At 63.1% G+C, this 57,671-nt stretch carries 40 protein-coding genes (2 of these 40 cut by a window edge); 22 read left to right on the top strand and 18 right to left on the bottom strand.

The genetic code is table 11. From position 1 onward, the window contains the following. The 4 genes from CWC48_RS28825 to CWC48_RS28810 all read left to right on the top strand — a co-directional run. Nucleotides 1-1,375 carry the 3' end of a non-ribosomal peptide synthetase gene (locus tag CWC48_RS28825; protein ID WP_100490998.1) on the top strand. 11,453 nt of this gene lie to the left of the window's left edge, so the window shows 1,375 of its 12,828 coding nt (coding positions 11,454-12,828); its start codon lies off the left edge, out of view; the stop codon is at nucleotides 1,373-1,375. Continuing rightward, nucleotides 1,372-12,666, top strand: a complete 11,295-nt coding sequence (locus CWC48_RS28820) for a non-ribosomal peptide synthetase (RefSeq protein ID WP_100490997.1) — start codon at nucleotides 1,372-1,374, stop codon at nucleotides 12,664-12,666. The genes CWC48_RS28825 and CWC48_RS28820 overlap by 4 nt, the downstream gene beginning before the upstream one ends. Nucleotides 12,667-13,174: 508 nt before the next feature. Continuing rightward, complete coding sequence (gene macA / locus CWC48_RS28815; RefSeq protein WP_078047979.1) at nucleotides 13,175-14,326, top strand: macrolide transporter subunit MacA; 1,152 nt, start codon at nucleotides 13,175-13,177, stop codon at nucleotides 14,324-14,326. A gap of 3 nt (nucleotides 14,327-14,329) precedes the next feature. Continuing rightward, a complete protein-coding gene (locus CWC48_RS28810; RefSeq protein ID WP_078047980.1) occupies nucleotides 14,330-16,288 on the top strand; it encodes a MacB family efflux pump subunit in 1,959 nt (652 codons plus the stop codon). 132 nt (nucleotides 16,289-16,420) lie between these two features. Here the strand turns inward: CWC48_RS28810 and CWC48_RS28805 are convergent, their stop codons facing one another. Both CWC48_RS28805 and CWC48_RS28800 read right to left on the bottom strand, forming a co-directional pair. Further along, nucleotides 16,421-17,092 carry a response regulator transcription factor gene (locus tag CWC48_RS28805; RefSeq protein ID WP_099492504.1) on the bottom strand — a complete coding sequence of 224 codons (672 nt, stop codon included), beginning with the start codon at nucleotides 17,090-17,092 and terminating at the stop codon, nucleotides 16,421-16,423. Between the two features lie 156 nt (nucleotides 17,093-17,248). After that, nucleotides 17,249-18,484 carry a methionine gamma-lyase gene (locus CWC48_RS28800; protein WP_100490996.1) on the bottom strand — a complete coding sequence of 412 codons (1,236 nt, stop codon included), beginning with the start codon at nucleotides 18,482-18,484 and terminating at the stop codon, nucleotides 17,249-17,251. 123 nt (nucleotides 18,485-18,607) lie between these two features. On the opposite strand from CWC48_RS28800, the gene CWC48_RS28795 reads away from it, so the two are divergent. The 5 genes from CWC48_RS28795 (at nucleotide 18,608) to CWC48_RS28770 (ending at nucleotide 24,096) form a co-directional block, all read left to right on the top strand. Then, entirely contained in the window at nucleotides 18,608-19,078 is a 471-nt protein-coding gene (locus CWC48_RS28795) for an Lrp/AsnC family transcriptional regulator (RefSeq protein ID WP_078047982.1), read from the top strand. Between the two features lie 888 nt (nucleotides 19,079-19,966). After that, the gene (locus CWC48_RS28785) at nucleotides 19,967-20,557 is read left to right on the top strand and encodes an antibiotic biosynthesis monooxygenase (protein ID WP_078047984.1); all 591 of its coding nucleotides are present in this window, start codon (nucleotides 19,967-19,969) and stop codon (nucleotides 20,555-20,557) included. Continuing rightward, nucleotides 20,554-22,392 (top strand): amidohydrolase, encoded by a 1,839-nt coding sequence (locus CWC48_RS28780; protein ID WP_078047985.1) that lies wholly within the window; start codon nucleotides 20,554-20,556, stop codon nucleotides 22,390-22,392. The genes CWC48_RS28785 and CWC48_RS28780 overlap by 4 nt, the downstream gene beginning before the upstream one ends. A 23-nt stretch (nucleotides 22,393-22,415) precedes the next feature. Then, a complete protein-coding gene (ycaC, locus tag CWC48_RS28775; protein ID WP_078047986.1) occupies nucleotides 22,416-23,033 on the top strand; it encodes an isochorismate family cysteine hydrolase YcaC in 618 nt (205 codons plus the stop codon). A gap of 181 nt (nucleotides 23,034-23,214) precedes the next feature. Further along, nucleotides 23,215-24,096, top strand: a complete 882-nt coding sequence (locus CWC48_RS28770; protein ID WP_078047987.1) for a LysR family transcriptional regulator — start codon at nucleotides 23,215-23,217, stop codon at nucleotides 24,094-24,096. Here CWC48_RS28770 and CWC48_RS28765 read toward each other — a convergent pair. Then, nucleotides 24,083-25,120 (bottom strand): AraC family transcriptional regulator, encoded by a 1,038-nt coding sequence (locus CWC48_RS28765; RefSeq protein ID WP_100490994.1) that lies wholly within the window; start codon nucleotides 25,118-25,120, stop codon nucleotides 24,083-24,085. The genes CWC48_RS28770 and CWC48_RS28765 overlap by 14 nt on opposite strands. Nucleotide 25,121: 1 nt before the next feature. Further along, entirely contained in the window at nucleotides 25,122-26,036 is a 915-nt protein-coding gene (locus CWC48_RS28760) for a GGDEF domain-containing protein (RefSeq protein ID WP_078047989.1), read from the bottom strand. Nucleotides 26,037-26,425: 389 nt separating this feature from the next. On the opposite strand from CWC48_RS28760, the gene CWC48_RS28755 reads away from it, so the two are divergent. The 5 genes from CWC48_RS28755 to CWC48_RS28735 all read left to right on the top strand — a co-directional run bounded on the left by CWC48_RS28755 (nucleotide 26,426) and on the right by CWC48_RS28735 (nucleotide 32,906). After that, nucleotides 26,426-28,939, top strand: a complete 2,514-nt coding sequence (locus tag CWC48_RS28755; protein ID WP_100490993.1) for a TonB-dependent receptor — start codon at nucleotides 26,426-26,428, stop codon at nucleotides 28,937-28,939. 142 nt (nucleotides 28,940-29,081) lie between these two features. Next, on the top strand, nucleotides 29,082-30,947 hold the full coding sequence (locus CWC48_RS28750; RefSeq protein ID WP_100490992.1) for a phytase: 1,866 nt from the start codon (nucleotides 29,082-29,084) through the stop codon (nucleotides 30,945-30,947). A 46-nt stretch (nucleotides 30,948-30,993) separates the two neighbouring features. After that, nucleotides 30,994-31,686, top strand: a complete 693-nt coding sequence (gene tolQ, locus CWC48_RS28745) for a protein TolQ (RefSeq protein ID WP_100490991.1) — start codon at nucleotides 30,994-30,996, stop codon at nucleotides 31,684-31,686. 15 nt (nucleotides 31,687-31,701) lie between these two features. Further along, nucleotides 31,702-32,148, top strand: a complete 447-nt coding sequence (gene tolR, locus CWC48_RS28740; RefSeq protein WP_100490990.1) for a protein TolR — start codon at nucleotides 31,702-31,704, stop codon at nucleotides 32,146-32,148. After that, nucleotides 32,145-32,906: a TonB family protein gene (locus CWC48_RS28735; protein WP_100490989.1), complete on the top strand. Its 762-nt coding sequence runs from the start codon at nucleotides 32,145-32,147 to the stop codon at nucleotides 32,904-32,906. Before tolR ends, CWC48_RS28735 begins: the two co-directional genes overlap by 4 nt. 141 nt (nucleotides 32,907-33,047) lie before the next feature. Here the strand turns inward: CWC48_RS28735 and CWC48_RS28730 are convergent, their stop codons facing one another. The 7 genes from CWC48_RS28730 to CWC48_RS28700 form a co-directional block, all read right to left on the bottom strand. After that, entirely contained in the window at nucleotides 33,048-33,992 is a 945-nt protein-coding gene (locus CWC48_RS28730) for a D-isomer specific 2-hydroxyacid dehydrogenase family protein (RefSeq protein ID WP_078047995.1), read from the bottom strand. Beyond that, nucleotides 33,989-35,167 carry an acyl-CoA dehydrogenase family protein gene (locus CWC48_RS28725; protein WP_099493811.1) on the bottom strand — a complete coding sequence of 393 codons (1,179 nt, stop codon included), beginning with the start codon at nucleotides 35,165-35,167 and terminating at the stop codon, nucleotides 33,989-33,991. Before CWC48_RS28725 ends, CWC48_RS28730 begins: the two co-directional genes overlap by 4 nt. A gap of 78 nt (nucleotides 35,168-35,245) precedes the next feature. Beyond that, a complete protein-coding gene (locus CWC48_RS28720; protein ID WP_100490988.1) occupies nucleotides 35,246-35,929 on the bottom strand; it encodes a peroxiredoxin-like family protein in 684 nt (227 codons plus the stop codon). Continuing rightward, complete coding sequence (locus tag CWC48_RS28715) at nucleotides 35,926-37,290, bottom strand: LLM class flavin-dependent oxidoreductase (protein WP_100490987.1); 1,365 nt, start codon at nucleotides 37,288-37,290, stop codon at nucleotides 35,926-35,928. The genes CWC48_RS28720 and CWC48_RS28715 overlap by 4 nt, the downstream gene beginning before the upstream one ends. Nucleotides 37,291-37,303: 13 nt before the next feature. Further along, a complete protein-coding gene (locus CWC48_RS28710) occupies nucleotides 37,304-38,281 on the bottom strand; it encodes an ABC transporter substrate-binding protein (protein WP_099493809.1) in 978 nt (325 codons plus the stop codon). Between the two features lie 309 nt (nucleotides 38,282-38,590). Next, nucleotides 38,591-40,174, bottom strand: a complete 1,584-nt coding sequence (locus CWC48_RS28705) for a rhodanese-related sulfurtransferase (RefSeq protein WP_078048000.1) — start codon at nucleotides 40,172-40,174, stop codon at nucleotides 38,591-38,593. Next, on the bottom strand, nucleotides 40,171-40,782 hold the full coding sequence (locus CWC48_RS28700; protein ID WP_100490986.1) for a cysteine dioxygenase: 612 nt from the start codon (nucleotides 40,780-40,782) through the stop codon (nucleotides 40,171-40,173). The genes CWC48_RS28705 and CWC48_RS28700 overlap by 4 nt, the downstream gene beginning before the upstream one ends. 217 nt (nucleotides 40,783-40,999) lie before the next feature. Between CWC48_RS28700 and CWC48_RS28695 the strand changes: the two genes are divergently transcribed. Together CWC48_RS28695 and CWC48_RS28690 are read left to right on the top strand one after the other, a co-directional pair. Continuing rightward, on the top strand, nucleotides 41,000-41,905 hold the full coding sequence (locus CWC48_RS28695; protein ID WP_078048001.1) for a LysR family transcriptional regulator: 906 nt from the start codon (nucleotides 41,000-41,002) through the stop codon (nucleotides 41,903-41,905). A 233-nt stretch (nucleotides 41,906-42,138) separates the two neighbouring features. Further along, nucleotides 42,139-42,933, top strand: coding sequence for a class II aldolase/adducin family protein (locus CWC48_RS28690; RefSeq protein ID WP_078048002.1), 795 nt, complete (start codon nucleotides 42,139-42,141; stop codon nucleotides 42,931-42,933). Between the two features lie 1,178 nt (nucleotides 42,934-44,111). Here the strand turns inward: CWC48_RS28690 and CWC48_RS28685 are convergent. Then, a complete protein-coding gene (locus CWC48_RS28685; RefSeq protein ID WP_078048003.1) occupies nucleotides 44,112-45,194 on the bottom strand; it encodes an LLM class flavin-dependent oxidoreductase in 1,083 nt (360 codons plus the stop codon). Nucleotides 45,195-45,449: 255 nt separating this feature from the next. On the opposite strand from CWC48_RS28685, the gene CWC48_RS28680 reads away from it, so the two are divergent. Further along, nucleotides 45,450-46,106: a hypothetical protein gene (locus CWC48_RS28680; protein WP_256581767.1), complete on the top strand. Its 657-nt coding sequence runs from the start codon at nucleotides 45,450-45,452 to the stop codon at nucleotides 46,104-46,106. A 23-nt stretch (nucleotides 46,107-46,129) separates the two neighbouring features. On the opposite strand, the gene CWC48_RS28675 is transcribed toward CWC48_RS28680, so the two are convergent. Then, nucleotides 46,130-46,672, bottom strand: coding sequence for a thioesterase family protein (locus tag CWC48_RS28675; protein ID WP_100490985.1), 543 nt, complete (start codon nucleotides 46,670-46,672; stop codon nucleotides 46,130-46,132). 108 nt (nucleotides 46,673-46,780) lie between these two features. Here CWC48_RS28675 and CWC48_RS28670 point away from each other — a divergent pair, with 108 nt between their 5' ends. After that, nucleotides 46,781-47,740 carry a GlxA family transcriptional regulator gene (locus CWC48_RS28670; protein ID WP_100490984.1) on the top strand — a complete coding sequence of 320 codons (960 nt, stop codon included), beginning with the start codon at nucleotides 46,781-46,783 and terminating at the stop codon, nucleotides 47,738-47,740. A gap of 170 nt (nucleotides 47,741-47,910) precedes the next feature. Here CWC48_RS28670 and CWC48_RS28665 read toward each other — a convergent pair whose 3' ends face one another. After that, on the bottom strand, nucleotides 47,911-48,375 hold the full coding sequence (locus CWC48_RS28665; protein WP_068934315.1) for a hypothetical protein: 465 nt from the start codon (nucleotides 48,373-48,375) through the stop codon (nucleotides 47,911-47,913). Between the two features lie 146 nt (nucleotides 48,376-48,521). Next, a complete protein-coding gene (locus CWC48_RS28660) occupies nucleotides 48,522-49,244 on the bottom strand; it encodes a pirin family protein (RefSeq protein WP_078048007.1) in 723 nt (240 codons plus the stop codon). 180 nt (nucleotides 49,245-49,424) lie between these two features. On the opposite strand from CWC48_RS28660, the gene CWC48_RS28655 reads away from it, so the two are divergent. Both CWC48_RS28655 and CWC48_RS28650 read left to right on the top strand, forming a co-directional pair. Continuing rightward, a complete protein-coding gene (locus tag CWC48_RS28655) occupies nucleotides 49,425-50,375 on the top strand; it encodes a GlxA family transcriptional regulator (protein WP_078048008.1) in 951 nt (316 codons plus the stop codon). A gap of 95 nt (nucleotides 50,376-50,470) precedes the next feature. After that, nucleotides 50,471-51,994 carry a winged helix-turn-helix domain-containing protein gene (locus CWC48_RS28650; RefSeq protein WP_100490983.1) on the top strand — a complete coding sequence of 508 codons (1,524 nt, stop codon included), beginning with the start codon at nucleotides 50,471-50,473 and terminating at the stop codon, nucleotides 51,992-51,994. Here the strand turns inward: CWC48_RS28650 and CWC48_RS28645 are convergent. Then, nucleotides 51,941-54,703 (bottom strand): winged helix-turn-helix domain-containing protein, encoded by a 2,763-nt coding sequence (locus CWC48_RS28645; protein ID WP_100490982.1) that lies wholly within the window; start codon nucleotides 54,701-54,703, stop codon nucleotides 51,941-51,943. The two genes, CWC48_RS28650 and CWC48_RS28645, sit on opposite strands and share 54 nt — an antisense overlap. 58 nt (nucleotides 54,704-54,761) lie before the next feature. Beyond that, nucleotides 54,762-55,160, bottom strand: a complete 399-nt coding sequence (locus tag CWC48_RS28640; protein WP_078048011.1) for a helix-turn-helix domain-containing protein — start codon at nucleotides 55,158-55,160, stop codon at nucleotides 54,762-54,764. A 204-nt stretch (nucleotides 55,161-55,364) separates the two neighbouring features. Here CWC48_RS28640 and CWC48_RS28635 point away from each other — a divergent pair, with 204 nt between their 5' ends. Together CWC48_RS28635 and CWC48_RS28630 are read left to right on the top strand one after the other, a co-directional pair. Beyond that, on the top strand, nucleotides 55,365-56,273 hold the full coding sequence (locus CWC48_RS28635; protein ID WP_100490981.1) for a LysR family transcriptional regulator: 909 nt from the start codon (nucleotides 55,365-55,367) through the stop codon (nucleotides 56,271-56,273). 385 nt (nucleotides 56,274-56,658) lie between these two features. Continuing rightward, nucleotides 56,659-57,096 (top strand): carboxymuconolactone decarboxylase family protein, encoded by a 438-nt coding sequence (locus CWC48_RS28630; protein ID WP_078048013.1) that lies wholly within the window; start codon nucleotides 56,659-56,661, stop codon nucleotides 57,094-57,096. A gap of 3 nt (nucleotides 57,097-57,099) precedes the next feature. Here the strand turns inward: CWC48_RS28630 and CWC48_RS28625 are convergent, their stop codons facing one another. After that, nucleotides 57,100-57,671, bottom strand: partial view of a TonB-dependent siderophore receptor gene (locus CWC48_RS28625; protein WP_100490980.1) — the final stretch only. It continues 1,582 nt past the right edge of the window; the window shows 572 of its 2,154 coding nt (coding positions 1,583-2,154); its start codon lies off the right edge, out of view; the stop codon is at nucleotides 57,100-57,102.

Here is a 57,671-nt window from a genome sequence, read left to right as displayed (position 1 = left end):
GCTGGGCGACGCGCCGGTGATCGATCTGGACCGCCCGACCTGGCAACACCACGCCATCGACAATCCCCGCGCACAGGCCCTCAGCGCCTATGTGATCTACACCTCCGGCTCCACCGGCCAACCCAAGGGCGTGATCAACGACCACCCCGGCGTGGTCAACCGCCTGCTATGGATGCAGGACGCCTACGGCCTGCAGGCCCACGACCGGGTATTGCAGAAAACCCCGTTCAGCTTCGACGTGTCGGTGTGGGAGTTCTTCTGGCCGCTGTTCACGGGTGCCTGCCTGGTCATGGCGCGTCCTGGCGGGCATAAAGACCCGGCCTATCTGTGCGAGGTGATCGCCGCTGAACAGATCACCACGTTGCATTTTGTACCGTCGATGCTCGACGTATTCCTGGCCCACGGCGATGTCAGCCAGGCGGCCGGCCTGCAACGGGTGATGTGCAGCGGCGAAGCGTTGCCGGGCAGTCTTGTGAGGCGTTTCAAGCAGCAACTGCCGGGCATCGGCCTGTACAACCTGTACGGCCCGACCGAAGCCGCCGTCGATGTGACCGCCTGGAACTGCGCGCGCCCGGACGTGCCGGACAACACGCCGATTGGCAAACCCATCGCCAACACCCGCATGTACGTGTTGGATGGGCAAATGCAGCCGGTGCCCCTGGGCGTGGTGGGCGAGTTGTTCATCGGCGGCGTGCAGGTGGCGCGGGGCTACCTCAATCGTCCCGAGTTGACCGCCGAACGTTTCCTCAAGGACCCGTTCACTGATGGGCGCCTGTATCGCACCGGCGACCTTGGGCGTTACCTGCCCGACGGCAATATCGAGTACCTGGGCCGCAACGACGACCAGGTGAAAATCCGTGGCCTGCGTATCGAGCTGGGCGAGATCCAGGCGCGCCTGCTTGAACATCCCCAGGTCAATGAAGCCGCCGTGGTGGCCCGCGATGATCGGCTCGTCGCCTACTACACCGGCGTCCGGGCCACCGAGCTGCGCGAGCACCTGTTGCAGCACCTGCCGGACTTTATGGTGCCCGCCCTGTTCGTGCACTTGGACGCGCTGCCCTTGAGCCCTAACGGCAAGCTCGACCGCAAGGCACTGCCGGCGCCGGGCAGCGAGGCGCTGACCGTGCGCGAGTACGAAGCCCCGGTGGGCGATACCGAAATCCTGCTGGCGCAGCTATGGGCCGAACTGCTCAATGTGGAACGGGTAGGGCGCCAGGACAATTTCTTTGAACTGGGCGGGCACTCGCTGCTCGCCGTGAGCTTGATCGGGCGCTTGCGCCAGGAAGGCATGGAAGCCGATGTGCGCGCGTTGTTTGAACAGCCGACCCTGGCCGGCTACGCCGCAATGACTGAACGAATGGAGATCGTCCTGTGAGCATTCTTGAACTGCTGGCGACGCTGAAAACCAAGGACGTGCAGCTCACGCTCAAGGGTGAGCAGTTGTCGGTACAAGGCAACAAACACGCGCTGAGCGACCCGTTGATCCTCGCCGCCCTGCGCGAGCACAAGCCGGCGCTGATCGAACTGATCAAGGCCGGTGAATATTCGGCCGCCAACGAAGTGCCGGCCAATGGCATCCCGGCCGGTGCGCAACACATCACCCCGGCCATGCTGACCCTGTCTGATCTGAGCCAGGAGGAAATCGACCGTATCGTCGCCACCGTCGACGGCGGTGTGGCAAATATCCAGGACATCTACCCGCTGGCGCCGCTGCAGGAAGGCATCCTGTTTCACCACGTCAGCACTGAGCAGGGCGACCCCTATGTGATGCAGTCGCAGTTCGCCTTCGACAGTGTCGAGCGTTTCGACGCGTTTGCCCTGGCGTTGCAAGGGGTGATGGACCGGCACGACATCCTGCGCACCGGCGTGGTCTGGGAAGGGCTGCGGCAACCGTCGCAAGTGGTATGGCGCACGGCGCGCCTGCCGGTGCAGGCCCTTGCGCTGGACCCGGCCGACGGCGATATCGCCGCCCAGTTGCACGCACGTTTCGACGCTCGCCATTACCGCCTGGACGTGACCCAGGCGCCGCTGCTGCGCCTGGCCTGGGCCAGGGACCCGGCGCAGGGGCGCATCGTCGCTATGCTGCTGTTCCATCACATGGCCCTGGACCACAGCGCGCTGGAAGTGGTGCGCCATGAAATGCAGGCGTTTATGCACGGGCACGCCAGGCAACTGGGCCAGGCAGTGCCGTTTCGCAACTACGTGGCGGCGGCGCGCCTGGGTGTCAGCGAGCAGCAGCATGAGGCGTTTTTCCAGCAGATGCTGGGTGATGTGGTCGAGCCGACCTTGCCCTTCGGCTTGCAGGATGTGCAAGGCGATGGCCGTGGCATCACTGAACGCGACTGGCCGTTGGCGGATGCGCTCAACCAGCGCCTGCGCGCCCAGGCCCGCGTGCTCGGGGTCAGCGTCGCCAGCCTGTTCCATCTGGGCTGGGCCCAGGTGCTGAGTGTGCTGGCCGGCAAGTCCCAGGTGGTGTTCGGCACCGTGCTGATGGGCCGCCTGCAAGGCGGGCATGCCACGGACCGCGCCTTGGGGATTTTCATCAACACCTTGCCGTTTCGCGTGGACGTGGGCGAAGGCGACCTGCGCAGCGCGGTCAAGGCTACCCATGCGCGCCTCACCGGGCTGTTGCGCCACGAACACGCGCCCCTGGCGTTGGCGCAACGCTGCAGCGGGGTGGTGGCGCCGACGCCGTTGTTCAGTGCGTTGCTCAACTATCGCCATAGCGGCACAGGCACTAGCAGCGAAGCCGTGGCGGCGTGGCAGGGCATCGAGACATTGCGTTCGGATGAGCGCACCAACTACCCGCTGACCCTGAGTGTCGATGACCTGGGCGAAGGGTTTATCCTGCGTCTGCTCGCCACCCACCAGGTCGATCCGCAGCGCGTCTGCACCTACCTGCAAACCGCCCTGGAAAACCTGCTGACCGGCTTGGAGCAAGCGCCCGACACCGCGCTTAACCAACTGTCGGTGGTGCCTGCGGACGAACAGCAGTTGCTGTTGGAGCACTTTAACGCGACCCACACGGATTTCCCCCAAGGCACCACCCTGCACGGGCGCATCGAGGCCCAGGCCGCGCTCACGCCCGACGCTGTTGCCGCCGTGTATCAGGGCCGCCAGCTCACCTATGCCGAACTCAACCAGCAAGCCAACCTGCTGGCCCATCACTTGCTGGCGCTGGGGGTCAAGCCCGACGACCGCGTCGCCATCGTCGCCCGCCGTGGCCTGGACACCCTGGCCGGCCTGTTGGCGGTGCTCAAGGCTGGTGCGTGCTATGTGCCGGTAGACCCGTCCCACCCGGCCGAGCGCCTCAACTACCTGCTCAGCGACAGCGGCCCGGTGGCGGTGTTGACCCAGCAGGCCTTGCTGGAGCGCCTGCCGGCCCTTGAGGTGCCAGTGATCAACCTCGACCGCTTCACCTGGCAGCACCATTCGGCGAGCAACCCCAAGGTGGCGGTCACGCCGTCCAACCTTGCGTATGTGATCTACACCTCCGGCTCCACCGGCCTGCCCAAAGGCGTGATGGTGGAACACCACACCGTCGCCAACCTGGTGGACTGGCATTGCAGCACCTTTGACCTGTGTGCCGGGCGCCACACCGCCAGCGTCGCCGGGTTCGGTTTTGACGCGATGGCCTGGGAAGTCTGGCCGGCGCTTTGCGTGGGCGCGACCCTGCACCTGCCGCCGGCCCGGGACGGCGCCGAGGATGTCGACGCACTGCTGGCCTGGTGGTGCGCGCAGCCGTTGGACGTGTGCTTCCTGCCCACCCCGGTGGCCGAGTACGCGTTCAGCCAGCAGATCGAACACCCGACGCTGCGTACCCTGTTGATCGGCGGTGATCGCCTGCGCCAGTTTGGCCGGGCGCAGCGCTTTGACCTGATCAACAACTACGGCCCCACTGAAGCCACTGTGGTCGCCACCTCAGGCAAGGTCGAGGCCGGCCAGCCGTTGCACATCGGCAAACCTGTCGCCAATGCCACCGTGTACCTGCTGGACGAACAGCAGCGGCCGGTGCCGCTGGGCGTGGCGGGGGAGTTGTACGTCGGCGGCAAAGGCGTGGCGCGCGGCTACCTCAATCGCCCCGAGTTGACCGCCGAACGCTTCCTGCGTGACCCGTTCAACGCCGGGCGTATGTACCGCACCGGTGACTTGGCGCGCTGGTTGCCGGACGGCAACCTCGAGTACCTGGGCCGCAATGACGACCAGGTGAAGATTCGCGGCATGCGCATCGAGCTGGGCGAAATCGAAACCCAACTCAACCAGTTGGCAGGCATCCAGGAAGCCGTGGTGCTGGTGCGTGAAGAGCGGCTGGTGGCGTATTTCACCGAAAACCGCCAGCTCGACCCGTTGGCCGTGGGCGATATCCGCGCCCACCTGGTGGCGCACCTGCCGGACTACATGGTGCCGGTCGCCTACGTCAAATTGGACGCGCTGCCCCTGACCGCCAACGGCAAGCTCGACCGCAAGGCCCTGCCGGCGCCGGACATGGCCGCAGTGTTCACCCGCGAGTACGTGGCCCCGGAAGGTGAAATCGAAAGCGTGCTGGCGCAGATCTGGGCCGATGTGCTGCACGTGGAGCGTGTGGGGCGTCGTGACCATTTCTTCGAACTGGGCGGGCACTCGTTGCTGGCCATGCGCATGGTCTCGCAGATTCGCCAGCGCCTGGGTGTCGAGTTGCTGCTCGGCGACTTGTTTGCGAATGCCGAACTGGCCGCCGTCGCCGAGGTGCTGGCCCGGTCCGGTCGCAGCACCTTGCCGGATATCCTCCCGGCCAATCGCGATGAACAGGTGCCGCTGTCTTTTGCCCAGCAGCGCCTGTGGTTCCTGGCGCTGATGGAAGGGGCCAACACCGCCTACAACATTCCCATTGGCCTGCGTCTGCGCGGGCAGTTGCATGTCGAGGCGCTGCAACGGGCCTTGGCCCGTATCGTCGCGCGCCACGAAACCCTGCGCAGCCGCTTTGCCCAGCACGGCGATGACGCCCGAGTCCTGATCGTGCCCGCCGAAGACGTGCTGCCCCTGCAAGTGCAGGACCTGCGCCGCCATCCGCAACCCCAGCAGGCGCTGGACGCATTGATCCACGGCGAAGCCTCGGCCCCCTTCGACCTGGAGCGCGGCCCGTTGCTGCGTGGGCGCTTGGTGGTCATGGCCGACGATCACCATGTGTTGCTGCTAACCCTGCACCACATCGTCTCCGATGGCTGGTCCATGGGCGTGCTCACCCGTGAACTGATGGCGCTGTACCAGGCGTTCAGCCACGGCCAGGCAGACCCGTTGCCGCCGCTGCCGATCCAGTACGGCGACTTCGCCGTGTGGCAGCGCCTGTGGCTCAGCGGTGAAGTGCTGCACCGCCAGAGCGCCTATTGGCAGCAAGCGCTGGCGGGGGCGCCGGCCTTGCTCACCTTGCCCACCGACCGGCCGCGACCGGCGCAGCAGGACTACGCCGGCAGCAGTGTCGAGATACGCCTGGACGAGCGCCTCACCGCCGGGCTCAAGGCGCTCAGCCAACGCCACGGCACCACGCTGTACATGACCTTGATGAGCGCCTGGGCCTCGTTGCTTGCGCGGTTGTCCGGGCAGCAGGAGGTGGTGATCGGTTCACCCGTGGCCAATCGCACGCGCAGCGAGGTGGAAGGCCTGATCGGCCTGTTCGTCAACACCCTGGCAGTGCGTGTCGACACCGCTGGCGAGCTGACCACCGAGGCATTGCTGGCGCGGGTCAAGGCCCAGGCCCTGCAAGCCCAGGCCCATCAGGACCTGCCGTTCGAGCAAGTGGTGGAAGTCACCCGCCCGCCGCGCAGCCTGGCCCACAGCCCGCTGTTCCAGACCCTGCTGACCTGGCAGGACAGCAGCCCGCCGACTTTGGCCCTGGGCGACCTGGCGTTGGAAGGCATTGTCGAGAACAGCCACTTTGCCAAGTTCGACCTGTCCCTGGACCTGGCAGAAGTGCAGGGCACCCTCATTGGCGCGTTGGAGTACGCGGTGGCGCTGTTTGATGAGTCGACGGTGCAGCGTTTTGTCGGCTACTTCACCCGCGTGTTGCAGGCCATGGTCGATAACGACCAGGCCGTGCTGGCGCATGTACCGCTGGTGGGTGAACGCGAACGCCAACACCTGCTGTTCGACTTCAATGCCACCGAGGTCGATTACAACCTCGACCAGACCTTGCACGGTCTGTTCGAAGGGCAGGTGGCGCGTTCGCCGCAGGCTACCGCCGTCAAGGCGGGTGATCGGATACTGACCTATGCCGAGCTGAATGCGCGGGCCAACCAGCTGGCGCATCACCTGATGGAAATGGGCGTTCAAGCGGATTCGCGGGTGGCGATCTGCGTCGAACGGAGCCTGGAAATGGTCATTGGCCTGTACGCGATCCTCAAGGCCGGCGCCGCCTATGTGCCGCTGGACCCGGCGTACCCGCTGGAGCGTATCGCCTACATGCTGGAAGACAGCGCGCCTGTGGCGGTGCTGGCCCAAGGTGCCACGCGTGGGTTGCTGGGCAACGTGCCGGTGATCGACCTGGACCAGCCGACCTGGCAGCACCAACCCGTCGACAACCCCCAAGTGGCCGGGGTCAGCGCCTATGTGATCTACACCTCCGGCTCCACCGGCCAGCCCAAGGGCGTGATCAATGACCACCCTGGCGTGGTCAATCGCCTGCTGTGGATGCAGGACACTTATGGCCTGCAGGCCCATGACCGGGTATTGCAGAAAACCCCGTTCAGCTTCGATGTGTCGGTGTGGGAATTCTTCTGGCCGCTGTTCACCGGCGCTTGCCTGGTAATGGCGCGCCCTGGCGGCCATAAAGACCCGGCGTACCTGTGCGACGTGATCGCGGCCGAGCAGATCACCACGCTGCACTTCGTGCCGTCGATGCTGGACGTGTTCCTGGCCCATGGTGACGTGAGCCAGGCGGCCGGTCTGGTGCATGTGATGTGCAGCGGTGAAGCCTTGCCGGGCAGCCTGGTGCGGCGCTTCAAGCAACAGCTGCCGGGTAGCCAATTGCACAACCTGTATGGCCCGACCGAAGCGGCCGTCGATGTGACGGCCTGGAACTGCGCTGGCCCGGTGACGCCGGACAACACACCGATTGGCAAACCCATCGCCAATACCCGCATGTACGTGCTCGATGCCCAGTTGCAGCCAGTGCCCTTGGGCGTGGTCGGCGAGCTGTTCATCGGCGGCGTGCAAGTGGCGCGTGGTTACCTGAACCGGCCGGAGCTGACCGCCGAGCGCTTCCTCAAGGACCCGTTCACCGACGGCCGTATGTACCGCACCGGAGATGTTGGCCGCTACCTGCCCGACGGCACGCTTGAGTACCTGGGGCGCAATGACGACCAGGTCAAGATCCGTGGCTTGCGTATCGAACTGGGGGAAATCCAGGCACGCCTCACCGACTGTCCGTCGGTCAATGAAGCCGCGGTGATCGCCCGCGACAATCGGTTGATCGCTTACTACACCGGCACGTTCAGCGAAATCGACGCGTTGCGTGCGCAGTTGCTGCAGCATCTGCCGGAATTCATGGTGCCAGCCATTTTCGTGCACCTCGACACCTTGCCCCTGAGCCCCAACGGCAAGCTCGACCGCAAGGCGCTGCCCGCGCCAGGCCTGGATGCGGTGGTGGTGCGTGAGTATGAAGCGCCCCAGGGCGATACCGAAATTGCCCTGGCCAGCCTGTGGGCCGAGTTGCTCAACGTGGAGCGCGTGGGCCGTCACGACAACTTCTTCGAACTGGGCGGCCACTCGTTGCTCGCGGTAAGCCTGATGGGGCGCATGCGTCGCCTGGGGTTGTCGGCGGATGTGAAGGTGTTGTTTGGTCAGCCCACCTTGTCGGCCTTGGCGACGGCGCTGGGTGGGGGCCGTGAAGTGGCGGTGCCGGTCAACGGCATTGCGGCCGATTGTGCCTATATCACCCCGGACATGTTGCCGTTGATCCAGCTGGATCAGCCGGCCATTGCACGTATCGTCGCCTGCATCCCGGGTGGCGCGGCGAATGTGCAGGATATCTACCCGCTGGCGCCGTTGCAGGCCGGCATGCTGTATCACCACCGCGCGGTGCAGACCGGTGACGACTATGTGCTGCGTGCGCAGTTTGCGTTCGACAGTCGCCAGCGCAGGGAGGCCTTTACCCTGGCCTTGCAGGCGGTGATCCAGCGTCACGACGTGCTGCGTTCGTCGTTCCATTGGGACGGCCTGGAAGAACCGGTGCAGGTGGTGTGGCGCGAAGCTTCGCTGCGTGTCGAACACGGGTCGGTGCCGGAACGTCTCGACCTGTCCCAGGCGCCGTTGATGCGCCTGGTGGTCACCGACGACAATGCCACGTTGCTGTTCCATCACCTGGTGATGGACCACGTTGCGTTGGAGATCCTGCAACACGACATGCAGGCGTACCTGTCGGGCACGCAACACACATTGGGTGCGGCGGTGCCGTATCGCAACTACGTGGCCCAGACCCGCCTGGGGGCGGACGATCACGAGGCATTCTTCCGCGAGATGCTCGGTGACATCGATGAGCCGACCCAGCTCGACAGCCTGGGCCGCGCGGAACAGGTGCAACGCGCTCTCGACCTGGCCTTGAGCCAGCGCCTGCGCAACAGGGCACGCCAGGCCGGTGTGAGCGCCGCAAGCCTGATGCACCTGGCCTGGGCCCAGGTACTGGGCAAGGTCTCGGGGCGCGATCAGGTCGTGTTCGGCAGCGTGATGCTTGGCCGCCTGCAAGGCGGTGAAGGTGCCGAGCGGGCCATGGGTGTGTTCATCAATACCTTGCCGCTGCGGGTCGACCTGGGTGAACACTCGGTGCGCGACGCCCTGCGGGCGACCCACACACGCCTCAGCCAATTGCTCAGCCATGAGCAGGCGCCACTGGCGTTGGCCCAGCGTTGCAGCGGTGTGCCGGTGACGACGCCGCTGTTCGATACCTTGTTCAATTATCGCCACAGTGCGCCTCAGGCGGCGGCCGAGGCGTGGCAGGGCATTCGGTTGCTCAAGGCCGAGGAACACAGCAACTACGGGCTGTCGGTGAGCGTGGATGATCTGGGGGAGGGGTTCTCCCTGAAAGTAGTGGGGCAGGGCGCGCGGCGGTTGTGTGGCTACCTGCAGATTGCCGTGGAACAGGTGGTGCAAGCGCTGGAACAGGGCAATGCGGTGGGCATCAGCCACTTGCCGATCCTGCCAGCCGCCGAATGCCAGCAGCTGCTGGATTTCAATGCCACCACGCGGCCTTTCCCGCGCGAGCACACCGTGCAGCGCCTGTTCGAGGCCCAGGCCCAGGCACGTCCCGCTGCGTTGGCGGCCCGGCATGGCGAGCAGTCCTTGAGTTATGGCGAACTCAACAGCCGCGCCAATCGCCTGGCCCATCACCTGCTTGGCCTCGGGGTGCGGCCTGGCGACAGCGTGGCGATCCTGCTGCCGCGCTCGCTGGACTTGTTGATCAGCCAATTGGCCGTGCTCAAGTGCGCCGCCGCGTATGTGCCGCTGGATATCAACGCCCCCGCCGAGCGCCAGGGGTTCATGCTGCACGACAGCGGTGCGGCCTGGCTGTTGACCCGCAGTGATACGCCCGTTGACTACCCCGCGCAGCGCCTGGACCTGGACACTGTGGTCCTCGACCCGCAACCCAGCCACAACCCGGACCTGTCGCAGTCCTCCGACAGCGTGGCGTACATCATGTACACCTCCGGCTCCACCGGCACACCCAAGGGCGTGTTGGTGCCCCATCGCGGCATCACGCGCCTGGTGCTCAACAACGGCTACGCCGACTTCAACGCCAGCGACCGTGTGGCCTTCGCCTCCAACCCGGCGTTCGACGCCAGTACCATGGACGTGTGGGGCGCGTTGCTCAACGGTGGCCAGGTGCAGGTGATCGACCACGCCACGTTGCTCGACCCGGCCGCCTTTGGTCTGGCCCTGGCGGATGCAACGGTGCTGTTCGTCACCACGGCGTTGTTCAACCAATACGTGCAACTGATTCCCCAGGCCCTGGCCGGCTTGCGCATTCTGCTGTGCGGCGGCGAGCGTGCCGACCCGGCGGCATTCCGCAGCCTGTTGGCGCGCGCGCCGGCGTTGCGCCTGGTGCATTGCTACGGGCCGACCGAAACCACCACTTACGCCACCACCTATGAAGTTCGCTCGCTCGCACAGGCGGCGCAAAGCGTGCCGATTGGTCGGCCGATCGGCAACACCCAGGTCCATGTGCTGGATGCCCAGTTGCAGCCGGTGCCCTTGGGCGTGACCGGTGAAATCTGCATCGGTGGGGACGGCGTGGCCCTGGGGTACCTGAACCGCCCTGACCTGACGGCTGAAAAGTTTGTGCAGGACCCGTTCAACGCCGGCGCCTTGACGTACCGCACCGGCGACCTCGGCCACTGGACGGCGGACGGCCTGTTGGAATGCATCGGGCGCAATGACGATCAGGTGAAGATCCGTGGCTTCCGTATCGAACTGGGCGAGATCGAAGCGCGACTGGCCACCTTTGCGGGTATCCAGGAGGTGGTGGTGCTGGCGCGCGAGGACGCTCCGGGAGACAAGCGCCTGGTGGCGTATTTCACCTGGGCCGATGAACCCGTCGATATCGATAGCGTGCGCGCCTACCTGCAAGGCCAGTTGCCGGAGTACATGCTGCCGTCGGCCTTTGTGCCACTGGCGCAGCTGCCGTTGACGGCCAACGGCAAGGTCGACCGCAAAGCCTTGCCGGTGCCGGTCCTGGAGGCCTTGAGCCGCCGCGATTTCGAAGCGCCGATCGATGCCCTGGAGCAGCGCCTGGCAGGGTTGTGGGCCGAGGTGCTGAAGCTGGAACAGGTAGGTCGGCATGACAGTTTCTTTGAATTGGGTGGGCATTCATTGCTGGCGATCCGGCTGGTCAGCCTGATGGAGGACGCCGGGTTGCAAGTGTCGCTGGCCGAGCTGTTCCAGCACGCCAGCGTCGCCTCGGTGGCCGCGATGCTGCGCCAGCGTACCGACGCGCCAGTGCGCGACACCTCGGTGATCACGGTGCGCGGCAGGGGTGCGCAGGCGCCGCTGTTCCTGGTGCACGAGTTCAGTGGCATGGATGTTTACTTCCCGGCGCTGGGCCAGCACCTGCCCGGTGACTACCCAATCTACGGCCTGCCGGGCGTGGCCCTGGGGGAACCGCACCTGAACACAATGGAAGGCCTGGCAGCGCGGCTGGTCGGGTTGATTCGCGGCCTTCAACCCCATGGACCTTATCGCCTTGCCGGCTGGTCGTTTGGCGGCGTGCTGGCCTATGAAGTGGCGATGCAACTGCTGGGACAGGATGAAGCGGTGGAGTTCCTCGGCCTGATCGACAGCTATGTGCCGCGCATGACCGACCAGGGCAAGGCGCGCTGGAACGGGCCGGATGCACTCAAGCGGCACCTGCTGTTGCAGTGCACGGCGTATTGGACAGCACAGGGAGGTGTGGATGAACTGGCGAGGCTTGGGCAATTGGAGGCGCAGCTTGGACAGCTGGACTTTGCGCGCCTGCTGCAACGTTGTCGCGATGAAGGTGTGCTGCACGCGCAAATGGCGGCGGCTACGGACGCGGACCTCTTGAACTACATCGAGCGCGAAGTCGGCCACGGCCATGCATTGGCGCACTACAGCCTGTTTCCGTTGCCGGTGGCGGTGCATCTGTTCAGTGCGAGCGAGCGCCCGACCGAGTTGTCACGGCGCAGTGAATCCCTGGGCTGGAGCGATGCCCTGGCGCCGGGGCAGCTGCGCCGGGTGCAGGTGCCGGGGGATCACCAGAGCATGATGCAGGCGCCGCATATCCAGGCATTGGGCCAGGCACTGAGCGAGGCGTTGGCAACGAGTGCGGCGCAGGTTCAGGAGCCGCATCAACCCTTGCTGCGCATTCAGAGTGGTCGGGCGGGGTACGCGCCGGTGTTCTGCGTGCCAGGGGCGGGGGACAGCGTCACCGGGTTTGTAGGCCTGGGTGAAGCGCTGGGCCGCGAGTGGCCGCTGTTTGGCTTGCAGCCGCGTGGGCTGGACGGTGAAGCGGTGCCCCATAGCCAGGTGGAAGCGGCAGCGCGGTGTTACTTGGCGGCGCTGGAGCAAGAGTGCCCGCAGGGGCCGGTGCACCTGGTCGGGCACTCGTTTGGTGGCTGGGTTGCGCTGGAGATGGCGTTGCGGTTGCAGGCGGCCGGGCGCGAGGTGGCGTCGTTGACGGTGATCGACAGTGAGGCGCCTGGCGGGGCTGGGAAGGTGTACACCACGACAGCGGCGTTGATGCGCTTGATTGAGGCGATGCAGTTGTCGGCTGGGAAATCGCTGGGGATTGATCCGGGGGATTTTGCCGCGTGTGATGAGGTGGCGCAGCGGCGCCAGTTGCACGCGGGCATGGTCGGTGTCGGGTTGTTGCCGGGACGTTCTGCGGTGGATGCGATGGAGGGGCCGGCGCGCACTTATGCGGCGGCGTTGCGTACAGAGTATCGGCCTGGTGCGCGGTTCAAGGGCGTGGTGCGGTTGGTGTTGGCTGAGGATCCGGCGCTGGACGCGGCGGGGAATCAGCGGGAGCAAGGGTTGATGATTGAGGGGTGGCGACGGCAGGGGAGCGGGTTGCAGGTTGGGTATGGCGGGGGGAATCACTTTACGTTGCTCAAGGCGCCCAATGTGGTTGGGTTGGCGCGTTGGTGGGTGGATGGGGTTGTTGTCGGGGAGGTGGTGTCTTGAGCGGGTTGTTTGGGTACATAGCCGTTTCTTCGGTAACGGCTAACCCGGCGTCCTACCGGGTTACCCACGCTCCAAAGCCTGCGTTCGGCCAGCGTGGTTTTACGGGGCGCCGAAGATCAAAAGCCAAAGCGCGGCGGCCTGGTAGCCGACCGGCTTCTGGAAGCTGGTCTCGGTCCAAATGTGGGAGCGGGCTTGCTCGCGAAGGCGGTGCGTCAGCAATTACATCTCTAACTGATCCACCGCTTTCGCGAGCAAGCCCGCTCCCACAATTTAGATCTCCTAAATCAGGCAGATATCAAACGGCTCTGGCTCTGTTTTTGATTTTGATCTTAGGCGCCCCCCAAATCACTGTCGGATTACGGGCACACCGAGCCTAAGCGAGGTGCCGGGTGTTGGGGCAAGAGCCTTTTGCTTACTTTTGGGCTTTTCAAAAGTGAGCCGCCGTAAGGGCGGAACCATAAGCGGCCGTTACCCAAATAACGGATATGTACACGATCAAAGGTCACCCATGGAAACGTCAAAGTTACGCAAACTAGGAATGCTCACGGCAATCACAGTCGCCATAGGCCTGATCATCTACACGGTCCAAGCTCCCGCCGACGCCCCCCAATACCTGACCGCCACCGCCGAACGCGGTGACATCGAAAACGCCGTCCTCGCCACAGGCCTGCTCGAAGGCATCAAACAGGTCGACGTGGGCGCCCAAGTCTCCGGCCAATTGAAATCCCTCAAGGTCAAGGTCGGTGACAAGGTCAAGAAGGGCCAATGGCTCGCCGAAATCGACCCGCTGATCCTGCAAAACACCCTGCGCAAAGCCCAGGTCGATGAAGAAAACCTCCAGGCCCAACGCCGCGCCACAGCGGCCCAACTCAAGCAAGCCAAGTCAGTGTACGAACGCTACAAGGGCCTGCAGGATGACGAATCAGTGTCGCGCCAGGATTTCGAAGACGCCGAGTCCACCTTCCAAGTGCAACAAGCCAACCTCTTGTCCCTGGACGCCCAGATCAAAAGCGCCCATATCCAGATCGACACCGCCAAGGTCAACCTGGCCTACACCCGCATCGTCGCGCCCATCGACGGCGATGTGGTAGGCATCGTCACCCAGGAAGGCCAGACCGTGATCGCCAATCAACTGGCGCCCGTGCTGCTCAAGCTGGCGGACCTGGACACCATGACCGTCAAGGCCCAGGTCTCCGAGGCCGATGTGATTCATATCAGTCCCGGCCAGCAGGTCTACTTCACCATCCTCGGCGAGGCCGACAAACGCTACTACGCCAAGCTGCGCGGCACCGAACCGGCACCGCAAAACTTTCTCGAAACCCAGACCGCCGGCACGCCCAAGCAGAACACGGCGGTGTTCTACAACGCGCTGTTCGATGTGCCCAACCCCGATCACCGCCTGCGCATCGCCATGACCGCCCAGGTGCGTATCGTGCTCGACACGGCCCAGGCTGCGTTGATGGTGCCGGTGGCGGCACTGGGTGCACGCAACAACGACGGCAGCTACTCGCTGCGGGTGCTGGACGCCAAGGGCAAGGCGGTGTCGCGGGCGGTGAAGACCGGGATCAACAACAACGTCAAGGTGCAGATCCTCGACGGCCTGGCCGAAGGCGACAAGGTGGTGATCGGCGACGCCACGCCAGCCGTGGCGGGGAACTGACGCATGACCCAGCCACTGTTGGAACTCAAGGGCATCACCCGTAGCTTCATGGCCGGCGAGCGTGAATTCATCGCGCTCAAGGGCATCGACCTGACAATTCATGCCGGGGAAATGGTCGCGATCATTGGCGCCTCGGGGTCCGGTAAATCGACCCTGATGAACATCCTCGGCGGCCTGGATTACGCCAGCGCCGGCAGCTATAAAATCAACGGCATCGAAACCCGTTCATTGGGTGATGAGCAGTTGGCGGAACTGCGCCGCGATTACTTCGGGTTCATCTTCCAGCGCTACCATTTGCTGGCGCACTTGAGTGCCTTGCACAACGTGGAAATGCCGGCGATTTATGCCGGCACACCGGAAACCGCGCGTCACAGCCGGGCGCGGGAGTTGCTTGCGCGCCTGGGTCTGGCGGGGCACACCACCCACCGTCCCAGCCAGCTCTCGGGGGGGCAGCAGCAACGGGTGAGTATCGCCCGCGCGTTGATGAACGGCGGCGAAGTGATCCTCGCCGACGAACCTACCGGCGCCCTCGACACCCACAGCGGCAAGGAGGTAATGCGCATCCTCGCCGAGCTGCACGCGGCCGGGCACACGGTGATTATTGTCACCCACGACCCCAAGGTCGCGGCGAATGCCCAGCGCATTGTCGAGGTCAGTGATGGCGAGATTGTCAGCGACAAGGCCAACGACAGTGTCGGCCTGGAACTGCCCAGCGAAACCCCGATAGAGCCCAAGCGCAGTGGCGCCCGGCGCCTGGTGGCAAGCCTGGGGTTGTTCAAGGAGGCCTTCAACATGGCCTGGGTTGCGCTGGTGTCCCATCGCATGCGCACATTGCTGACCATGCTCGGTATCGTCATCGGTATCACCTCGGTGGTGTCGATCTCGGCCATCGGTGAAGGCGCCAAGCGCTATGTGCTCAAGGACATCCAGGCGATCGGCAGCAACACCATCGATATCTTTTCCGGCACCAGTTTTGGCGACAGCCGTGCTTCGGCTATCGAGACGTTGATGCCGTCGGATGTGGATGCGTTGAACCAGTTGTATTACGTCGACAGCGCCACGCCGGTGGTGGGCCGCAACCTGTTGCTGCGTTTTGGCAATATCGACCTGGACGCCCAGGTCAATGGCGTGAGCGAGCGCTATTTCAAGGTCAAGGGGCTCAAGCTCGAAGCCGGTATCGCCTTCAGCGAAAGCGACGCACGACGCCAGGCCCAGGTGGTGGTGATCGACCACAACACCCGGCACCGCTTGTTCGGCCCAAACGTCGACCCGCTGGGCCAGGTGATCCTGGTGGGCAACCTGCCGTGCACGGTGATCGGGGTGACCGCCGACAACAAGAATATGTTCGCCGCCAGCAAAGCGTTGAACGTATGGGTGCCCTATGAGACGGCGGCGGGGCGTTTGCTTGGGCAGCGCCACCTGGACAGCATCACTGTGCGCATCAAGGACGGCCAGCCGAGCAAGGTGGTGGAAGACAACGTCAACAAGCTGATGCTGCAACGCCACGGTACCAAGGACTTCTTCACCAACAACCTCGACAGCATCATGCAGACCGTGCAGAAAACCAGCCGCTCCCTGGCGCTGTTGCTGTCGTTGATCGCCGTGATTTCGCTGCTGGTGGGCGGTATCGGGGTGATGAATATCATGTTGGTGTCTGTCACCGAGCGTACCCGCGAGATCGGCATTCGCATGGCGGTCGGCGCGCGCCAGTCAGACATTCGCCAGCAGTTCCTGGTGGAAGCAGTGATGGTGTGCCTGATCGGCGGGCTGATCGGGATCTCGCTGTCCTATGCCCTGGGCTTTCTGTTTTCGTTGTTCGTGAAGGAATGGGAAATGGTGTTTTCCCTGGGCTCGATCATCACGGCGTTTGCCTGCTCGACGTTGATCGGCATTGTGTTTGGCTTTGTGCCGGCCAGGAATGCGGCGCGGCTGGACCCGATCGAGGCGCTTGCCAGGGATTGAGGTTTGTCAGCCAATAGAGATTAAATGTGGGAGCGGGCTTGCTCGCGAATGCAGTGTGTCAGTCAACAGATTCATTGGCTGAACTACCGCATTCGCGAGCAAGCCCGCTCCCACATTTTGAACAGGTATGTCTTAAAAGCCTGTGTTGTCCTCAGTGGCATACATCCATCGCAACAACGAATGCCGCCCGCTGATCCCCAGTTTGATCGACGCGCGCTTCAGGTAGCTCTCGATGGTGTTGACCTTCAACGCCAACTGCTCCGCCAACTCCGGCGCGGTCCGCCCGGCGAGCAGGCCCACGCACACCTCAAGCTCACGGTTGGAGAGGGTCAACCCCGACTGTACCAACCGTTCTTCGATGCGCCTGCGCAGGGTTTCGAGGCCCTGGTTTTCCGGCACCACCGCGTCGCTGTCCTGACGGCAGGGCTGGATCGCGGCGATGTGCTTTTCGACCATGGGCAACAGCAAGGTGGAGAAGTCCTGCAGCATGCTGCGTTCCTGCGGCGAAAAACTCTCGGACTGGTGTGTGCGGTACACCGACAGCACATAGCGCACGTCATCCCGGCGCCGGGTGAGGTGCAGTTCTGCTGCGGGTTGTTCTTCGTCGAGGGTCGCGACCGAGTCGGTATAGATCGGGCTGATCTTGCGACGAGTGTGCCCGTCGGCGCTGATCTGCAATTGCGTGATATGGGTGGCATCCACGGCCAGTTGAGTGAGGATGAGGTCATGCAGCATGCGTGGAAAATGGCGGCTGCCGGTGCTGGCGATGACCTTGCCAATATGAGGGAACAACTGTGCGTTCATCAATTCGTCCATGAGGCGTGCAGGTATTCGGCTTCATAGCGGCGGGGATTTAAAGTGCAAGCCAATGCGAATAACCTAGCGTAATAGTCCTTCCCGCCGGAACCTATGCTAGTACAGCCTGGCGGCGGGAAGGGGATCCAATCCGAAAAAATCAGATTAAAAGCTCACAAGCTTAGAAGGACGCGTCAGGGTATGGCTGCACTTGGCCAGCGCCTGCTGCACATCCGCCAGCAGGTCGGCGATATCTTCCAGGCCCACCGACAAGCGCACCAACCCTTCGCTGATGCCGTGTGCCGCCCGTTGCTCCGGGGTGTAGGTGGAATGGGTCATGCTCGCCGGGTGCTGGGCGAGTGACTCGGCATCGCCCAGGCTGACGGCGCGGGTGAACAGCTTGAGGGCATTCATGAAGCGCCGGCCGGTGTCGATTCCGCCTTTGAGTTCAAACGCGATCATGCCCCCAGGCAATTTCATTTGCCGCGTCGCCAATTCGTATTGAGGGAACGAGCGTAGCCCGGGGTACGTCACCCACTCCACGGCCGGGTGCGCCTGCAAGGCTTCGGCCACCGCCTGGGCATTGCTGCAATGGCGGTCCATGCGCAGGGCCAGGGTCTTGAGACCACGCATCAACAGCGAGGCGTCCTGGGGCGACATCACCGCGCCGGTCAAGTCCTTGAGGCCTTGCAGGCGAATCCGCTGGGCCAGGGCCTGGCTGCTCACGGCGATGCCCGCGGTGATATCGCCGTGGCCGCTGAGGTATTTGGTGGCCGAATGCACCACCACGTCGGCACCCAGGTCCAGTGGGCGTTGCAGGTAGGGTGTGCAGTAGGTGTTGTCGACCACCACGGTGACATTCGGCTGTTGGTGGGCGAGGGCGGCCACGGCGGCGATGTCCACCAGCTGCAGGGTGGGGTTGGCCGGGGTCTCGCAATAAATCATGCGGGTGGCGGGGCTGAGCGCGGCTTGCAGGGCCGCCAGGTCCGTGAGGTCGACATGCCGCACCTTGATGCCGAATTCGCCGATGCCATGGTGCAGCAGGGCGAAGGTGCACCCGTACAGCGTCTGGCTGACGATCATTTCATCGCCGGGGCGCAGCAGGGTCCAGAACGTCGCGGCGATCGCGCCCATGCCGGAACTGAACGCCACCGCGGCCTCACCGTTTTCCAGGGTCGCCATGCGCGATTCCAGCAGCGCCAGCGTCGGGTTGGAGATCCGTGTGTAGAAGTGCCCGTCGGCTTCGCCGGCAAAGCATGCGGCGCCGTATTCGGCGGTGGGGAACGCGAAGGTGGCAGACAGGTAGATCGGCGGCACGAGCGCGCCGTGGTGGTCCTTGGGGTCGTAGCCGTGGTGGATGGCGCGGGTGGAAAAGCCGAATGTGTTGTGTTTATTGTTCATGTCGGACGCTCCTTATTTCCTACAATGCTATGCTCATAACCAGAGATGAACTTTGCAATGTTTGCTGCTAATTCCTGCGTCCTGGGATGAAAAACCTCGAAAAATAACAATCAGAGGCACGTTATGCCCGTCAGTCTCGACCGTACCGATAAAGCACTTTTAAACGCGTTGCAGGGCAATGCCCGGCTCACCGTGGCCGAGTTGGCCGACCGCGTTTCCCTGACCACCTCGCCGTGTTGGCGGCGGGTGCGCAACCTGGAAGAGAGTGGGGTGATCAGTGGGTATCAGGCGATCCTCTCGCCCAAGGCGTTGGGGTATGGGGTGACGGCTTTTGTCAGCATCATGATGGAGAGTCATACCCAAGAAATTGCCCGGGCGTTTGAGCGGCGGTTGTTGGAGATTCCGGAGATTGTGGCGTGTCATAACGTGTCGGGGCGGTATGATTTTTTGTTGGAAGTGGTGGCTAGGGATTTGGAGTCGTTTGGGGAGTTTGCGCGGGAGGTGTTGCAGACGTTGCCTTGCGTTAAGGAGATTTATTCGAGTTTTTCGTATAAGTCGGTGAGGGCTTTGAGGGTGATTCCTTTGCCGGGGTGATGGGGGGGTGTTGTGTTGTGTACATATCCGTTGCTTCGGTAACGGCTACCTATGGTTCCGCTCTTACAGCGGGTCACTTTTGGAAGGACCCAAAAGTAACCAAAAGGTCCTCGCCCCAACACTCGGCACCTCGCTTAGGCTCGGTGTGCCCTCACTCCGGCTTGAATCCGTGGGCCGCCGCCACGCGCCATCCATGGCGCGGGGCGGCTAACCCGGCGTCCTGCCGGGTTACCCACGGATTCAAGCCTGCGTTCGGCCAGCGTGTTTGACGGGGCGCCTCAGATCAAGATCAAGAGCGACTCGCTTCGCATCGTGGATACGCGGTCCATTGTAGGAGCCGGCTTGCCGGCGAAAAGCGTGAGAACGCCGCGTTTTGCCTGGTTCCCCCGCGTCATCGTTAACGACCATCGCCGGCAAGCCGGCTCCTACAGTCGATCGCGTTGGCTTTTGCCTTTGCTTCACACCACTCAAGCCGGCTGTCAGGCCGCTGTGCTTTTGCTTTTGATTTTGATCTTGATCTTAGGCGCCCCGTTAAACACGCTGGCCGGAATTCGACAGGGATTTGGGGGGTAAACCGGCAGGGATGCCGGTTTAGCCGCCCCGCGCCATGGATGGCGCGTGGCGGCGGCCCCCCAAATCACTGTCGGATTACGGGCACACCGAGCCTAGGCGAGGTGCCGAGTGTTGGGGCAAGAGCCCTTTGGTTACTTTGGGGCTTTTCCAAAGTGACCCGCTGTAAGAGCGGAACCATAAGCCGCCGTTACCCAAATAACGGATATGTACTCAACAAAACACGCCCCCCCGATACAGCACGTACATCCAATTTTCCCCACCCCATCCCCCCGCAAACTCCCTCATCGCTGAATCTTCAAGGCAGAGGGACACCCCATGGACCCAGCAACAAAACCCGGCCCCGACGAAGTCGTCACCCTGGTGGTCAAGCACCTCATCAAACCCGGCCTGGAGGCCGACTACGAAGCCTGGCTGCGCCGCATCGTACGCATCGCCGGCGCGCGCCCTGGCCACCTCGGTGTCGACGTAGTGCGCGGCAAACAAGGCAACCTGGCGCTGTTCACCTGTGTGTTGCGCTACCGCTCCACCGATGACCTGGAAACCTGGCTCGACTCCCCCGAGCGCAAAACCCTGATTGCCGAAGCCACCCCGATGCTCGCCGAGGGCGACAACACCGAAATCGGCGCGGTCAACGAATTCTGGTTCAACCCCGAAACCCCAAACGCCGCCAAGCCACCGCGCTGGAAGCAGGCGGTCGTCACCCTGTGCGTGATCCTGCCGCTGACCCTGCTGGTGCCCATCGTGTGGGGCCCGGTGCTGCGCCTGCACCCGTTTCTCTCCAACTACGTGGTCGCCACGTTCCTGGTGACCCTGACCATCGTCCTACTGGTGGTCTACTTGCTGATGCCGGCGGCCACCCGCCTGTTCGCTCCCTGGCTTGAAGCCTCTGTAAAGGAAACCCTATGAACGCCGATCTGATTTTGTTCAATGGCCAGTTCCACACCGTGGACCGTGAAAACCCGCGTGCCACCGCTGTCGCGATCCGCGAGGGGCGCTTTGTCGCCGTGGGCACCGACGGTGAAGCCATGGCCCTGCGTGGCAGTGGCACCCAGGTCATCGACCTCAAGGGCCGCACCGTCATCCCCGGCCTCAATGACTCCCACCTGCACCTGATCCGTGGCGGGTTGAACTACAACCTCGAACTGCGTTGGGAAGGTGTGCCGTCCCTGGCCGATGCCCTGCGCATGCTCAAGGACCAGGCCGACCGCACGCCCACCCCGCAATGGGTACGCGTGGTGGGTGGCTGGAACGAATTCCAGTTCGCCGAAAAACGCATGCCGACCCTGGAAGAGTTGAACCAGGCCGCGCCCGATACGCCAGTGTTCGTATTGCACCTGTACGACCGCGCCTTGCTCAACCGTGCCGCCCTGCGCGTGGCCGGCTACACCAAGGACACGCCGAACCCGCCGGGCGGCGAGATCGTGCGCGACAGCAACGGCAACCCCACTGGCATGCTGGTGGCGCGCCCGAATGCGATGATCCTGTATTCGACCCTGGCCAAGGGCCCGAAACTGCCGCTGGAATACCAGGTCAACTCGACCCGCCAGTTCATGCGCGAACTCAATCGCCTGGGGCTCACCAGCGCCATCGACGCCGGCGGCGGTTTCCAGAACTACCCCGATGACTACGCGGTGATCGAGCAACTGGCCAAGGACGAACAGTTGACGGTGCGCATCGCCTACAACCTGTTCACCCAGAAGCCCAAGGAAGAACTCAGCGATTTCAAGAACTGGACTGGCAGCGTCACCCTGCACCAGGGCGATGACTACCTGCGCCACAACGGCGCCGGCGAGATGCTGGTGTTCTCGGCGGCGGACTTCGAGGACTTCCTCGAGCCACGCCCGGACCTGCCGCTGACCATGGAGCAGGAACTGGAGCCGGTGGTGCGCCACCTGGTGGAGCAGCGTTGGCCGTTCCGCCTGCACGCCACGTATGACGAGTCGATCTCGCGCATGCTCGACGTGTTCGAGAAGGTCAACCGCGACATTCCGTTCAATGGCCTGCCATGGTTCTTCGACCACGCCGAAACCATCACCCCAAAAAACATCGAGCGTGTACGCGCCCTCGGCGGTGGTATCGCGATCCAGGACCGCATGGCGTTCCAGGGCGAATACTTCGTCGAGCGTTACGGCGCCAAGGCCGCCGAGGCCACGCCGCCGATCAAGCGCATGCTTGCCGAAGGCGTGCCGGTCGGGGCGGGCACCGATGCGACCCGCGTGTCCAGCTACAACCCATGGACTTCGCTGTACTGGATGGTCAGTGGCCGTACCGTCGGCGGCCTGGAGCTGCATGCCGAAGGCTTGCCGCGCCTTACCGCGCTGGAATTGTTTACCCATGGCAGCGCCTGGTTCTCATCCGAACAGGGCAAGAAAGGCCAGATCAAGGTCGGGCAGTTGGCGGACGTGGCGGCCCTGTCGGCGGACTTCTTCAGCGTCGATGAAGAAGCGATCAAGTGGATTGAATCGGTACTGACTGTGGTCGGCGGCAAGGTGGTCTACGGTGCCGGCGATTTCGAAGATTACGCGCCTCCCCGCGTTCCGGTGCTGCCGGATTGGTCGCCGGTGGTCAAGGTGCCAGGGCACTGGCGCCCAAGCTCGCCGTTGCAGGCTCAGGTTCACCAATGCAGCGGCCCCTGCGGCGTGCATTCCCACAGCCATGAAAAGGCGCGTCTTTCCAGCGTGCCAGTCAGCGACTTCCAGGGTTTCTGGGGTGCGTTTGGCTGCTCGTGCTTTGCCTTCTAATCAAACCCCAAAGGAGTTACCCCATGCCTTACTCGCGCTTGAACAAAGATGACGCCGTTGTCCTGTTGGTCGATCACCAGACCGGCCTGATTTCGCTGGTCCAGGACTTCTCCCCGAACGAATTCAAGAACAACGTGTTGGCCCTGGCTGACGTCGCCAAGTTCTTCAACCTGCCGACCATCCTCACCACCAGTTTTGAAAGCGGCCCTAACGGCCCACTGGTGCCCGAGCTGAAAGAACTGTTCCCGGACGCGCCATACATCCCGCGTCCTGGCCAGATCAACGCTTGGGACAACGAGGATTTCGTCAAGGCGGTCAAGGCCACCGGCCGCAAGCAGATCATCATTGCCGGCGTGGTGACGGATGTGTGCGTTGCGTTCCCGACCCTGTGCGCCCTTGATGAAGGCTTCGAAGTGTTCGTGGTCACCGACGCCTCCGGCACCTTCAACGAAACCGTGCAACAGGCCGCCTGGGCGCGCATGACAGCGGCCGGTGCCCAACTGGTGAACTGGTTCTCCGTGGCCTGCGAGCTGCAAGTAGACTGGCGCAACGACATGGAAGGCCTGGCCAACCTGCTGTCGCCACGCATCCCCAACTACCGCAACCTGATGAACAGCTACTCGGCCTTCACCGCCAAGTAAGCTGCGCCACAGAACACCGCTGAACCCTGTGGGAGCCGGGCTTGCCCGCGATGGCGGTGTGTCAGTTGACAGCAATGTTGGCTGACACACCGCCATCGCAGGCAAGCCAGCTCCCACATTTGATTTGTGGTGTAGCGACATACCCGTTATAAAAACCGCAAATGTCCACCGAGAAGCGACAATGAACCCCTTCGAAGACATGCGCCTGTTCTGCCAGGTCATGGAGTCCGGCAGCTTCACCGCCGCCGCTGAACAGCTGGGCCTGTCCAAGCAGTTCGTCAGCCGCCGCCTGATCCAACTGGAAGAGCGCCTGGGCGTGCGCCTGCTCAACCGTTCCACGCGCCGTCTGGATGTCACGCCTCTCGGTCAGAGTTACTACGAATCCGCCTTGCGCCTGCTCAGTGAAGTCGAGCAAGTGGAGCAGGGCATCGCCGGGCAGAACAGCGAACCCCGTGGCACCATTCGCCTGAGTGCGCCGTTGTCGTTTGCCATGGCTCACCTGGGTTGCCTGTTGCCGCTGTTCTTGCAGCGCCATCCCCAGGTGGCGGTGGAGGTCGATTTGAGCGACCGCCCCGTGGACCTGATCGGCGAAGGTTATGACCTGGTGCTGCGCATCGGCACCCTGGAAGATTCCACCCTGATTGCCCGCCGTATCGCCAGCATTCCCCGGGTGTACTGCGCCAGCCCCGATTACCTGGCCCTGCGCGGTACGCCGCAAAAACCCGATGACCTTGCCGCGCACGATTGCCTGCCCTACGGCCATGGCCGCCAGGTGCAATGGCGCTTCAAGGGTAAGTTGCAGGCGCTGAACGTCAGCGGACGCATGCGTGTGAACAACGGCGACCTGCTGCGCGACACCGCCATCGCCGGCCTGGGCGTGACCTACCTGCCGACCTTTATCGTCGGCGAAGCGCTGAAGGACGGCCGCCTGGTTACCGTCCTCGACGAATTCGCCCCCGAGGCCCTGACGCTCTCGGCGGTGTACCCGCAACACCGGCAAAGCTCGCGGCCGGTGCAGGCGCTGGTGGAGTTCCTGCGCGAACGCCTGGCTAGCGGCTGTTGAACAGCTGGCGGATCAGGTTGGGGGTGCTGCCGGTCCAGCGTTTGAACGAGCGTCGAAAGTTCGCCGCATCGTTGAAGTTCAGGTACGCCGCCACCTCATCATTGCTGTAGCCCTTGACCTGGTACAGGTGCAGCGCCACCTGCTTGCGCACACGGTCCACCTGTTGCTGGAACCCGGTGTCGTGCTTGTGCAACTTGCGCTTGAGCGTCGCCGGGCTCATGGCGAAGGCGTGCGCGGCCTGTTCCAGGCTTGGGGGGTGGCGCACCTGCTCGCGCAGGTAGTCATAGAGGCAGTCGAGAAAGCTGCCAGCGAAACCCAGTTGGTCGATCTGCTCGCGGGCCTGCTGGCGCGCGACCTGGCCGGCGGTGGCCGAGGCGCCTGGCCAGGTACGCGTCAGGTATTCACGCGGGAGGCTCATCATGTCCAGCGGTCGATCGAAACGGGTGCCTTCGCCCAAGTGCACCCAATATTGCTCGACATACCGCGGTTCGGCGTGGCTGAAACTGCACACCCACGGCAGGCGTTCGCCGCTCAGCCATTGGCTCATGGCAACCAGCGAGGTCATGCTGGCTTCCAGCAAGAAGCGCCAGTGCTCGCCGGCGCCACAACTGTCCAGCCAGTACAGGTAGGCGTGGTGCTCATCCAGCTCCAGTTGCAGGGTGACCAACGGGCTGAGCAGCACCTGTTGCTGGATCAGGATCTCCAAGGCCTGGTGCAGGTTCTGCGCATGGCCCAGGGCATGGCTGGCCGCGCCGTAATAGCCTGGCAACAGCCGCTGGCCGAACAGGAAGCTGCTGTCATCGGCATCGAGCCACTTGCGGCTGTTGCCGATCAACCCGAAAAACTGCTGCGGGCTCAACCGCGCAGTGCCGGCGAGGATGTCTTCATGAAACAACCCGGTGCCACGCAGCAGGCGATGGCTGTCGATGTCCCGGGACAAGGCCAGGTCGATCAGCGTGGCGGGCTGGTAGTGCCCGGGAATGAAGCGGCTGTCGGCTTCGTACCAGCTTGTTTTAACCGACATGTCAGGCACTTTTCGCCAAGGGTTGCTTGGCCCTGGCCAGGGCCAGGTTGAGGCGCTTGAGCAAGTCGTGGGGTGGCTCGTTCAGGGCCATGACCACGGCAGTGGTCGCCGCCAGTTGCAGGCGCTCACCGTGCAGCCGGGTTTTGTGCGCCAGGCCGCGTACCGCCTGTTGCAACTCCAGTGCGAGTTCCTTGGCCTGGCGCTCGCCGGTGTTGGGCAACAGCACCACAAAACGGTCACCGGCCAGGCGACACAGCAGGTCCTGGCGGCGCAGGTTGAGCAGCAGCAAATGGCTGAGGGCCTGCAACACCGCGTCGCCCTCGGCATGCCCGTAGGCCTGGTTGATGGCCGCGAAGTTGTCCAGGTCCAGGGCCAGCAGCGACAGCGGTTGCTGCTGGTCGTGGCTGTCTTGCAGGCTGTCGGCCAACTGGCGCTTGAGGTAGTCGGCGCCGGCCAGGGGCGTGAGTTTGTCGAACAGCCGATGCTCGCGGAACGACCGCTCGCGTTTTTCCATCTGCGCGCTGATCGCCAGTTGTTCGCGGTGCCAGTGGTAGATACCGATGGTCAGCAGGATCATGCCCACCGGCATCGGCCCCGACTCCAGCCAGTGGTCCCAGGTGATGCTGTCGGGCAGGCGGATGAACTCGTCGAGGCTATCGATCCACCAGGAGAAAAAGATGCACGACAGGCCCAGCGCCAGGTAGTTGGTGACGCGCCCGGCGGGGCGGCTTTTCAGCACCAGGCCCAGCCAGACCAGGGCGAGCAGTGCAGAGCCGCCTTCGCCGAAGATGTCCAGCCACACCCATTCGCTGACGCTTTTCAACTCGCCGCAGGCCAGGTGCAGGATCAGCCCGAGGTTGGCGGCGATCAGCAACAGGGAGAGTTTCCAGCGATGTGGCTTGAGCACGGAAAACATGGCCGCGAGTCCTTGGGCAAATAAGCGATGGGCGCCAGCACAGCAGATGGATGTGACGGTTGCGTGACGGTGGGGAGGGGTCGAATCAGCTCATGCCATACACACAATCTCCTGCCAAACACAAAACAAATGTGGGAGCGGGCTTGCTCGCGAATACGGTGGATCAGCCACACATGTGCTAGCTGCAATACCGCATTCGCGAGCAAGCCCGCTCCCACATTTTGATCGAGGTCATTTCAGCTCATTTGCTTGCCGGAACAAACTAAAAACCGCGGTTTACGTGGCTTTGCGCCAACCCCTGTCACAGAACCGTCATCCCCCACCCCTAGCGTGCCCTCCCAGTTGCCGGGCCTCTTGCCTGGCGCCAACGGATTCTTGGGGAGGATTGCATGTACAAGCGCACCGGGCTCGTCAGCTTTACGCTTACTGCCTTGGCCCTGGCGATTGCCAGCGAGCGACTCAACGCGGCTGAAGTGGCCAATACCGAGCACGTCGAAGTGGTCGGCCAGGCCGCGGCCATCGACCAGGCGTTGAAGGAGCAGCGGTCGTCCGACAGCATCAAGAGCGTGGTGCATGCCGACGGTGTCGCCCAGTTGCCGGATGAAAACGTCGCCGAAGCGGTGCAGCGCCTGCCGGGCATCAGTGTGGAACGCGACCAGGGGGAAGGGCGCTTCGTCAGCGTGCGCGGCCTGGGGCCGGACCTCAACAGCGTGACCATCAACGGCACCCTGGTGCCGGCCCCGGAGAGCGCGCGGCGCGCCGTGGCGCTGGATGTGCTGCCCTCGGAGCTGGTGCAGTCGCTCTCCGTGATCAAGACCCTCACCCCGGACATGGACGCCAACTCCCTCGGCGGCACGGTCGATGTGCAAAGCCTGTCGGCCTTCGACCACAAGGGGCTGTTCTACACCGGCAGCACCGAAGCCAGCTACGACAAGAACACCCGCCAGACCAGCCCGAAATTCTCCGGCGCTGCCAGTAACCGTTTCAGCCTCGGCGATGGCATCGACAACTTCGGCGTGGCGGCGGCGCTGAGCTGGCAGAAGCGTGACTTCGGCTCGGACAACGTCGAGACCGGTGGCGCCTGGGACTTCACCGACGGCGCCAAGCTCAACGAATTCGAACAGCGCGACTACGACATCAGCCGCGAACGTGCCGGCGGCGGCCTGAACTTCGACTACAAGCCGGATGACCTCAGCAGCTACTACCTGCGCACCCTCTACAGCCGCTACAAAGACACCGAAACCCGCAACGCCGCCAGCCTCGAATTTGCCGACCCACTGGCCGCCGGCGAGCTGGGCGATGCCGAAGCCAAGCGCAAGCTGAAAAACCGTGAAGAAACCCAGGAGATCCAATCCTACGTGTTCGGTGGCGAACGCATGCTCGGCCTGTGGACCCTGAGCGGCCAGGCCGGCTACAGCCAATCCAGCGAAGACAGCCCGGCGCACATCGCCGGCGCGACCTTCGACGGTGCCGACTTTGCCAACAGCGGCTTTTATGACAAAAACAAGCCACGCCCGATCATCGGCAGCGGCTTCTACGACGCGCGCAATTTCACCCTCGACAAAGTTGACTGGGAAAAACAGAACACCCAGGACACCGAGAAAAACCTGCGCCTGGACCTGGCCCGCGACTACGACCTGAGCGGCTATGCCTCCCAAGTGAAGTTCGGCGGCAAGGTCAGCCGCCGCAATAAGGACAACGACCTGGAAGCCTGGGTCTACAAAGACTTCGACACCCTTGGCTTCAGCGACGACCAGCTCAACCTCACCCAATTCCAGAAGGGCAGCGTCGACTATCGCCTCGGCAACTACGGCCCCGGTATCAGCCCCAGCGCCATCAAGCAGTTGATCGGCAGCCTCAACCCGGCGGACTTCTATGACGAGACCGAATCCCGGGTCAACGATTTCACCATTCGTGAAGACATCAACGCCGGCTACCTGATGAACACCATCGATATCGATGACTGGCGCTTTATCGCCGGCCTGCGTTACGAAGGCACCGAGTTTGAAGCCAAGGGCACTGGCGCCACCGATGGCGTGTTCACGCCGACCGACACCAAGCGCCGCTATCACCACTGGCTCCCGGGCCTGCATGCGCGCTACCAGATCGACAAGAACACCCAGGTGCGCGCGGCCTGGACCAAGTCCGTGGTGCGCCCGACCTTTGGCCAATTGGCACCGGGTTTCGTGATCGACGATGACGAGGCCACCTTCGGCAACCCGGACCTCAAGCCCCTGGAGTCGAGCAACCTGGACCTGGGCATCGAGCACTTCATGGGCCGCGCCGGCACCGTCTCGGCGTTCGTGTTCTACAAGGACATCAAGAACTTCGTCTACAACACCGACCTGGCGGGCACTGGCGCCTGGACCAATTTCGCCGAGGCGCATACCTACGCCAACGGCGACAGCGCCAAGCTCTATGGCCTGGAGCTGGCCTACTCACAGAAATTCGATTGGCTGCCGGCACCGTGGAATGGCCTGCTGGTAGGTGCCAACACCACATTCAGCCGTTCCAGTGCTGACATCGAAGGCTTCGATAGCGCCAGCGGGACGAATCGCAAGCGCAACATCAGCCTGCCCAACCAGTCCGACACCGTCGGCAACCTGATGCTGGGCTGGGAAGACGACAAGCTCAGCCTGCGCCTGTCGGCCAACTACAAATCGGCCTACCTCTTTGAGCTGGCCTCGATCAACGACAAAGCCCACGACCTGCACGTCGACGCGCAGACCTTCGTCGACTTCAGCGCGCGCTACTCGCTGACCAAGAACCTGCAAGTCAGCTTCGAAGCGCAGAACCTCACCGATGAGTCGTACTTCGTCTACACCGGCCACCGCAGCTACAACGGCCAGTACGAAGAGTACGGCCCCACCTACAAGCTGGGCCTGACCTTCACCCATTTCTAAGCACCAACGCCGATTTGAATGTGGGAGCTGGCTTGCCTGCGATGCAGACACCTCGTTGTTTCAGGCAGACCCCGTCGATGCCGTCGCAGGCAAGCCAGCTCCCACAGTAGATCTCCATCGTTTTTGAAGGATTTGTTTGTTCATGAGAATTTCCAAATTGTATTTGCTGCTCGCTCTAGCAACCTGTGGTCAAGCCATGGCCGCCGACCTGGCGCTGGTCCCTTGGGCGCCAAACCTGAATGCCGAAGCGGTGGCCTTCCTACCTGGCGGCACCCAGCGCCTGGCCGCCAGCACCCGCGACGGCCTGCAACTGCTCGACAGCAAAGGCGCGGAACTGGCCCGCTTCAAAGGCAGCTTCAGCAGCCTCGATACCCGTGCTGCCGGTGCCCAGACGCTCGTGGCCAGCCTCGACAACGACCGCCAACAGGCGCTGCTGATCAGCCTCGATGCGTCCACCAAGACCTTTGGCCAGCCCCTGTACTTGCCCACCCGCGACTACCCGGTGAACGGCCTGTGCCTGTATCGCGACGGGGCATCAAACCTGTTTGTGTTCCTGGTGGGCGAAGAGGGCAAGGGCGAGCAATGGCTGGTGGGTAACGGCGCGACCTTGCTGCGCGACCCTCAACGTGTACGCGGCTTGCCGCTGCCGCCGTCGGCGCAGTTCTGCCAGGTGGATGACGCCAGCCAACAACTGGTGGTGAATGAAGAAAACGTCGGCTGGTGGGCCTACCCGGCGCACCCTGAGGCTGAGGTAAAACGCACGCCCGTGGCGCTGTTCGACCATCCCAAGCGCGAAGCCGGCGCCATGGCGTTGGTGCCGGGCGGAGTGGTCGCACTTGATCCGAAGACCGCCCAATTGCATCTGTTCCAGCAGAACGGCGAGCGTTGGGTCGAACACGCCAGCCTGACGCTGCCGGGCCTCAAGGAACCGGAGCAACTGAGCATCAATGGCCAGCAACTGCTGGTACGTGACGATGACACCGGCAAGCTCTATCAGGGCGCACTCGAGTGGAAGGCCAAGCCTGTGCCGGTCGAGCCCGTGCTGCCTGAAGTCGCTGCGCTGCGCCAGACCGACCCGGTCGGTCGCCAGGGGGATGCGGCGGATGACCCGGCAATCTGGATTCACCCCACGCAGCCAGAAAAAAGCCGCGTGCTCGGGACCAACAAGAAGCAGGGCCTGCTGGCCTATGACCTTGACGGCAAGCTGTTGCAGGAACTGGCGGTCGGCCGCCTCAACAACGTCGACGTACGCCCCAACTTCAAGCTCGGCGCAACCACCGTCGACCTGGCTGTGGCGAGCAACCGCGATCACAACAGCCTGAGCCTGTTCAGCATCGACCGCCAGAGCGGTGAGCTGCGCGAGGCCGGGGAAGTGCCGACGCCGCTCAAGGACATCTACGGTATCTGCCTGTTCCAACCCGCCAGCGGCGAGATCTACGCGATCGCCAATGGCAAGGACGGCACCTTCCTGCAATACCGCCTGAGCGCACCGGACGGCCGGGTGCAGGGCGAGCTGGTACGCCAGTTCAAGGTCGACAGCCAACCCGAGGGCTGCGTGGCCGACGACCAGCGCCAGCGCCTGTTCATTGGCGAAGAAGACGTCGGCGTCTGGGCGGTGGATGCGCGTGCCGACCAACCGGCCACGCTCACCAGCGTGATCAAGGTCGGCCCGCAGTTGCATGCGGATGTCGAGGGCCTGGCGTTGTACCAGAGCGAAAAACGCGACTACCTGGTGATCTCCAGCCAGGGCAACGACAGCTACCTGGTCGTGGATGCCGAGCCACCCTTTGCCACCCACGGTGCCTTCCGCGTCGGCCTGAATGCCGCCGCCGGTATCGATGGGGCTTCGGAAACCGATGGCTTGGAAGTCACCGCCATCAACCTGGGCGGGCCCTGGAGCCACGGCATGCTGGTGGTGCAGGACGGCCGCAAGCGCATGCCCGAGCAGACCCAGAATTTCAAGTTCGTGCCCTGGGCCGAAGTGACCCGCACGTTGAAATTGCCGTAGGCGTCATCACCCGGTCATCACTTTTTAATCGAATAGGAGCTTAACCATGCACGCGACGATGGAACATATGACGATCTGGGGTTTGATCAGCGACGCCAGCCTATTGGTCAAGGCGGTAATGGTCACGTTGCTGCTGGCGTCCTTGCTCAGTTGGTACCTGATCATCCAGCGCGGCAGTGTGCTGCGGCGCCTGGAGCGGCAGTTGAACGGCTTTGTGCAGCGCTTTCGTGCGGCGCCCGACTTGCAGCCGCTGTACCGCGACACCGTGCAGGCCGGCGAGGGTGGGATTGCACCGATCTTCATCGCCGGCGTGCAGGAATACCAGCACCTGCACGGCCATGATCCGGCCGTGCTGGAGGGCGTGGAGCGTGCGTTGCAGGTGGCGATCACCGAGCAGGAAATCGAGCTGGAAAAAGGTCTGCAATTCCTTGCGACCGTGGGGTCGGTGAGTCCCTACATCGGCCTGTTCGGCACTGTGTGGGGGATCATGAATTCCTTTATCGGCCTGTCCCAGGTACAGCAGGCCACGCTGTCCACCGTGGCGCCGGGCATCGCCGAAGCATTGATCGCCACGGCCATCGGCCTGTTTGCCGCGATCCCGGCAGTGATCGCCTACAACCGCTTCGCCGCACGCGGACAAACCTTGCTTACCCGCTACTACGCCTTCGGCAACGAACTGCAAGTGCGCCTGCACCGCACCTTGCGCGGCACGCCGATCAACCTGGCCGTGGCCGCCTGAACAAGGAGCAAACCGATGTTGACCAGGCCGCAACGCAAGCATGGGCCCAAGGCCGAGATGAACGTGGTGCCCTACATCGACGTGATGCTGGTGCTGCTGGTGATCTTCATGGTCACCGCGCCGATGCTGACCCAAGGCGTGAAGATCGAGCTGCCCAAAGTCGCCGCCGAGGCGCTGCCCACTGATACCCGCCAGCAAATCCTCACACTGTCGGTGAAGGCTGACGGCGGCTACTACTGGAACCTCGGCGGTGAACTCGACACCCGCAACCAGACTGACAGCGCCGTGACCCTCGATGAAATGGGCGTCAAGGTTATGCAGGTGGTGGCGGCGCGCAGCGATACCCAGGTGTATATCCGCGCCGACGACAGCGCTGGCTACGGCCGGGTCGTGGCAGCCATGGCGGTGCTGCAAAAGGGTGGCGTGAGCAACCTGGGGTTGGTGACCGAGGCCCCGCAATGACGGCGATGATCATGCACAGTCCGATGCTCGCAGTGGGGCCTGGGGAGCCTTCCGGGTTCTGGAGAAACAGCGTGGCGGCCAGCCTCGCGGTGGCGCTGCATGTAGGCGTGCTGGCGGTGTTGATGCTGGGTGGGTCGACAGATAAGCCGCAGGTGGAAACGCCGAGGGTGATGCATACCCAGTTGGTGATGGTGCCGCCGACGCCCGCTCCCGTGCCTGAGCCGGCGGCCGTCGCAGCGCCTGCGCCGGAGCCTGTGGTCGCTCCCGTGCCGGCGAAACCGGTGATCGATCCAAAGATCCAGGCACAAAAACTGGAAAAAGCCGCATTGGCGCGCAAGCGGGTCGAGGAAAAGAAGCTGGAGCAGCAACAGGAGCGCCTGGCCACTGAACAGCGCAACCGCGAGCTGGAGCAGCAGCGTCTGGCCCAGGAGCGCCTCGCCGCTGAACGTCCGCGCCCTGCAGCACCGACCGCCGCGCCGGCCTTCGACAGCCGTCAGTACCAACCCTTGAGCAAAGAGGCGCCGGACTATCCGGAGCGTGCCCTGGACAAAAACATCGAAGGCGATTGTTCAGTGGAGTACACCGTCAACACCCAAGGGCGTGTAGAAAACCCCAAGGTGCTGGACGGCTGCCATCCACTGTTCATGCGGCCTTCACTGGCGGCGGCGAATACCTTCCGCTACCAGCCGAGGATCGTCGATGGAAAACCCGTGCCGGTGCCGGCCGTGCGCAATACTTTCCACTACCGCATCAAATGATTTCTCCCAGTCAACACAGGTCCCATGTGGGAGCGGCGGTGCGACGATTCGACTTGCTCGCGAATACAGAGTGTCAGTCGATACACCTTTGACTGAACCACCGCATTCGCGAGCAAGCCCGCTCCCACATTTTGATTTGCGTTAGACGTAAGCTAAGTTATTCAGCGCTTGACCCGCCACGTAGCGCTCCAGGTTCGCCAAAAACGTATCCGCAATCTCATTCCGGCTATTTGTCGAAATCGCCGACGTATGCGGCGATAACTTCACCCTTGGATGGGTATACAGCGGATGCCCGTCCGGCAACGGCTCCGGCTCGGTCACATCCAGCGATGCCAGCCCTATCCGCCCATTGTCCAGCGCTTCCAGCAGCGCCTCCTGATCCAGCAACCCACCCCGCGCAATATTGATCAGGTGCAGCCCCGGCTTGGCGCTGCCCAGCACGTCACGGTTGATGAGCTGCCGCGTGGACTCGGTCAGCGGTGCCGCCACCACCAGGTGATCGGCGCGGGCGAACAGGTCGTGGATGTCCTTGGCGGCGTCCACTCCCGCGCTGAACGGCACCTGGCTTTGGCGCAACGCGACGACCTTGATCCCCAGGGCCAGGGCTTTTTGCGCGAGACGTTCGCCTATCGCACCAAACCCCAGGATGCCCAATGTGGTGCCCTTCAGCGGGCGCAACGCGGTGAAATTCCACTGCGAATCCTTGACCCAGATGTCCGGCAAATGCTTGGCGGCGGCAAAGATCGCGGCCAAGGCAAACTCGGCCAGGTTGTCGGCGGCACTGCCACGGGATGTGGTCACCGGCGGGCCGTTGAACAGCCATTGCGGGTAGAAATCGATGCCCGACGACACCAGGTGCACCCACTGCGCGCCGTAAGGCCAGCCCGGTGGCGGCGTGTCCGGGGCGCTGTAGCCACGTACGTTGATCGGGCGCAGCAACAGAATATTCGCTTGGGGCGGCAGGTCGCTGGGCACGCCCGCGGGCACGCCGATCACTTGGGCGGCGGGGTGGCTGGAGGCCAGGCGCTGGCGGAGCACGTCGTTGTAATCTTCGTCCAGCTGGCTGGCAATAATCACCTGACTCATGGGCGTTCCTTCTGGCGTTGGGCGAACACCGTCTTGCCGACGCCTTGCAGCACGGCGTCGTTCTGCGGGGTATGCACGCGACTGCACAGCACGTCGCGGTAATGCCGTTGCAATGGGCTGTGGCGCGACAGGCCCGGGTTACCCGAGGCCTCGATGGCCAGCTCCACGGCGCGGATGGCGTTGTGGGTCACCAGGTACTTGAGTTGCGCAGCATTGGCCGCCGGGGTGTGGCCTTCGGCGGCGGCATCGAGCAGGCTGCGGTTGGCAAACAGCAGGGTGTCGATATGGCCGACGGTTTCCTGAAAGCGCGGCAGCGTTGACAGCGCTGCGCCGAGGTTGGACGGCTTGCGCTCTTCCAGCCAGTTCACCAGCCAGTCCCGCGCCGCCTGGGCCACGGCGTCATACACCGAGGACAGCAACACCGACATCCACAGGAAGCCCTCGCTATCCAGCTCCGGCGACGGCGCGCTCCACGGGCTGACGCTGACGGCGTGGTCGAGTGGCACCAGCACGTTGTCGAGCACCACCTCATGGCTGCAGGTGGCGCGCATGCCCAGGTGGTCCCAGGTGTCGATGATGGTCACGCCGGGGCTGTCTTTTGGGACCAGCCAGGCACCGACCAACGGGTCGGCGTCATCACTGCGGCCCCACACGCTGAACCAGCTCAGGCCGTGACTGCCGGTGGAGTAGATCTTGCGCCCGCTGATGCGCCAGCCTTCGGCGGTACGCACGGCGATGGTCGCCGGCAACCCGCCGCGGGCCGGGGTGCCCAGGTCGGGCTCCACGCGCAGCGCATTGATCAACCCGCCGTTGCGCACCGCGTCTTCGGCCACTCGCGTGCGCAAGTGCGCCGGCCAGGTCTTGCTGTCTTGCAGGCGTGTGTGTTGTAGGTATTGCATCACCAGGATCAGTGCGGTGGACGGCTCGCCCTTGGCGATCGCACTGATCGCCTTGCGCGCCTGGGGCAGGCTGGCACCGCCGCCGCCCAAGGCTTTGGGCACGGTGAGGGCGACCAGGCCGTGTTCGTGCAGCAATTTGAAGTTGGCGTGGGGGAAGGCGCCGCTCTCGTCATAGCGGTGCGCGGTGCTGGCCAGCTCGGCGCTGAGGCGTTCAAGCAGGGCTTCGAAGTTGGCGACTTCCACGGAGCGCAAGGAAGGTTGTGAGGATTGGCTCATGGTTGTTTCACTCGGTCGATAGGTAGACACCCGCCCTCTGTAGGAGCCGGCAAGCCGGCTCCTACAGAGGATAGGCGTTTAGATGGCCAGTCTTACGGGCTGTTGGCCCAGCAGTTGCTCCACCACCTGCAACACCGGCTCCGCTTCGGTGCGCACCAACCAATCCGGGCTCACTTGCACAAACGCCACCGTGCCGTCCCTGGCAATCACCACCACCGTCGGTTGCGGCAACTCCCAGGTGCCGGTGCCGGTGGTTTCACCGATGTGATTGCCCTTGGCCAACGCGGCATTGCGCGACGCTTCGTCGAAGCTGTAGAGAATGCCCAGGCGGCGCCCGAGGTTGTTATCGGGGTCACTGGCCACCAGCAGTTGCAGGGTGTGGCGGGTCTTGATCTCCACCAGGCGTTCAGGCACTTGCGGGCTTACCGCCACCAGAGGCACCCCGAGTTCGCGCAGGCGTGGGTAGAGTTGGCGTTCGTAATAGGGCAGGGCGATGTTGCACGCCGGGCAGCCGGCAAACCGGAAGAAAATCAGCACCGCCGGACCGTCCGCCAGCAGCAGCTCGCGATTGAGTTCACCGCCTTCCACATTCAGCAGGGTGAACGGGTCGAGTTCATCGCCGACCTGCACGTAGTCATCTGGCCGCGCTTGAGCCACCAGACGCTGGCGTTGGTCGATATTGACCTGCAGCGCCGCGGGCGACCAGGTGGCGACACGCTCGGCGTGCAGTTCGACCAACTGCCGGTTGAGGGATTCACTCATGCCAGCGCCTCCTGTTTTTCTTCAACCTGGGCGGCGACACTGTAGCGGTTGGCCGGAACCTCCAGGCCGAGGTTGTCGCGCAGGGTATGGCCGCTGTATTCAGTGCGGAACAAGCCGCGCTGTTGCAGCACCGGCACCACCAGTTCGGTGAAGTACTGCAAGCCATCCGGCAGCACCGAGTTGATGATGAAACCATCGCTGGCGCCGGTCTCGAACCAGGTCTGGATCGCGTCGGCGACTTGCTCCGGGGTGCCGACGAAATCACGTTTTGGCCGCGAGAACCGCAAGGCCACTTCACGCAGGGTCAGGCCTTCGTCCCTGGCCAGCTGCTTGATGCGGTCGGAGCCGCCTTTCTGGCTATTGGAACCGAGGTCACCCAGCTCCGGGAAGGGCTCGTCCAGTGGGTATTGGCTGAAGTCGTGATCGTTGAACGGGCGGCCGAGGGCGACGATGGCATCTTCCACGGTGACCAGCTCCACGGCCTGCTGATAGCGGCTTTCCACTTCGGCCTGGTCGCGGCCGACAATCGGGCGAATGCCCGGCAGGATCGACAGGCTGTGCGGGTCACGGCCAAAGCCTTTGGCGCGGCGTTTCAGGTCCTGGGAATAGGCCAGGCCTTCTTCGAGGCTGTCCACGTGCACAAAGATCGCATCGGAGTTCTGCGCGGCAAAGTTGCGCCCGTCCTCCGAGGTGCCGGCCTGGAAAATCACCGGTTGGCCCTGGCGCGAACGCGCGATGTTCAGCGGGCCTTTCACCGAGAAGAAATCGCCTTTGTGGTTGAGTGCATGCAGCTTGCCCGGGGCGAAAAACTCGCCGGACTGTTTGTCGTAGGTAAAGGCATCGTCTTCCCACGAATCCCACAGGCCCTGGACGGTGCTCACGTGTTCCTTGGCGATGCGATAACGCACGGCGTGGGGTGGGTGCTCGGCCTTGCTGAAGTTGTCGGCGGTGCCGCTCAGCCACGAGGTGACGACGTTCCAACCGGCACGGCCACCGCTGATATGGTCCAGGGATGCGAATTGGCGCGCCACTTGGTAGGGCTCGGTGTAGCTGACGGTCACGGTGGCGACCAAACCAATATTCGTGGTGATCGCCGCGAGTGCCGACAGGATGGTCAGTGGCTCGAAACGGTTGAGGTAGTGCGGGCTGGACTTGGCATGAATGTGCAGGCTGTCGGCGATGAACACGAAGTCGAACTTGGCGGCTTCGGCCAATTCAGTCTGCTGCTTGTAGAACCCGAAGCTGGTGCTGGCATTCGGTTGGGCGTTCGGGTGGCGCCATTCGCCCCAGCCGTGGCCGACGCCGTGGACCATGGCGCCCAGTTTCAAATGGCGGGGTTTTGCTTGCTGTGGCTTGCTCATGTTCTGCTCCTGGTTAGCGCGAGGCTTGCTGGGAAAGTTGGACACGCTTGGCGTTGAAGCTTTTGTCGAAGCCCTGTGACACGTCGATGTGCCGGGTCAGCAGGCCTTCTTTTTGGTAGGTGTCGGCGGTTACTTGCAGGCCGCTGATCACCGAGTCGTCGATGGCGACCGGGGTCAAGTGGGTGTCCTTGGCCACTTCCTCGTGCACTTGCAGCGGCAGGCCGGTGATCTTGGCCTGGGCGGCTGCGTATTCGTTGGGGTGGGTGTTGGCCCAGGCGTAGGCGCGGTCGACGCGGGCGACAAAGTCGTCCAGCTGCGGGCGCTTGTCGGCAATGGCCTGGCGGGTGGCGGCGAGGTAGAGGTGGTTGCTCAGCAGCGTGTTGCCGCTGATCAGCACGCGGGCCTGGCTTTGTGAGGTGACCACCGTGGTGTACGGGTCCCAGGTGGCCCAGGCGTCGACGGTGCCGTTATCCAGCACCAGGCGCGACTCGCTTGGCAGCAGGAAAATGAACTGCACGTCCTTGGTGGTCAGGCCGGCCGTGGCCAGGGCCTTGATCGCCAGGTAATGGCCGATGGAGCCGCGGCCGGTGACGATTTTCTTGCCCTTGAGGTCGGCGACGGTCTTGATCGGCGAGTCTTTGGGCACCAGCAGCGCGGTGGTGTTGCGCCCCTCGGCGTGAATGATGCTGACCACCTTGAGCGATGCGCCGGCACCGAGGGCAAACACGTAGGGCGCATCCCCCAGGGCACCGATGTCCACGGCGCCGGCATTCAGCGCTTCACCCAAGGGCGAGGCGGAGGGGAATTCCGACCACTGGATTTCGTAGGGCACGTTTTTGGTTTCGCCGGAGACTTCCAGCAGCGCCTTGATTGTAGATTTCTGGTTGGCCACCCGCAGCGGTTGCAAGTCCGCGGCGTGGGCCCCGCCAGTCAGGCCAAGGGCGAGAGCGGTGCCCAGGAGCAGGCGTTTGAAAGGGGTGGTAAAGACCATGGGATGCAGGCTCCAGGCAGATCAAAATGGGGTTCGGTTACCTCCGCCTGGAGAAGGGGTCGGTGAATGGGTTAACGTTATTCCTATAAAAACTCGCTGTGAAGTTCTTTTTGGTTATATGTTAATTATTAAAATATTTGATGTTGTGTTAGTTAATTATTCTGTAATTGCATTTGAATGGGGCGCCGCCGCCCAAGGCAAAGAGGCCATCCAGGCGCCAATGCTCACTGCGAACAGGCTCAGGGCGGCTGTGCAGATCCCTTGTCGGAGCGGGCCTGCACCCGGCGCGGGCGCAGGCAGGTGGGTGAGTCAGATCACATAGAAACCGTGGGTGCCGTCGCGGGCCAATTGGTCGACCAGGCCGAATTCCCAATCCAGATAGGCCTGCATGGCTTCCTTGGGATTGTCGGTGCCTTCGTACGGGCGACGGTAGCGGTCGATGCGCGGCGAGGCCAGGTGGGTTTCACCTTCTTCCAGCGGTAACTGCGCCTTGATCCAGCCGGCAGTGCCGTCCTGCAGCAGAAATACTTGCTTGCCGGTGATGGCTTCGACTTCGGCCACCGCCAGGCGCGCCAGTTGGCTGCTGCCGCAGGTCAGCACGTAGCGCTGGGCGGCGGGCACCTTGGCCAGGGCTTGGGGCAGTTGCGCACGCAGCGCCCACCAGGCACCGGGGATATGGCGCTTCACGTAATTGGCGCTGGCGGTGAAGTCCAGCACCACGGTGTCGCCATGGGCCTGCCATTCGGCGAGGGTATGGGGGCTGATCAGTTCGGCCTGGGGCGGTGTCGGCACCGGCGCGACCCAGGCACCTTGCTCGGTGAAGTGCGCCGGTTGCAGGTCATCCAGCACATGCACTTCCCAGCCCAGTTGAGCCAGCCAAGAGGCGGACATGTTCGCGCGCACGCCGTCGTCGTCCGCCAACACCAGCCGTGCCCCGCGCACGCTGGCGACATGGTCGGTTTCCTGCACCAGTTGCCCGCCCGGTGTGGAGCGCGCGCCGGGCAGGTGGCCGGCTTCGAATTCTTCCGGAGTGCGCACATCGAACAGGTAGGTGGTGCGGGTTTTTTCCTGCTGCCAGGCCTGCAGGTCGGCCAGGGTGGCACGGCCCACGCGAGCCTTGTCGGCGACGCGACGCGCATCCACGGCGGCGACCTGGCGGTGTTCTTCCGAGGTCGGTGCAAAGCGCCGCGCTTGGCCATGGGCAAGTTTCTGCCCGGCCAGGGTCCAGCCGATGGTGCCGTTGCGCAGGGCCGAGACCGGGTTGGCCACGCCGGCATTGATCAGCGACTGGGTGCCGATAATGCTGCGGGTGCGCCCGGCGCAGTTGACGATGATGCGGGTGGCCGGGTCCGGCGCCAGTTCGCGGGCGCGCAACACCAGTTCGGCCCCCGGCACGCTGATGCCGGTGGGAATGCTCATGGTCTGGTATTCGTCGAAACGCCGCGCATCGAGCACCACTACATCGGCCTGGCTGTCGAGCAGGGCCTGGACTTCTTCGGCGGCCAGGGATGGCGTGTGCCGCTCGCTCTCCACCAGTTCGCCAAACGCCTTGCTCGGTACGTTGACGTCGATGAACAGCTCGCCACCGGCCTTGCGCCATCCTTCAAGGCCACCTTCGAGCAGGCTGACCTCGGTGTAGCCCAGCGCAGCCAAGCGCTCGGCCGCACGGGCCGCCAAGCCTTCGCCGTTGTCGTAGACGGTGACTTGGGTATCGCGCCGTGGAATGCGCGAATACACCTCCAGTTCCAGCTTGGACAACGGGATATTCGCGGCAAACAGCGGGTGGGACTCGGCGAAGGGCGCCTCTTCACGCACGTCGACCAGGGCGACTTCTGCATGGTCCAACAAGGCCTGGCGAATCTGGGCGAAGCTGCGGGTGGATACGGTGGTCATAGGGCAGGGCTCTTTTCTTTGGACAAATCCCAGATGTTCGGGAGGAAGGCGTTGGAATAACCGGAGATAAACAGTTTCTCGCTGCCGTCGGGCTGGTACACCGCGCGGCGCACCGCACCGATATTGGCGCCGTACACATGGATGCTGATGGACACCTGGTCGCTGTGGGCATTGCTCACCTGATGGATGTCACCGACCTTGGGCGACACGGTTTCCACCTGACCCGGCACCAATTGGATCGGCTTGCCTTCGGCAATCAGGCTGCCGTCGGGGGCGCGTTCGAACCCTTGGGAGAACTCTGAGCCGCGTAACATCCCAATCAGTCCCCATACCCGGTGATCGTGGATCGGTGTGCTTTGCCCCGGCCCCCACACAAAACTGACGATGCTGAAGCGCTGGCGCGAATCGGCATGCAGCAAGAACTGCTGGTAGCGCTCGGGGTCGGGTTGGGCGTATTCATCGGGGAGCCAGTCATCATGGCTGACCAACTGTGCCAGTAGCTTGCCGCCACGGTGCAGCAGGTCGCCTTCGCGTGGATTGCCGTCGATCAATTCCGCCAGGGCGCCTATGAAGGCTCTGAGTCTCTCGGGGTGTCGGGCCTGGGTCATGACAATTCCATCGTGTGGTCGGTGGTGATGGGTTTATCTAAGCATAATGTTTATAGTTAATATGCTATTTTTTAATGATTAGCTTATAGCCGAAGGTAATTTAGAACCGGTCTGAATAGCGTTAGACGTTATCGATTACAGCGCGGGCTATCCAGGCCGCGTTCGTGCAACTATGCTTCACACACATCTTAATGACTGTTCTCTATGTGCGGCCCAAATGAAAATTGACGATATCGATGCCTTTGTCGAAGTGATTCGTTGCCAGTCCATCAGCCATGCCGCCGAGTCGTTGCAACTGACCCAGCCGGCCATCACCCGCCGCGTGCAGAACTTCGAGCAGGCGCTGGGTGTGGAGCTGTTCGACCGCAATACCAAGCCCCTCAAGCCTACGCTGATCGGCACCCGTGTCTACGAACAGTGCCGGCTGATCCTGCGCGAGATGGATGCCCTGCGCGAGCTGGTGGCCACCGACGCACCGCCCACCGGCCTGCTGCGCCTGGGCGTGCCGCAGACCATCGGCGATGTGGTGCTGCTGGACGCGCTCAAGCACTTGCGCACCGAATACCCCGAGCTGCGGGCCCAGGTCGCCACCGGCTGGGGCAGCCAATTGGTCGGCAAGATCGAGCGCGGCGAGCTGGATGCAGCGGCGGCGTTGTTCCCGGCGGGCAAGATCTTCCCGGACAACATCGTCGGTGAGTCCATCGGCAAGATGGAACTGGTGGTGGTGTGCGCCAAGGCGCAGTTGCCGAAGAAGCCGTGCAAGCTGGCGGATGTGTACCAGAACGGTTGGATCCTCAACCCGGATGGTTGCGGCTTCCGTGCGGGCTTGCAGCGGACTTTGTCCGATCAGGGCCTGGCCCTGCGGGTGAACCTGGAAACCTTCGGCACCGAGTTGCAATTGGGCCTGGTGGCGGACGGCCTGGGCCTGGGCCTGGTGCCACGGCCGTTACTGGAGCGCAGCGCCCACCGCGAGCACTTGGCGGTGATGCCGCTCAAGGACTTCAAGCCGGTGATGGACCTGTGGCTGATCTACCCGCACTTCCTGGGCAACCTGCAAGGGCCGGTGGATGCATTTGGCAAGCTGGTCGCGAACTCCCTGCACAAGATCCGCAACGCCGCCTGACTCTGGATTCCCTCTCTTTGTAGGCGCCGGCTTGCCGGCGATGAGGCCCCCGAGATACGTGCAGGGCTCAAGGGCGCCATCGCCGGCAAGCCGGGCTCCTACAGGCGAATGCGGTGCTGTGGTGGTTATGAAAAAAAATAATAATTAGCTTAGATTAAAATGTGCTTTTTATTATCTTTTTGCATCCCATAGGCTTGCCTGGAAGTCCTTAAGGCCATCCAGGAAGTTTTGCCATGAGCAGCGTCACCTCGATTTCCAGTGTTTCCAACAACGTTCGCCAACGCGTCACTCCGGAAGAATGGGAAGTGCGCGTCAAATTGGCCGCCGCCTATCGCCTGGCGGCCTTGTACAAGTGGACCGATCACATCTACACCCACTTCTCCGCCCGCGTGCCGGGCCCGGAGGAGCATTTCCTGATCAATGCCTTTGGGCTGTTGTTCGATGAAATCAGCGCGTCCAACCTGGTCAAGGTCGACCTCGACGGCACCATCGTCGACGATCCCACTGGCCTGGGTATTAACTACGCCGGCTACGTGATCCACAGCGCCATCCACGGCGCGCGCCACGACCTGCAAGCGGTGTTGCACACCCACACACGTGACGGCATTGCGGTGTCGGCGCAAAAAGACGGCCTGCTGCCGATCTCCCAGCATTCCATTGGCTTCTCCGGGCGGGTGGCGTACCACGGTTATGAAGGCGTGGCCCTGGACCTGGACGAGCGTGAGCGGCTGGTTGCGGACTTGGGTGACAAGAGTGTGATGATCTTGCGCAACCATGGCTTGTTGACGGCGGGTGTGAGTGTTGAGCATGCGTTTCAGCAACTGCAGCAGTTGGAGCGTGCGTGCAATATCCAGGTGGCGGCGCAGGCGGCGGGGAATGCGGAGTTGATCTTTCCGCCGAGGGAGGTGGTGGAGAAGGTTGAGCAGCAGGCCAAGGTGTTTGCCAGTGGGGAAGGGCCGGGCGTGGCGCGGCATTGGAATGCGTTGATTCGGCAGTTGGAGCGCAGTGATATCGACTACAAGAATTGACTCGGGCGTTACCTGTGGGAAGTCGACCACAGTCTAACTGTAGCCCTGCGATCCAAATGTGGGAGTTGGCTTGCCTGCGAAGGCGGCCTGACAGCCGACAGCAATCTAACTGCCACCCCACGATCCAAATGTGGGAGCTGGCTTGCCTGCGAAGACAGCCTGGCAGCCGACAGCAATCTAACTGCCATCCCACGATTCAAATGTGGGAGCTGGCTTGCCTGCGAAAGCGGCCTGACAGCCGACAGCAATCCAACTGCCACCCCACGATCAAAATGTGGGAGCTGGCTGGCCTGCGAAGGCGGCCTAACAGCCGACAGCAATCTAACTGCCACCCCACGATCCAAATGTGGGAGTTGGCTTGCCTGCGAAAGCGGCCTGACAGCTGACCACAATCTAACTGTCACCCCGCGATTCAAAAATGTGGGAGCTGGCTTGCCTGCGAAGACGGCCTAACAGCCGACAGCAATCTAACTGCCACCCCACGATCCAAATGTGGGAGCTGGCTTGACTGCGAAAGCGGCCTGACAGCTGACCACAATCTAACTGTCACCCCGCGATTCAAAAATGTGGGAGCTGGCTTGCCTGCGAAGACGGCCTAACAGCCGACCACGCTCTGACTGTTGCCCCGCGATCCAAATGTGGGAGCGGGCTTGCTCGCGAAGGCGGCCTGACAGCCGACCAGAATGTTGGATCAGACCAGGTACATATCCGTTATTTAGGTAACGGCTGCTAATGGTTCCGCCCTTACGGCGGGTCACTTTGGAAAAGCCCCAAAGTAACCAAAGGGCTCTTGCCCCAACACTCGGTACCTCGCCTAGGCTCGGTATGCCCGTAATCCGACAGTGATTTGGGGGGCCGCCGCCACGCGCCATCCATGGCGCGGGGCGGCTAAACCGGCATCCCTGCCGGTTTACCCCCCAAATCCCTATCGAATTCCGGCCAGCGTGTTTGACGGGGCGCCTAAGAGCAAGAGCAAGAGCAAGAGCAAGAGCAAGAGCAAGAGCAAGAGCAAGAGCAAGAGCAAGAGCAAGAGCGGCTCGCTTCGCATTGTGGGTACGCGGTGGGTACGCGGTTTTGTAGGAGCTGGCTTGCCGGCGATGCAGGCACCGTTGTAATCAGGCAGACCGATTCGATGCCATCGCCGACAAGCCAGCTCCTACACGGGGTGTGCTTTGTGCTTAAGCGACCTGTTTGGCTTGCTCGCGTTCAGCGACCAGCTGGCGGGTGAGGGGGATCAAACGCTTGCCGTAGTCGATGGCATCATTCAGGGGGTCAAAGCCACGGATCAGGAAGGTGGTGATGCCCAGGTCGTAGTAGTCCAGCAGCGCTTGCGCAACTTGCTCGGCTGTGCCGACCAGCGAGGTGGAGTTGCCCTGGGCGCCCAGTAACGCCGCGATCCCTGTCCACAAACGCTTATCCAAACGTGACCCTTGCGCTGCCGCTGCCAGTAACCGGCGTGAGCCTTCATTCGGCGGTTCACGCCGCACAAAGCCATTTTTCTCGGCCAGTTCGGTGGCTTGCTGCAGGATCTTGTCGGCCCGCGCCCATGCCAGTTCTTCGGTTTCGGCGAGGATCGGCCGAAGCGACAGGCTGAAGCGAATTGTGCGCCCATGCTTGGCCGCTTCGGCGCGGACCTGGGTCACGATCTCGCGCACTTGCTCGTAGGTTTCGCCCCACAGTGCATACACATCAGCGTGTTTGCCGGCCACTTCAATCGCCGCTGTAGAGGAGCCGCCGAAGTACAGCGGGATATGGGGCTGCTGCGGCGATTTCACCGTGGAGTGCGCGCCTTCGACCTGGTAGTAGGTGCCCTTGAAGTCGAAGGGCTGTTCGCGGGTCCATTCCTGGCGCACCACGCTCAGGTATTCGTCGGTGCGGGCGTAGCGTTCGTCCTTGCCGATGTGGCTGCCATCGGCGCGCAGTTCGCGGTCGTCGCCGCCGGTGATGATGTGCACGGCCGTGCGTCCACCGTTGAACACGTCCAGGGTAGCGAACTGGCGGGCAGCCAGGGTGGGCTGGGTGAAGCCGGGACGGTGGGCGATGAGGAATTGCAGCTTTTTGGTCACGCTGGCAGCGTGGGAGGCGATCAATGTGCTGTCCGGGCTGTTGGAGTGGAAGGCTACCAGCGCACGGTCGAAGCCGGCATCTTCGTGGGCGCGGGCCACGGTCTCGACGTAGTCGGGTTGCAGGGTAGGGCCACTGCGTGGATGGATTTCGGAGGCGTGGTGGCCGCCGATGTAGCCGATGAATTCGATGCTCATGGTCTGTCCTTATCGTGGGCGTGATCTTGTGCGGGATGGTCACCTCCACCGGGCAAGGGGTCGGTTATTCGCGTTCAAAATAGGGGCAGGGGCCAGGGCTGTAAAATGCCGATTGGTTCTAACCTAATTATTAAAATATCGAATCTTTGCTTTGTTGGTGTATCAGTAATTTGCATTTTTATCGCCTTCAGCTGGCGCCGGGTTGCCCAAGGCTGACCGGAGATAACGTTGTGTTTTCCCCTGCGCTGAGGTCTGATGGGCGCCGAAACGGGCACGCCAGGTTGGGGATGTATGCGGGCAGAACTTGCGCACTATGGCGGTATCACCGTCATGATTCCGGCCGCCATCATCATTGCGGTGTGGCTGAGGTATTCCAACCCTTGGGCACTGCGCGCCTGGGTAATCACTGTTGGCGTGACCTATTCGATTGTTGCCTTCAGCAAGTTGCTGTTTAAAGGTTGGGGCTTATCGTTCGAGCCTTTGGGTATTGCCGTATTAAGCGGACATGCCATGAATACCTGCCTGATGCTGACCGTGGGACTCAGCCTGTTGGCGCGCCAGTTCAATCCGGTACTCCGTTGGCCGGCAGCCGGGGCAGGGTTATTGGCGAGTGCCTGGTTCAGTGCTTATTGCGTCGCGCCTTACATCCATCCGCTGAACGAAGCCTTGGCCGGTGCGACGCTGGGCGCGGTGGCGGCGATTGCTTTTCTGTGGCGAATTGAACGCGCCGACGTCAAGGTGTCCCCCTCGTTTATCGGCGGCGGACTGGTGGTGTTACTGGTCTGCGCGCTGGTGCCAAAATACAACGCCGAGTTGCTGCTCAACCGTGTCGCGATCACGTTGTCGGGTGCTGAACACGCCCATCAAGCGCCTTCCTGGCGGGTGGATGCGGCGCATGGAAAGGTTGAGTAAGCGGCAACTCACATAAGCGCTTCTCAAACCTGCTCCTCACCCCGCAACTGCACACTCATGTCATCACAGCTTTGCGCCCAGTCGCTGAGCCATTGCGGCATCGGGGGTGACACGTCGTCCAAGCCCAGTTCACGCACAAACTCCGCCGGAGGCAGGGTGCCTTTTGCCGACCGGAACAGCCCGCGCATCACCACCACGCCGACCACCCGGCCCTTACTGACAAAGCGGTGCTCCATGAGGCTCCACTTGTCGTCCCAGCCGAGCATGCGGGTGTGCACCTCGAACACTTCGAACAGTTTCAATTCACGACGGAACTTGCCCCAGGTATCGCCCACGATGGGCAGCGCCTTGTTGCGCAATGCCACGCGAAAGGCGCCGGTGCGCAGCACGAAATCCATCCGTGCAATGTCGGCCAGGGAAAAGTAGCGGCCGTTGGTGACGTGCCGGTTGATATCCAGGTCCAGCGGCCAGACGCGCATGCGCACTACCGTGGTTGCCAGGCCATGGGCAGGCTTGCGCCAGGGGCGCCGGGACAGCATGAAGAGCAAGCGAAACCAGAGATTCATAAAAACGCCAGGCAGTTGATCAGTGGCTGCACTGTAAAGAGCTGGAATCAGCTAAGGTAGGTGCGCAAATGACTTATTACATGCGAAAAGCGCAAGCGAGTTCCTTTCATGCACATTACCTTGCTCCTGGCTGACCGTTGCTCCGCTGCCAGCGCCACCCTGGCGCTGGAGATGCTGAACGCGGCCAACCTGTTTGCCGACACGCCACCCTTCGACATCATGGTCGCTTCCCTGGACGGCCAGCCGGTGGAGGCCTGGGGCGGCCAGCGTTTGCAGGTGGATCGCTCGGTGGCGCAGGTCGCCCAGACCGACCTGGTACTGATCCCAGGCTTTCTGTTCACCTTGAAAGAGGCCTTGCCGGCCTTTCCTGCCTACGCCCCCTGGTTGCGTGAGCAACATGCTCACGGCGCAGTCCTGGCTTCGATGTGCACGGCGGCCTTTCTGTTGGCGGAGTCCGGTGTGCTACAAGGCCTGCGCGCCACGACCCATTGGGCGTTTGCCGAGCTGTTTCGACGCCGCTATGCGGACGTGAGCCTGGATTATGGGCAGATTCTCTGCGAAGAAAACCGCGTGATCACCAGTGGCGGCGCGAGTGCGGCGATGGACTTGGTGTTGCACCTGATCCGCCGTTTTGGCGCGCCGGAACTGGCCCACACCTGCGGCAAATACCTGCTGATCGATACTGTGCGCAGCGAGCAGTCGGTGTACGCCATGTGGTCGCTGCCCAAAAACCATGGTGACGGCGAGATCCTGCGGGTGCAGCATTGGCTGGAGCAGCATTTTGCCGAGGCGCTGGTGATTGATGAGGTGGCCCGGCGTTTCGGTTTTGGCGTGCGCAACTTCAAGCGGCGCTTCAAGGAGGCCACCGATTACACGCCGATTGCCTACCTGCAAACCCTGCGCCTGGAACGGGCCAAGCACATGCTTGAGTCAACCCGCATGACGTTGGAAAGCATCACCTACGCGGTCGGCTACGAAGACAGCAATTCATTCCGCCGCCTGTTCCAGCAACGCGTGGGCCTGTTGCCGGCGGCGTATCGCAAGAAATTCCTCGCCCGTGCGGTTTGATTCAGCGGTGTAACACACGCTGGAAATCGTGCAGCAGGTGCATGTACGCATCGAAGCGCGGCAGCTGATCGGCGAGGCGGTGTTGTGGGTAGACCGCGAGCTGGATTAACCACAGGCGAAAAAAAACCGGCTGATCAGGCCGGTTTGGGGTTCCCGCAAGCAGCGCGGGGTTATACGTTGTTGCCTTGCAGGCGATCAGCACCGCCTTCGGCCAGGCCACGTTCTTGCAGACGATCAGCACCGCCTTCGGCCAGGCCACGTTCTTGCAGACGATCAGCACCGCCTTCGGCCAGGCCACGTTCTTGCAGACGATCAGCACCGCCTTCGGCCAGACCACGTTCCTGCAGGCGATCAGCACCGCCTTCGGCCAAGCCACGTTCCTGCAGACGATCAGCACCGCCTTCAGCCAGGCCACGTTCCTGCAGGCGATCAGCGCCACCTTCGGCAACACGGCGTTCCAGCAGGCGGTCCGAACCATTTTCGGCAACGCGGTTACCTTGCAGGCGGTCCGAGCCGCCCTCTGCGACGCGACTTTCGATCAGGCGATCCGAACCGCCTTCAGCAACGACAGGATGGGCAAAAGCATTTGCAGCGAGTACCGAGAAAGCGAGGCTAAGCAAGATTTGGCGTTTCATGAGAGTGTGCTCCGAGTGTTTTAGTTTGGGTTGTTGCTGGTATGGGTTTGATGTTACGCGTTGCATTTTTTAAGAGAACTTCATTGGGCTGATGGTGACTATCGACGCCAGCGATGGCTCGTTGTGGCGAGCCATCGCCGGGGCAGTCATGGCATCTGCGGCAGTTCCTGTGGGCGCAGGTCGAATACCAGCACCTCGGCATCGTCACCGTGGCCCAGGCGGATCTGTTGCTCATCCCGCACGCGGGCGCCGTCGCCTTCCTGCAAGCGTTGGCCGTTGATTTCAACGCTGCCCCGGGCCACATGGATGTACACATGGCGATCGGGCGGCAGGTCCAGGGTGGCGGCTTCGTCACCGTTGAACAGGCCGGCATACACCCGGGCGTCCTGGCGCACGCTGAGTGAGCCGTCGTGGCCATCCGGCGAGATGATCAACTGCAAGCGCCCACGTTTCTGCGCGTCAGTGAAGTGCTCTTGCTGATAGCGCGGCTCAGCGCCGGCCACGGCTGGCACGATCCAGATCTGCAGGAAGTGCACGCCACGGGTCTGGCTGTGGTTGAACTCGCTGTGGGCCACGCCGCTGCCGGCGCTCATCAGTTGCACATCGCCAGGGCGGATCACTGAGCCAGTGCCCAGGGTGTCCTTGTGTTCCAAGGCGCCTTCGAGCACATAGGAGAAGATCTCCATGTCGCGGTGCGGGTGCTGGCCAAAGCCTTTGCCGGCCGCGACGCGGTCGTCATTGATCACCAGCAGGTCGGAAAACCCCTGTTCATTGGGGTTCCAGTAGTTGGCGAACGAGAAGGTGTGGAACGACTTCAACCAACCGTGATTGGCGGCGCCGCGTTCGGAAGCTTTGCGAAGGGTCAGCATGGTCTTGTCCTCAAGTGGGAGCGGGCTGCGAAATGCAGGGCTCCTGCGTTGAGAAGAAGGTTAATGGTTACTGGAAAATTCATTAAGAATATGAAATCTGAATAACTGTCCCCTTTAAGTTGACAGTCGCGGACGTGCCATAATGCCTGCCGCATTCCTTCTCGATGGACCTTCCCCGATATGAAAACCGTGGCCATGGCGCTGTTTCCGGACTTCCTCCTGCTCGACATGGCTGGGCCGCTCGAAGTGTTTTCGATTGCCAACCGCTACCTGCCGGCGGCGGAGCATTACCGGATCCTCACCCTCGGCACCGAGCCCGGCCCGCTGCGCGCTTCCAATGGCGTGGCGGTACAGGCCGACCTGTTGCTGGACCAAGCCCAGGACGCCTACGACCTGCTGCTGGTACCTGGTGGTCCCGGGGCCTATAACGAATGCCACCCCGCGTTGTTGCCCTGGCTCAAGGCGGCAGCCCCACGGGCGCGGCGCTTCGGTTCTATCTGCACCGGGGCGTTCGTGCTGGGGCATGCCGGCCTGCTGGACAATCACCGCGTGACCACCCACTGGCACTACACCGAGCGGTTGATCAAGGCGTTTCCCAAGGCCATTGTCGAGACCGACCGCATCTATCTGCAGGACGGGCGGTTGATCACCTCGGGTGGCGTCACGGCCGGTATCGACCTGGCGCTGTCGGTGGTGGCCCAGGACCACGGCAAGCAAGTCGCGGTGGACGTGGCCAAGGTGTTGCTGGTGGTGATGAAGCGTCAGGGCGGGCAGGCCCAGTTCAGCCCAATGACAGCGGCGGTTGCCCCCCAGGAAACGGCGATCACCCGTGTGCAGAACCATGTGCTCGAACATCTGTGCGAACCCTTCACCATCGAGTCCATGGCCGCGTTGGCCGGCATGAGCGCACGGCATTTTGCGCGGCTGTTCGCCAAAGAGGTGCAGATGACGCCCATGGCGTTCCTGCAAGGTGCGCGCATCGACCGCGCCCGGCAGTTGCTCGAAACCACCGACCTGCCGCTCAAGACCGTGGCGTTCCACGCAGGTTTTGGCAGCGTGCGGCATATGCGCTTTTTGTTCAGCGAGAAACTGGGCCTCAACCCGACTCAATACCGACAACAGTTCAGTTAACGACAGAATGTCCGTCTCGGGCACCCGAATGTCCGTGTCGCTCCCCGTGCCAGCATTGTCCTGTCATCCCCAGGTGGCAAGATAGCGTCAGGCCCATGGAAAAGGATGCGCAGACGCCCAAGGCCGGGCGTTTCAGCGCTTTTACACGCATGAATAACCCTCAGGCGATTGACGTTGATGGCACGCTGCGCTTCGGCGCTTATGTCTTTCACCGGCAACAACGGCTGGTCAGCAAGTCTGGCTGGCCGGTGCCTTTGGGTGGACGTGCGCTGGATATCCTCACGGTGCTGCTCGAAACGCCTGGGCAATTCATCAGTAAGGCGACCCTGATCGAGCGGGTCTGGCCGCACAGTGTGGTGGAAGAAAACAACCTGCGCGTGCACATCGCTGCGCTGCGCCGTGCCCTCGATGGGCAGCGCTATATCCTCAACGACCCCCAGCGTGGCTATTGTTTCGCGGCCAAGCTGCAGGGCGGGCTGCCCGCCACGCAGCCCCGGCACAACCTCAGCGCACGGCTCAGCGCGGTGATGGGCTGCGACGCGCTGCTGGGCGTGTTGGTGCGGCGTTTGTCCGGGCAACAATTGATGACCCTCACCGGCTGCGCAGGCGTCGGCAAGAGCACCCTCGCCCTGGCGTTGGCCGAACGCGTGTTGCCGCGCTACCGGGATGGCGTGTGGTGGGTCGACCTGGCCACTGTCGAGGCGCCAGTGGCCATGCTGCGCCACCTGGCCACGGCCTTGCACCTGGAGCCCATCGCCAGTGCCACTGAGCTGGGCCGGCAATTGGCGTCCCGCCAGCTCCTGCTGGTACTGGATGGTGCCGACCTGCTGCTCGGCGCCTGCCGGCACCTGGTGGCCGTGCTGCGCGAAAAAGCGCCGCAGGTCAGCGTACTGGTCAGCAGCCGTGAAGCCCTGCAGGTCGCGGGTGAGTGGGTGCAACGCGTACCCCGGCTGGCAGTGCCTGTGCCGTCGGCGCTGGGCAGTGTTGAGCAGGCGTTGGCGTATCCGGCGGTGCAGTTGTTTGTGGCGCGGGCGAGGGCGGGTCAGCAGGGGTTCGTGCTGCGGCCCCAGGACCTGGCGCCGCTGCGCGATATTTGCCGGCGCCTTGATGGCATTCCCTTGGCCCTTGAACTGGCGGCCGCCCAAGTCGATGCCCTTGGCGTGCGCGGCTTGCAACAGCAACTGAGCAAGGGCCTACACGTGCTGACCCGCGGTCGGCGCACCGCGGTGGAACGCCATCGATCCCTGACGGCCGCCCTGGACTGGACCTACCAGCGCCTGAGCCTGCCGGAGCGTTGGCTGTTCCTGCAGTTGAGTTTATTCAAGATGGCCGTGACCTTGCCCACCTTGAGCGAGCTGGTCAGCGGGACTGAATTGGAACACGCCGACCTGGCCTATCTGCTCGGGCGCCTGGTGAATACCTCGCTGCTAAGCCTTGAGCCCGGACCGGGCCTTGCACGCTACCGCCTGCTCAACTGCGTGCGCTGCTATGCCCTGGCGCAGCTGCGTGACCCGGTGCAGGTGGCGCGCTTGCAGCAGGGCTATGGGCATTACCTGGTGCCGTTTTCAGGCCGGCCGTTTGTCCTGCAACTCGTCGAGCAGGCGGCGTACACGGACTAGGTCCTGGGTGGCAAAACCTTCGGTGTACCGCGCGTAAATCGAGCCCAGCAAGTCCCGCGCTGCCAGCAGGCGGCCTTGGGACTGCCATAAACCTGCCAATGACGTCGCACAGCGCAATTCCCAGGCCAGCGCGCCTTGCTGGTGCGCCAGGCCCAGGGCCTCCAGCAACAGCGCTTCGGCTGCGCGCTCATCGGTCAGGGTGTCGGCGCGTACCCGCAGGATTTCCGCGGTGCACCAGCCCGCGTCGCCCGCACGGGCCCGTTCGAAACCTGGCGTGTCCACCGCGTGGGAACCCAGTGTGACCAGAATGTCTTCGATCAACCCCAGGCCTTGCAGGTCCTTGTGCCCAAGGATGCCCGCATAGTGGCCTGCCCAGGTCTGGAATAGCTGCACCGAATGCTTGTGGGCATGTTCCAACAGCAACGCCTGCAGGGTCTGGGCGCTGTCTTCGTCACCGTTGTAACGGGCGATGACCACGCCCGCCAGCGCGAGGGTGTAGCAGATGGAGGTGCCATGGTTGATCTGCTGCGCCAATTCCAGCGCCTGGCTGGCGGTGCGCCAGGCCTGCTCGGGAAAGCCTTGCAGCCACAGGATGCGCGCCAGCACCGTGAGCGAGGCGACACTCTGGTCGTATTGCACACCGATGCCGTGGGCAAACCGGTTGAGGTGGCCGCTGTGCGCCATGCGTTGGATCACTTGCTCGGCATTGTGCCGGGCGAGTGCCTGGTTGCCGTTGTAATGCTGGGCCAGTACGCGCAGGCGCTGAGCACTGATGTCCAGTTGCGGGTCGGTGCGTGGGTCCAGGCGATCAAACTGCACGCTTTGCGCCAGCGCTTGGCGATACTGGCCAGCGCACAGGTTCACCGCCATATGCCCGGAGACCGCACGCAACTGCCCCGCGACGTCCTCGCGCGCCTCGGCCAAGCGCCGCGCACTGACGAACGCGGCGATGGTCTGCGGGGCACCGCCCATGGCGTGATAGGACAGGCTGCCCAGCGCCAATTGCAATTGCATCGTCAAGCGGGGGCAGGGCGAGATAGCCTGGTCCATCAACGCCAGCGCCTTGTCCACGTATAAACGGTGTTCCCTGAGCAACGACAACTCTTGCCACAGCGGCATTGCGCTGACCGTCAAACGGATCGCCAGCAGGTGTTCGCCGCCTTGCGCGAGCCCCCAGTCAAGGGCCGAGCGGACATCTTCACGCAGCGGCGCGTAACGGTCGATCCAGGATTGGGTGGCGACCAACTCCCAATCGTCGCGCGCCTGTTCCATCAGCGCCAGGCAGCGCTCGGCGTGACGCTCGCGAGTGGCGTCCAGTTCGTGGGCGACGCTGAGCTTTTCCAGGGCATAGGTGCGGGTGACGTCCAGCAGGCGGTAGACCATCTCGTCATCACCGGCTTCCACATTGAGCAACGACTTGGCGACCAATTGCGTGATCGAGCCCAGCACCTCGGTCGGCGCGACCTGTTCCCCGGCAATCACCGCCGCCGCGCTGGCCAGGCTGAACCCCCCGCGAAACACCGCCAGGCGACGCAGGCAGATCTGTTCGCAGGCGGTGAGCAGCTCAAAGCTCCAGTCCAGCGTGGCCCGCAGGGTTTGATGGCGGGGCAGGGCACTGCGCCGGCCACGGGTCAGCAAGCGGAAGTTGTCTTCCATTTGCACCAGCAGCCCCGGCAGGCCGAAGCGCTCGATCTGCGCCGCCACCAACTCGATGGCCAGGGGAATGCCGTCCAGGCGCTGGCAGATATCGATCGCCAGCGGCAGTTCGGCGTCGCTCAGTTCAAAGCTGTCCTGGTGAGACATGGCCCGCTCGATCAGCAATTGCAGGGCCGGATAGCCCAACGCCTGGGCGCGGTTGCCGCTGGCGGGCGGGCAGGCCAGCGGCTCCAGGCGCTGCACGTACTCACCTTCGGCACGTAATGCCTCGCGGCTGGTCGCCAGGATGTGCAGCCTCGGCGCGTGGCGCAGCAGGGTTTCGCTGATCAGGGCGATGTCGTCCAACAGGTGCTCGCAGTTGTCGATCACCAGCAGCACCTGGCGTTCCTGCAGGCTGCGGGCAAACGTGACCAGGGGCTCATGCTCGGTGTGGGTGAGGTCGAGCAGGGCGGCCAGATTGGGCAGGATCATCGACGGCGCGCTCAGCGGCGCCAGGTCCAGCAGGCGAATGCCGTCGCGGTAATGCCCGATCAGCAGTTCTGCCACCCGCAGCGCGACAGTGGTCTTGCCGATTCCGCCGGCGCCGGTGAGGGTGATAAAGCGCTGTTCGGGCAGTTGCTGCACCAGGCTGTCGATCAGGGCCTGGCGGCCGAGCATCCGGGTACGGCGCAGCGGCAGGTTGTGGCACGTGCCTTGGGGGGCGCCCTCGGTGGGTAGCGTCATCGGTTCGATGCTCAGTGGCGCAACAAAACTGTAGCCGCGCTGGGCGACAGTGACAATATAGCGCTGCCCGGCCTGGCCATCGCCCAGCGCCTTGCGCAACGCGGCCATATGCACCCGCAGGTTGCCGTCTTCCACCACGCTTTTGGGCCACACCCGGGCGATCAGTTCCTGTTTGCTCACCACATTGCCGGCCTGTTCGAGCAGGATCAGCAGGATATCCACGGCGCGCCGCCCCAGGCGCAACGGACGACCGGCCTCCAGCACCAGGCGTTGGCGCGGGTGGATGCGGTAGGGACCGAAATGCACGGCCTGGTCGTCGGGGTCACTCATGGGAGGCCATGCTCGGGAAGAGGGGAGCGGCCAGCATATTCCAGGTACGCACCGACCACTAGGCCGCGATCACTTGGGGCTTTTGGCGCGAGTGGTGATTTCGCCAGGTCATGGGGTTGACGCCTTCGCTGCGGGTGAACATATGGCAGAAGTGCGCCTGGTCGCAAAACCCGCATTCCAGGCTGATTTGCGTCAGGCTCAGGGTGGAACTGGCGATCAGTTCCTTGGCCCGCTGGATGCGCTGTTGGCGGATCCACTCCTGCGGCGACAGCCCGGTGGTGCACTTGAACGCACGGGAAAAATGGCTGCGCGACAACGCGCAGGCCTGGGCCAGGTCGGCAATCACCAGGCTTTCGCCCAGGTTGGCCAGGATCAGTTGCTTGGCGATACGCTCGCGCCGGGGGCATAGGCCACCGGAAGCGGACAAACGAGGGGCATATTGCTCGAGTCGGGCCATGACAAATATCCGCAGTCGATGGGAGCGTTCCCGGTGAATGGATGCAGTGTAGACGTGGCTAATCTTGTTGCCGGACCGTCCGGCTGACGAGTTAATCGTTGTTAATTTCGCCAGGTACCGGCGTGGAAAAGACAGCACAGACGTGCAATCCGGCCAGGGTCTGGCGTGCTTATCTGTGGGCTTGCCTACTGTTTGGATACCGCCATGAACCGCAACGACCTGCGCCGCGTCGACATGAACCTGCTGGTGATTTTCGAAGCGCTGATGTTCGAGAAGAACCTGACCCGGGTCGCCGAAAAGCTCTTCATGGGCCAACCGGCGGTGAGTGCGGCATTGGGCCGTCTGCGCGACCTGTTCGACGACCCGCTGCTGCTGCGTAATGGGCGCGGCATGGAGCCCACGCCACGCGCGGTGGCGATACTCAAGGAGTTGCAACCGGCCATGGACACCATTTCCGGTGCGGTCAGCCGTGCCAAGGATTTCGACCCTTCCACCAGTTGCGCGGTGTTTCGCATTGGCCTTTCGGACGACGCTGAATTTGGCCTGTTCCCACCGTTGCTCAGCCAACTGCGCGAAGAGGCACCGGGGATCATCGTGGTGGTGCGTCGGGCCAATTACTTGCTGATGTCGTCGCTGCTGGCCAGTGGTGAAATTACGGTCGGGGTGAGCTATACCACTGAGTTGCCGGCGAATGCCAAGCGCAAGAAGTTGCGGGACATTCCGTGCAAGGTCTTGCGTGGGGACGACGGCACCGAGCCGCTGACGCTGGATGACTACTGTGAGCGGCCCCATGCGATGGTGTCGTTTTCGGGGGACCTGAGTGGCAACATCGATCTGGACCTGGCCCGGATTGGCCGGGCACGCCGGGTGGTGTTGGCGGTGCCGCAGTTCAGTGGGTTGCGGGCGTTGTTGGCGGGCACGCAGATTATTGCGACGGTGCCGGATTATGCGGCGTGTGCGTTGACGGATGGCACTTCGTTACGGGCGCAGGATCCGCCGTTTGCGATTGAGGAGGCGCAGTTGTCGATGGTGTGGAGTGGGGTGCATGACAATGATCCGGCGGAGCGGTGGTTGAGGGCTCGGATTGGGGAGCATATGGCTCGGGTGGTTTGATTGGGGGCAGCTAACCCGGGTTACCCACGGATTCAAGCCTGCGTTCGGGCAGCGTGTTTAACGCGGCGGACTTAGAGCCGACCGGTTGCATACTGTCGACCTCGGTCAACCTGTAGGAGCCGGCTTGCCGGCGATGGCATCACCCGGGTGTGCCTGCTGTACCGAGTCGCCTGTATCGCCGGCCAGCCAGCTCCTACACGTATCTGCCTTTGATTCAAGCACTCAGGCCGCCGTGCTTTGATCTTAGGCAGCCCCCCAAATAACGGATATGTACCCAACCAGCCCAACTCAATTGGTCACCCATTCTTACCCCAAATTGGATATTCCTCCTCCAAGCGCCGATGACTAACCTAGCCATCAATCCCCACTGCCTTGGAGCATCACCATGCAAACCCGTACCGATTTCTACACCGCCTCCCCAGACGCCATGAAAGCCATGCTCGCCCTGGAAGCCGCCGTCGGCAAACTCTCCATCGAGCTGCCACTGCTGGAACTGGTACGCCTGCGGGTATCGCAGATCAACGGCTGCGCCTTCTGCCTCGACATGCACACCGCCGACGCCCGCAAGGGCGGCGAGACCGAACGCCGCCTGTACACCGTGTCAGCCTGGCGCGAAACACCGTTCTTCACCCCACGTGAACGCGCTGCACTGGCGTGGGCCGAAAGCCTGACCCTGATCAGCCACACCCACGCGCCCGACGAAGACTTCAACGCACTGGCCGCCGAATTCAGCGCCCAGGAGCAGGTCGACCTCAGCGTGGCAATCGCCACCATCAACAGCTGGAACCGCCTGGCCGTGGGTTTCCGCAAGATGCCGAAGTAAGCCTCAGAAATTCACCGAGGCACTCAGGCGCGCCGTCAATGGCGCGCCCTGGAACAGGTAGTCATCGCCCAAGTACTCGCCCGCGTCGCGCCAGTAGCGCTTGTCGAACAGGTTGTCGACGCTCAGGCGAAACACCGTCTCATAGCCGTTCACCTGGGTGGTGTAGCGGCTGCCCACGTTCACCACCGCGTAATCCCCCACCTCCACATTGCCGCTGCGATTGGCGTACTTCTTGGCGCTGTATTGCACACCGCCCAGCACCGCCAGGCCATTCACCCACGGCAACGCGTAGTCGGCGTACAGGCTGGCGCGCAATTTGGGCACGTTGATCGCCTGGTGACCTTCGTAGTCCGCGGTACCACTTCCGGTCACGCGTGCGCGAATCGCCGCGACGCTGGTGGCGATTTGCAGACGCTCGGTGGCCCAGCCGTTGGCCGACAGTTCCAGACCGGTGTTTTTCTGCTCGCCCTGTTGCACATAGTCGAATGTGCCAGCGGTATTCGGTTTGGCGTACTGGTACGCCTGGCGGGTCTGGAACACGGCGGCGGCAAAGCTGATGCGGCGCCAGTCGTATT

It is taken from the genome of Pseudomonas sp. S10E 269 (genome assembly GCF_002798465.1).
Taxonomy (GTDB): domain Bacteria; phylum Pseudomonadota; class Gammaproteobacteria; order Pseudomonadales; family Pseudomonadaceae; genus Aquipseudomonas; species Aquipseudomonas pergaminensis.
The sequence above is the reverse complement of the archived record's forward strand: the minus strand, read 5'-3'. Positions and strand labels throughout refer to the sequence as shown.

Bases quoted from the DNA above. Each gene is read 5' to 3' on its own strand.
- macA (WP_078047979.1), top strand. From the start codon at position 13,175: ATGGAAACGTCAAAGTTACGCAAACTAGGAATGCTCACGGCAATCACA.
- CWC48_RS28810 (WP_078047980.1), top strand. From the start codon at position 14,330: ATGACCCAGCCACTGTTGGAACTCAAGGGCATCACCCGTAGCTTCATG.
- CWC48_RS28805 (WP_099492504.1), bottom strand. From the start codon at position 17,092: ATGAACGCACAGTTGTTCCCTCATATTGGCAAGGTCATCGCCAGCACC.
- CWC48_RS28800 (WP_100490996.1), bottom strand. From the start codon at position 18,484: ATGAACAATAAACACAACACATTCGGCTTTTCCACCCGCGCCATCCAC.
- CWC48_RS28795 (WP_078047982.1), top strand. From the start codon at position 18,608: ATGCCCGTCAGTCTCGACCGTACCGATAAAGCACTTTTAAACGCGTTG.
- CWC48_RS28785 (WP_078047984.1), top strand. From the start codon at position 19,967: ATGGACCCAGCAACAAAACCCGGCCCCGACGAAGTCGTCACCCTGGTG.
- CWC48_RS28780 (WP_078047985.1), top strand. From the start codon at position 20,554: ATGAACGCCGATCTGATTTTGTTCAATGGCCAGTTCCACACCGTGGAC.
- ycaC (WP_078047986.1), top strand. From the start codon at position 22,416: ATGCCTTACTCGCGCTTGAACAAAGATGACGCCGTTGTCCTGTTGGTC.
- CWC48_RS28770 (WP_078047987.1), top strand. From the start codon at position 23,215: ATGAACCCCTTCGAAGACATGCGCCTGTTCTGCCAGGTCATGGAGTCC.
- CWC48_RS28765 (WP_100490994.1), bottom strand. From the start codon at position 25,120: ATGTCGGTTAAAACAAGCTGGTACGAAGCCGACAGCCGCTTCATTCCC.
- CWC48_RS28760 (WP_078047989.1), bottom strand. From the start codon at position 26,036: ATGTTTTCCGTGCTCAAGCCACATCGCTGGAAACTCTCCCTGTTGCTG.
- CWC48_RS28755 (WP_100490993.1), top strand. From the start codon at position 26,426: ATGTACAAGCGCACCGGGCTCGTCAGCTTTACGCTTACTGCCTTGGCC.
- CWC48_RS28750 (WP_100490992.1), top strand. From the start codon at position 29,082: ATGAGAATTTCCAAATTGTATTTGCTGCTCGCTCTAGCAACCTGTGGT.
- tolQ (WP_100490991.1), top strand. From the start codon at position 30,994: ATGCACGCGACGATGGAACATATGACGATCTGGGGTTTGATCAGCGAC.
- tolR (WP_100490990.1), top strand. From the start codon at position 31,702: ATGTTGACCAGGCCGCAACGCAAGCATGGGCCCAAGGCCGAGATGAAC.
- CWC48_RS28735 (WP_100490989.1), top strand. From the start codon at position 32,145: ATGACGGCGATGATCATGCACAGTCCGATGCTCGCAGTGGGGCCTGGG.
- CWC48_RS28730 (WP_078047995.1), bottom strand. From the start codon at position 33,992: ATGAGTCAGGTGATTATTGCCAGCCAGCTGGACGAAGATTACAACGAC.
- CWC48_RS28725 (WP_099493811.1), bottom strand. From the start codon at position 35,167: ATGAGCCAATCCTCACAACCTTCCTTGCGCTCCGTGGAAGTCGCCAAC.
- CWC48_RS28720 (WP_100490988.1), bottom strand. From the start codon at position 35,929: ATGAGTGAATCCCTCAACCGGCAGTTGGTCGAACTGCACGCCGAGCGT.
- CWC48_RS28715 (WP_100490987.1), bottom strand. From the start codon at position 37,290: ATGAGCAAGCCACAGCAAGCAAAACCCCGCCATTTGAAACTGGGCGCC.
- CWC48_RS28710 (WP_099493809.1), bottom strand. From the start codon at position 38,281: ATGGTCTTTACCACCCCTTTCAAACGCCTGCTCCTGGGCACCGCTCTC.
- CWC48_RS28705 (WP_078048000.1), bottom strand. From the start codon at position 40,174: ATGACCACCGTATCCACCCGCAGCTTCGCCCAGATTCGCCAGGCCTTG.
- CWC48_RS28700 (WP_100490986.1), bottom strand. From the start codon at position 40,782: ATGACCCAGGCCCGACACCCCGAGAGACTCAGAGCCTTCATAGGCGCC.
- CWC48_RS28695 (WP_078048001.1), top strand. From the start codon at position 41,000: ATGAAAATTGACGATATCGATGCCTTTGTCGAAGTGATTCGTTGCCAG.
- CWC48_RS28690 (WP_078048002.1), top strand. From the start codon at position 42,139: ATGAGCAGCGTCACCTCGATTTCCAGTGTTTCCAACAACGTTCGCCAA.
- CWC48_RS28685 (WP_078048003.1), bottom strand. From the start codon at position 45,194: ATGAGCATCGAATTCATCGGCTACATCGGCGGCCACCACGCCTCCGAA.
- CWC48_RS28680 (WP_256581767.1), top strand. From the start codon at position 45,450: ATGGGCGCCGAAACGGGCACGCCAGGTTGGGGATGTATGCGGGCAGAA.
- CWC48_RS28675 (WP_100490985.1), bottom strand. From the start codon at position 46,672: ATGAATCTCTGGTTTCGCTTGCTCTTCATGCTGTCCCGGCGCCCCTGG.
- CWC48_RS28670 (WP_100490984.1), top strand. From the start codon at position 46,781: ATGCACATTACCTTGCTCCTGGCTGACCGTTGCTCCGCTGCCAGCGCC.
- CWC48_RS28665 (WP_068934315.1), bottom strand. From the start codon at position 48,375: ATGAAACGCCAAATCTTGCTTAGCCTCGCTTTCTCGGTACTCGCTGCA.
- CWC48_RS28660 (WP_078048007.1), bottom strand. From the start codon at position 49,244: ATGCTGACCCTTCGCAAAGCTTCCGAACGCGGCGCCGCCAATCACGGT.
- CWC48_RS28655 (WP_078048008.1), top strand. From the start codon at position 49,425: ATGAAAACCGTGGCCATGGCGCTGTTTCCGGACTTCCTCCTGCTCGAC.
- CWC48_RS28650 (WP_100490983.1), top strand. From the start codon at position 50,471: ATGGAAAAGGATGCGCAGACGCCCAAGGCCGGGCGTTTCAGCGCTTTT.
- CWC48_RS28645 (WP_100490982.1), bottom strand. From the start codon at position 54,703: ATGAGTGACCCCGACGACCAGGCCGTGCATTTCGGTCCCTACCGCATC.
- CWC48_RS28640 (WP_078048011.1), bottom strand. From the start codon at position 55,160: ATGGCCCGACTCGAGCAATATGCCCCTCGTTTGTCCGCTTCCGGTGGC.
- CWC48_RS28635 (WP_100490981.1), top strand. From the start codon at position 55,365: ATGAACCGCAACGACCTGCGCCGCGTCGACATGAACCTGCTGGTGATT.
- CWC48_RS28630 (WP_078048013.1), top strand. From the start codon at position 56,659: ATGCAAACCCGTACCGATTTCTACACCGCCTCCCCAGACGCCATGAAA.